Annotated in this window: 53 protein-coding genes, 1 tRNA gene and 1 rRNA gene (1 of these 55 running past the window's edge); 31 read left to right on the forward strand and 24 right to left on the reverse strand. The window is 45.9% G+C overall.

All coding sequences use genetic code 11. The features are described from left to right. The 3 genes from rrf (at nucleotide 1) to ACU01J_RS02465 (ending at nucleotide 1,313) form a co-directional block, all read left to right on the forward strand. Nucleotides 1-116: ribosomal RNA gene (gene rrf / locus ACU01J_RS02455) — 5S ribosomal RNA — on the forward strand. A 70-nt stretch (nucleotides 117-186) separates the two neighbouring features. Then, nucleotides 187-277, forward strand: a tRNA-Ser gene (locus ACU01J_RS02460). A 142-nt stretch (nucleotides 278-419) separates the two neighbouring features. After that, the gene (locus tag ACU01J_RS02465; RefSeq protein WP_481084265.1) at nucleotides 420-1,313 is read left to right on the forward strand and encodes a LysR family transcriptional regulator; all 894 of its coding nucleotides are present in this window, start codon (nucleotides 420-422) and stop codon (nucleotides 1,311-1,313) included. A 79-nt stretch (nucleotides 1,314-1,392) separates the two neighbouring features. On the opposite strand, the gene add is transcribed toward ACU01J_RS02465, so the two are convergent. From add to glnA, 6 genes are all read right to left on the reverse strand, one after another. After that, complete coding sequence (gene add / locus ACU01J_RS02470; protein ID WP_481084266.1) at nucleotides 1,393-2,397, reverse strand: adenosine deaminase; 1,005 nt, start codon at nucleotides 2,395-2,397, stop codon at nucleotides 1,393-1,395. Between the two features lie 98 nt (nucleotides 2,398-2,495). After that, complete coding sequence (gene gepA, locus ACU01J_RS02475; protein WP_481084267.1) at nucleotides 2,496-5,036, reverse strand: phosphodiesterase GepA; 2,541 nt, start codon at nucleotides 5,034-5,036, stop codon at nucleotides 2,496-2,498. 158 nt (nucleotides 5,037-5,194) lie between these two features. Then, nucleotides 5,195-6,598, reverse strand: coding sequence for a nitrogen regulation protein NR(I) (gene glnG, locus ACU01J_RS02480; protein WP_481084268.1), 1,404 nt, complete (start codon nucleotides 6,596-6,598; stop codon nucleotides 5,195-5,197). Between the two features lie 35 nt (nucleotides 6,599-6,633). Further along, nucleotides 6,634-7,680, reverse strand: a complete 1,047-nt coding sequence (glnL, locus tag ACU01J_RS02485; RefSeq protein ID WP_481084269.1) for a nitrogen regulation protein NR(II) — start codon at nucleotides 7,678-7,680, stop codon at nucleotides 6,634-6,636. A 102-nt stretch (nucleotides 7,681-7,782) separates the two neighbouring features. Continuing rightward, nucleotides 7,783-8,328 (reverse strand): DUF4124 domain-containing protein, encoded by a 546-nt coding sequence (locus ACU01J_RS02490; RefSeq protein ID WP_481084270.1) that lies wholly within the window; start codon nucleotides 8,326-8,328, stop codon nucleotides 7,783-7,785. A 129-nt stretch (nucleotides 8,329-8,457) separates the two neighbouring features. Continuing rightward, nucleotides 8,458-9,867 (reverse strand): glutamate--ammonia ligase, encoded by a 1,410-nt coding sequence (glnA, locus tag ACU01J_RS02495; RefSeq protein WP_481084271.1) that lies wholly within the window; start codon nucleotides 9,865-9,867, stop codon nucleotides 8,458-8,460. Nucleotides 9,868-10,342: 475 nt separating this feature from the next. Here glnA and typA point away from each other — a divergent pair, with 475 nt between their 5' ends. Next, nucleotides 10,343-12,172, forward strand: a complete 1,830-nt coding sequence (gene typA / locus ACU01J_RS02500; protein WP_481084272.1) for a translational GTPase TypA — start codon at nucleotides 10,343-10,345, stop codon at nucleotides 12,170-12,172. A gap of 74 nt (nucleotides 12,173-12,246) precedes the next feature. On the opposite strand, the gene ACU01J_RS02505 is transcribed toward typA, so the two are convergent. Further along, nucleotides 12,247-12,771, reverse strand: a complete 525-nt coding sequence (locus ACU01J_RS02505; RefSeq protein ID WP_481084475.1) for an AAA family ATPase — start codon at nucleotides 12,769-12,771, stop codon at nucleotides 12,247-12,249. A gap of 375 nt (nucleotides 12,772-13,146) precedes the next feature. On the opposite strand from ACU01J_RS02505, the gene ACU01J_RS02510 reads away from it, so the two are divergent. The 3 genes from ACU01J_RS02510 to ACU01J_RS02520 are packed head-to-tail and all read left to right on the forward strand — an operon-like array spanning nucleotide 13,147 to nucleotide 15,452. Then, on the forward strand, nucleotides 13,147-14,064 hold the full coding sequence (locus tag ACU01J_RS02510; RefSeq protein WP_481084273.1) for a virulence factor BrkB family protein: 918 nt from the start codon (nucleotides 13,147-13,149) through the stop codon (nucleotides 14,062-14,064). After that, a complete protein-coding gene (gene dtd / locus ACU01J_RS02515; RefSeq protein WP_481084274.1) occupies nucleotides 14,036-14,470 on the forward strand; it encodes a D-aminoacyl-tRNA deacylase in 435 nt (144 codons plus the stop codon). The genes ACU01J_RS02510 and dtd overlap by 29 nt, the downstream gene beginning before the upstream one ends. Before the next feature lie 46 nt (nucleotides 14,471-14,516). Further along, on the forward strand, nucleotides 14,517-15,452 hold the full coding sequence (locus ACU01J_RS02520) for a bifunctional GNAT family N-acetyltransferase/hotdog fold thioesterase (RefSeq protein WP_481084275.1): 936 nt from the start codon (nucleotides 14,517-14,519) through the stop codon (nucleotides 15,450-15,452). Here ACU01J_RS02520 and ACU01J_RS02525 read toward each other — a convergent pair. From ACU01J_RS02525 to hslR, 4 genes are all read right to left on the reverse strand, one after another. After that, nucleotides 15,410-17,368 carry an AsmA family protein gene (locus ACU01J_RS02525; RefSeq protein WP_481084476.1) on the reverse strand — a complete coding sequence of 653 codons (1,959 nt, stop codon included), beginning with the start codon at nucleotides 17,366-17,368 and terminating at the stop codon, nucleotides 15,410-15,412. The two genes, ACU01J_RS02520 and ACU01J_RS02525, sit on opposite strands and share 43 nt — an antisense overlap. A 114-nt stretch (nucleotides 17,369-17,482) precedes the next feature. Beyond that, on the reverse strand, nucleotides 17,483-19,114 hold the full coding sequence (gene pckA, locus ACU01J_RS02530; protein ID WP_481084276.1) for a phosphoenolpyruvate carboxykinase (ATP): 1,632 nt from the start codon (nucleotides 19,112-19,114) through the stop codon (nucleotides 17,483-17,485). 337 nt (nucleotides 19,115-19,451) lie between these two features. Continuing rightward, a complete protein-coding gene (gene hslO / locus ACU01J_RS02535; RefSeq protein ID WP_481084277.1) occupies nucleotides 19,452-20,327 on the reverse strand; it encodes an Hsp33 family molecular chaperone HslO in 876 nt (291 codons plus the stop codon). Nucleotides 20,328-20,356: 29 nt separating this feature from the next. Then, nucleotides 20,357-20,743, reverse strand: a complete 387-nt coding sequence (gene hslR, locus ACU01J_RS02540; RefSeq protein WP_481084278.1) for a ribosome-associated heat shock protein Hsp15 — start codon at nucleotides 20,741-20,743, stop codon at nucleotides 20,357-20,359. A 269-nt stretch (nucleotides 20,744-21,012) separates the two neighbouring features. On the opposite strand from hslR, the gene gspC reads away from it, so the two are divergent. From gspC to ACU01J_RS02600, 12 genes are read left to right on the forward strand one after another with little or no spacing between them, the layout of a single operon-like run. Next, nucleotides 21,013-21,909 carry a type II secretion system protein GspC gene (gene gspC / locus ACU01J_RS02545; RefSeq protein WP_481084279.1) on the forward strand — a complete coding sequence of 299 codons (897 nt, stop codon included), beginning with the start codon at nucleotides 21,013-21,015 and terminating at the stop codon, nucleotides 21,907-21,909. Nucleotides 21,910-21,948: 39 nt separating this feature from the next. Next, nucleotides 21,949-23,976, forward strand: a complete 2,028-nt coding sequence (gspD, locus tag ACU01J_RS02550; RefSeq protein ID WP_481084280.1) for a type II secretion system secretin GspD — start codon at nucleotides 21,949-21,951, stop codon at nucleotides 23,974-23,976. Further along, nucleotides 23,976-25,466 carry a type II secretion system ATPase GspE gene (gene gspE, locus ACU01J_RS02555; RefSeq protein WP_481084281.1) on the forward strand — a complete coding sequence of 497 codons (1,491 nt, stop codon included), beginning with the start codon at nucleotides 23,976-23,978 and terminating at the stop codon, nucleotides 25,464-25,466. The genes gspD and gspE overlap by 1 nt, the downstream gene beginning before the upstream one ends. Then, entirely contained in the window at nucleotides 25,466-26,692 is a 1,227-nt protein-coding gene (gene gspF / locus ACU01J_RS02560; RefSeq protein WP_481084282.1) for a type II secretion system inner membrane protein GspF, read from the forward strand. Before gspE ends, gspF begins: the two co-directional genes overlap by 1 nt. Before the next feature lie 37 nt (nucleotides 26,693-26,729). Then, a complete protein-coding gene (gspG, locus tag ACU01J_RS02565) occupies nucleotides 26,730-27,173 on the forward strand; it encodes a type II secretion system major pseudopilin GspG (RefSeq protein WP_004416815.1) in 444 nt (147 codons plus the stop codon). Between the two features lie 24 nt (nucleotides 27,174-27,197). Then, a complete protein-coding gene (gspH, locus tag ACU01J_RS02570; protein ID WP_481084283.1) occupies nucleotides 27,198-27,782 on the forward strand; it encodes a type II secretion system minor pseudopilin GspH in 585 nt (194 codons plus the stop codon). Continuing rightward, nucleotides 27,769-28,125 (forward strand): type II secretion system minor pseudopilin GspI, encoded by a 357-nt coding sequence (gene gspI, locus ACU01J_RS02575; RefSeq protein ID WP_481084284.1) that lies wholly within the window; start codon nucleotides 27,769-27,771, stop codon nucleotides 28,123-28,125. The genes gspH and gspI overlap by 14 nt, the downstream gene beginning before the upstream one ends. Next, nucleotides 28,112-28,762 (forward strand): type II secretion system minor pseudopilin GspJ, encoded by a 651-nt coding sequence (gene gspJ, locus ACU01J_RS02580; protein WP_481084285.1) that lies wholly within the window; start codon nucleotides 28,112-28,114, stop codon nucleotides 28,760-28,762. Before gspI ends, gspJ begins: the two co-directional genes overlap by 14 nt. Next, the gene (gene gspK, locus ACU01J_RS02585) at nucleotides 28,755-29,768 is read left to right on the forward strand and encodes a type II secretion system minor pseudopilin GspK (protein WP_481084477.1); all 1,014 of its coding nucleotides are present in this window, start codon (nucleotides 28,755-28,757) and stop codon (nucleotides 29,766-29,768) included. Before gspJ ends, gspK begins: the two co-directional genes overlap by 8 nt. Next, nucleotides 29,734-30,945 (forward strand): type II secretion system protein GspL, encoded by a 1,212-nt coding sequence (gspL, locus tag ACU01J_RS02590; RefSeq protein WP_481084286.1) that lies wholly within the window; start codon nucleotides 29,734-29,736, stop codon nucleotides 30,943-30,945. The genes gspK and gspL overlap by 35 nt, the downstream gene beginning before the upstream one ends. A 9-nt stretch (nucleotides 30,946-30,954) precedes the next feature. Continuing rightward, nucleotides 30,955-31,446, forward strand: coding sequence for a type II secretion system protein M (locus tag ACU01J_RS02595; protein WP_481084287.1), 492 nt, complete (start codon nucleotides 30,955-30,957; stop codon nucleotides 31,444-31,446). Between the two features lie 4 nt (nucleotides 31,447-31,450). Then, nucleotides 31,451-32,215, forward strand: a complete 765-nt coding sequence (locus ACU01J_RS02600; RefSeq protein ID WP_481084288.1) for a type II secretion system protein N — start codon at nucleotides 31,451-31,453, stop codon at nucleotides 32,213-32,215. A gap of 59 nt (nucleotides 32,216-32,274) precedes the next feature. On the opposite strand, the gene envZ is transcribed toward ACU01J_RS02600, so the two are convergent. Continuing rightward, nucleotides 32,275-33,582, reverse strand: coding sequence for a two-component system sensor histidine kinase EnvZ (envZ, locus tag ACU01J_RS02605; RefSeq protein WP_481084289.1), 1,308 nt, complete (start codon nucleotides 33,580-33,582; stop codon nucleotides 32,275-32,277). A gap of 81 nt (nucleotides 33,583-33,663) precedes the next feature. Beyond that, nucleotides 33,664-34,383, reverse strand: coding sequence for an osmolarity response regulator transcription factor OmpR (gene ompR / locus ACU01J_RS02610; RefSeq protein ID WP_004410902.1), 720 nt, complete (start codon nucleotides 34,381-34,383; stop codon nucleotides 33,664-33,666). Between the two features lie 175 nt (nucleotides 34,384-34,558). On the opposite strand from ompR, the gene greB reads away from it, so the two are divergent. Further along, entirely contained in the window at nucleotides 34,559-35,035 is a 477-nt protein-coding gene (greB, locus tag ACU01J_RS02615; RefSeq protein WP_481084290.1) for a transcription elongation factor GreB, read from the forward strand. A 61-nt stretch (nucleotides 35,036-35,096) separates the two neighbouring features. On the opposite strand, the gene ACU01J_RS02620 is transcribed toward greB, so the two are convergent. Further along, entirely contained in the window at nucleotides 35,097-36,968 is a 1,872-nt protein-coding gene (locus ACU01J_RS02620) for a putative ATP-dependent zinc protease (RefSeq protein WP_481084291.1), read from the reverse strand. A 269-nt stretch (nucleotides 36,969-37,237) separates the two neighbouring features. Here ACU01J_RS02620 and ACU01J_RS02625 point away from each other — a divergent pair, with 269 nt between their 5' ends. After that, nucleotides 37,238-39,559 carry a Tex family protein gene (locus ACU01J_RS02625; RefSeq protein WP_481084292.1) on the forward strand — a complete coding sequence of 774 codons (2,322 nt, stop codon included), beginning with the start codon at nucleotides 37,238-37,240 and terminating at the stop codon, nucleotides 39,557-39,559. A gap of 98 nt (nucleotides 39,560-39,657) precedes the next feature. Here ACU01J_RS02625 and ACU01J_RS02630 read toward each other — a convergent pair whose 3' ends face one another. Together ACU01J_RS02630 and bioH are read right to left on the reverse strand one after the other, a co-directional pair. Then, nucleotides 39,658-40,128, reverse strand: a complete 471-nt coding sequence (locus ACU01J_RS02630; RefSeq protein WP_481084293.1) for an ATP-dependent Lon protease — start codon at nucleotides 40,126-40,128, stop codon at nucleotides 39,658-39,660. A 125-nt stretch (nucleotides 40,129-40,253) separates the two neighbouring features. Continuing rightward, nucleotides 40,254-41,045: a pimeloyl-ACP methyl ester esterase BioH gene (gene bioH / locus ACU01J_RS02635; RefSeq protein WP_481084294.1), complete on the reverse strand. Its 792-nt coding sequence runs from the start codon at nucleotides 41,043-41,045 to the stop codon at nucleotides 40,254-40,256. A 57-nt stretch (nucleotides 41,046-41,102) separates the two neighbouring features. Here bioH and ACU01J_RS02640 point away from each other — a divergent pair, with 57 nt between their 5' ends. The 4 genes from ACU01J_RS02640 (at nucleotide 41,103) to cysQ (ending at nucleotide 44,027) form a co-directional block, all read left to right on the forward strand. Continuing rightward, nucleotides 41,103-41,801 (forward strand): phosphoribosyltransferase family protein, encoded by a 699-nt coding sequence (locus tag ACU01J_RS02640; RefSeq protein WP_481084295.1) that lies wholly within the window; start codon nucleotides 41,103-41,105, stop codon nucleotides 41,799-41,801. Nucleotides 41,802-41,887: 86 nt separating this feature from the next. Continuing rightward, the gene (nfuA, locus tag ACU01J_RS02645) at nucleotides 41,888-42,475 is read left to right on the forward strand and encodes a Fe-S biogenesis protein NfuA (RefSeq protein WP_481084296.1); all 588 of its coding nucleotides are present in this window, start codon (nucleotides 41,888-41,890) and stop codon (nucleotides 42,473-42,475) included. A gap of 121 nt (nucleotides 42,476-42,596) precedes the next feature. Further along, complete coding sequence (nudE, locus tag ACU01J_RS02650) at nucleotides 42,597-43,142, forward strand: ADP compounds hydrolase NudE (RefSeq protein WP_481084297.1); 546 nt, start codon at nucleotides 42,597-42,599, stop codon at nucleotides 43,140-43,142. A 57-nt stretch (nucleotides 43,143-43,199) separates the two neighbouring features. Then, on the forward strand, nucleotides 43,200-44,027 hold the full coding sequence (gene cysQ, locus ACU01J_RS02655; protein WP_481084298.1) for a 3'(2'),5'-bisphosphate nucleotidase CysQ: 828 nt from the start codon (nucleotides 43,200-43,202) through the stop codon (nucleotides 44,025-44,027). Nucleotides 44,028-44,147: 120 nt separating this feature from the next. Here the strand turns inward: cysQ and recG are convergent, their stop codons facing one another. The 5 genes from recG to gmk form a co-directional block, all read right to left on the reverse strand. Then, nucleotides 44,148-46,226, reverse strand: coding sequence for an ATP-dependent DNA helicase RecG (gene recG, locus ACU01J_RS02660; RefSeq protein WP_481084299.1), 2,079 nt, complete (start codon nucleotides 46,224-46,226; stop codon nucleotides 44,148-44,150). Between the two features lie 128 nt (nucleotides 46,227-46,354). Continuing rightward, the gene (gene trmH, locus ACU01J_RS02665) at nucleotides 46,355-47,038 is read right to left on the reverse strand and encodes a tRNA (guanosine(18)-2'-O)-methyltransferase TrmH (protein ID WP_394127371.1); all 684 of its coding nucleotides are present in this window, start codon (nucleotides 47,036-47,038) and stop codon (nucleotides 46,355-46,357) included. A 74-nt stretch (nucleotides 47,039-47,112) separates the two neighbouring features. Beyond that, nucleotides 47,113-49,239 (reverse strand): bifunctional GTP diphosphokinase/guanosine-3',5'-bis pyrophosphate 3'-pyrophosphohydrolase, encoded by a 2,127-nt coding sequence (gene spoT, locus ACU01J_RS02670; RefSeq protein WP_481084300.1) that lies wholly within the window; start codon nucleotides 49,237-49,239, stop codon nucleotides 47,113-47,115. A 39-nt stretch (nucleotides 49,240-49,278) separates the two neighbouring features. Beyond that, a complete protein-coding gene (gene rpoZ, locus ACU01J_RS02675; protein ID WP_004410883.1) occupies nucleotides 49,279-49,551 on the reverse strand; it encodes a DNA-directed RNA polymerase subunit omega in 273 nt (90 codons plus the stop codon). Between the two features lie 164 nt (nucleotides 49,552-49,715). Then, nucleotides 49,716-50,339 (reverse strand): guanylate kinase, encoded by a 624-nt coding sequence (gmk, locus tag ACU01J_RS02680; RefSeq protein WP_481084301.1) that lies wholly within the window; start codon nucleotides 50,337-50,339, stop codon nucleotides 49,716-49,718. 267 nt (nucleotides 50,340-50,606) lie between these two features. On the opposite strand from gmk, the gene ACU01J_RS02685 reads away from it, so the two are divergent. Next, nucleotides 50,607-51,032: a phosphate-starvation-inducible protein PsiE gene (locus ACU01J_RS02685; RefSeq protein ID WP_481084302.1), complete on the forward strand. Its 426-nt coding sequence runs from the start codon at nucleotides 50,607-50,609 to the stop codon at nucleotides 51,030-51,032. 64 nt (nucleotides 51,033-51,096) lie between these two features. Here ACU01J_RS02685 and ACU01J_RS02690 read toward each other — a convergent pair whose 3' ends face one another. The 3 genes from ACU01J_RS02690 to ACU01J_RS02700 form a co-directional block, all read right to left on the reverse strand. Beyond that, a complete protein-coding gene (locus tag ACU01J_RS02690) occupies nucleotides 51,097-51,573 on the reverse strand; it encodes a hypothetical protein (RefSeq protein WP_481084303.1) in 477 nt (158 codons plus the stop codon). A 213-nt stretch (nucleotides 51,574-51,786) separates the two neighbouring features. After that, nucleotides 51,787-53,202, reverse strand: a complete 1,416-nt coding sequence (locus tag ACU01J_RS02695; RefSeq protein ID WP_481084304.1) for a winged helix-turn-helix domain-containing protein — start codon at nucleotides 53,200-53,202, stop codon at nucleotides 51,787-51,789. 617 nt (nucleotides 53,203-53,819) lie between these two features. Then, nucleotides 53,820-54,698, reverse strand: coding sequence for a MarR family transcriptional regulator (locus tag ACU01J_RS02700; RefSeq protein ID WP_481084305.1), 879 nt, complete (start codon nucleotides 54,696-54,698; stop codon nucleotides 53,820-53,822). Between the two features lie 530 nt (nucleotides 54,699-55,228). Here ACU01J_RS02700 and ACU01J_RS02705 point away from each other — a divergent pair. The 5 genes from ACU01J_RS02705 to ACU01J_RS02725 all read left to right on the forward strand — a co-directional run. Next, nucleotides 55,229-55,906, forward strand: coding sequence for an inovirus Gp2 family protein (locus tag ACU01J_RS02705; RefSeq protein WP_140063037.1), 678 nt, complete (start codon nucleotides 55,229-55,231; stop codon nucleotides 55,904-55,906). A 59-nt stretch (nucleotides 55,907-55,965) separates the two neighbouring features. After that, complete coding sequence (locus ACU01J_RS02710; protein WP_481084306.1) at nucleotides 55,966-56,646, forward strand: inovirus Gp2 family protein; 681 nt, start codon at nucleotides 55,966-55,968, stop codon at nucleotides 56,644-56,646. Nucleotides 56,647-56,700: 54 nt separating this feature from the next. Next, nucleotides 56,701-57,300, forward strand: a complete 600-nt coding sequence (locus ACU01J_RS02715; protein WP_481084307.1) for an inovirus Gp2 family protein — start codon at nucleotides 56,701-56,703, stop codon at nucleotides 57,298-57,300. A gap of 73 nt (nucleotides 57,301-57,373) precedes the next feature. Then, entirely contained in the window at nucleotides 57,374-57,571 is a 198-nt protein-coding gene (locus tag ACU01J_RS02720; RefSeq protein WP_140063040.1) for an AlpA family transcriptional regulator, read from the forward strand. Nucleotides 57,572-57,651: 80 nt separating this feature from the next. Continuing rightward, nucleotides 57,652-57,671, forward strand: partial view of a ribonuclease HI gene (locus ACU01J_RS02725; RefSeq protein WP_481084308.1) — the 5' end (the start) only. It continues 421 nt past the right edge of the window; only the first 20 of its 441 coding nucleotides appear in the window; the start codon lies at nucleotides 57,652-57,654; the stop codon falls past the right edge of the window.

Genomic DNA, 57,671 nt, shown 5'->3' on the forward strand with positions numbered 1-57,671 from the left:
CTTGGCGACCATAGCGATTTGGACCCACCTGATTCCATGCCGAACTCAGAAGTGAAACGAATTAGCGCCGATGGTAGTGTGGGGCTTCCCCATGTGAGAGTAGGACATCGCCAGGCTTTAAATATTGTTACCCGTGTATACGTGTAACCACATCATCAGTGTACTAATCTGACGATGACAATTTGTGGAGAGATGGCTGAGTGGTTGAAAGCACCGGTCTTGAAAACCGGCATACGTTAATAGCGTATCTAGGGTTCAAATCCCTATCTCTCCGCCACATTGAAAAGCCTCGCTCGAAATAGCGAGGTTTTTTTCATTGTTTAAGCCCGTTGCTAATGCAACGGGCTTTTTGCGTTTTATGGCTAAGTCTTATAGCGATCTTTGGTATGCTATAAAAAACACCTCTAATGCAGTTGCTGATGATTAATAACGTAAACCTCGCAGATATTCGCTCTTTTGTGTTAATTGCCCAGCTTGGTAACTTCACTAAGGCTGCGGAAGCACTTAACGTTTCTCGCTCTCATGTATCTCGTCAGATCTCTGCCTTGGAATCTCGCATGGGCGTGAGTTTAGTTACCCGGACAACGCGATCATTGAAATTAACCTACGCAGGGGATCGCTTTTATAAGCAATGTGAGTCGGCACTGATGCAGGTAGAGCAAGCTTTGTTAGCTGCGGTTGATGATACTGAGCAGGTGCAAGGTCATATTCGAATTAACAGCGTTGGCGGTCCTTTAGGAGAGGATGTCGTTGCCAATTATGTTGGTCAATTTATGCGCCAACATCAGGATATTACCGTAGAGATAGATTTCTCTAGCCCACGTATCGACTTGATTGAAGATCAGTTTGATATCGCTTTTCGAATGGGAAAACTCGAAGACGCGAACTTTATTGGCCGTCACCTGAGTGATATTGCAATGGTGACCCTAGCCAGCCCAGACTACTTAGCGACTTATGGGGAACCTGAGCACCCGAAACAACTATTAGAGCATAGGATTTTACGTGGTTCAGTAACTCGTTGGAGCTACCAGCATCAGACAGATGGGAGTCGTTATGAAGTTTCGGTATCAGCACATCTAGTATGCAAGAATGGGCGGGCGCTCGTTGCTGGTGCGTTGCAGGGTAATGGTATTATCCGCGTACCTGCAATGTACTGTATGGATGAAGTTGAGCAAGGTTCTTTAGTACCAATAATGGGTAACTGGAAAGTTGACTCGGTGCCGCTTTATGCCATTTATCATCGCGACAAGTATCAGCCTAAACGTTTGCAGGCATTTATTGAGTTTATGCAGAGTAAGTTTGGTAGCCAATAGATATGAAAAAGCCGACACTCATTGCGTGTCGGCTTTTTACTAACAATCACCCATTAATTTTGGGATGAGCTCCACTGGCTTAAGAGCGGTTCGCTACTTTATCGCGCAGTGCTTGCTTCTCTTCATCAGAGATGAACGCCAGTTCAACGCCGTTGATTTGAGCTTGACGAATTTGCTCTTGAGATAGACCTGCTTGAGGTGCTGCAACTTCGTATTCGTAAGGAAGTTCAATACCTTCAACTGCTGGGTCATCAGTGTTTATGCATGCTAGAACACCGTGCTCAAGGAACTGCTTAAGAGGGTGGTTGGTGAGTGACTCAACGGTACTAGTTTGGAAGTTAGAAGTCAGACATGACTCAATACCAATGCGGTTTGCTGCCAAGTAATCCATTAGCTTAGGATCGTGGATAGCTTTAACACCGTGGCCGATACGTGTTGCACCTAGCTCTTGAATTGCTTGCCACATACTTTCTGCGCCAGCAGCTTCACCAGCGTGTACCGTTACGTTTAGACCTGCGTCTTTTACCTGTGCGAAGTGTTTAACAAAGCGATCGCCTGGTTGACCAAGCTCATCACCAGCTAGGTCAACGGCAACAATGTGATCTTTTTGCGTCAGGATTGCATCTAGCTCTTGCTGACATGCGTCTGTGCCAAATGTACGGCTCATGATGCCGATTAGGTTCGTTTGGATACCAAAGTCACGCATACCTGCTTGGACGCCATCTACAACCGCTTCAACGACGCCTGCAACTGGAAGCTTGTGTTTCATTGCCATGTAGTATGGAGAAAAACGCAGCTCAGCATAATCAATTTGAGCGTTAAGCGCGTCTTCAACGTTTTCGTAAGCAACACGGCGACAAGCGTCGAGATCACCCAGTACAGCAACCCCCCAGTCTAGCTTTGAAAGGAACGCAACAAGTGATGGCTCCGCTTCAACGATTTGAACGTGTGGAGTCAGAGACTCAACATCGTAAGCAGGTAGAGCAACACCAAACTTCTGACCTAATTCTAGGATTGTTTTTGTGCGGATATTACCATCAAGGTGACGGTGCAAATCTGTGAGAGGAAGATTTTTGGTTATCATTATCGTCGTTCCAATTAAATGAATTGAGCTAAGTATAAGAATCAAAGATAGAAGTGTCAGTAGATTAAGAGCATAAAACCAACCATATATGTTGGTTTTTATTTCATGTTAACCAAATCTGTTGGCCATTCATCGAATGGAACTGGTCGGCTGTATAGAAAACCTTGCCCTTGTTGGCAGTTGATCTGAGTCAGCATTTGAGCTTGCTCTGACGTTTCGATACCTTCTGCCACTAAGGTGACTTTCATACCCCGTGTCATGTTAATGATTGCAGCAACAATCGAAGTATCTAAGTCTTGTGGTGAGAGTTTATCAACAAATGTACGATCGATCTTGATGCAGTCAAATGGCAGTTTATGTAAATACGCCAGAGAACTATAACCAGTACCAAAGTCATCAATGGCAATATGAACGCCTAAGTCCCTTGCTGCTTGCATGTTTTGTAAGATCACCGGATCGTTATCAACAATGCGTGACTCAGTGACCTCTAAGGTTAGATTGGTTGGTTTTAATGTTGATTGAGTCAGTATTTTTTGCAATGTTGAGATGAAATCTGGCTGAGAAAGTTGATTCACCGATACATTGACGTGCATGTGAAAGCCAGAGTCCCATTTGCCTTCTTTAATGCCTCGTACCGTGTCATTACACGCTTGTAGCAGAATTTGCTCTCCAACCGCTTCGATTAAGCCGCTCTCTTCTGCAATTGGGATAAACTCCAATGGAGAAATAAGCCCAGAAGAAGGCGACAACCAACGTGCCAGCGCTTCAGCTCCGATTACCTCACCGCTGCTAAGGTCAATTAAAGGCTGATAAAAGGGGACAAATTCTTGGTGTTCAATCGCGTCTTTAATTTTCGCGACCATCAAGGTGCGTTTGCGTGAAATGTCTGCCATTTCAGGGCGATAGAAGCTGATATTCGACAGTTCTCTTTTGGCATTGCTTAGAGCAATACTGCCATTGCGTAGCCATAACGTCATATTGAAATCAGGACCACTTTCGACCACCCCAATAGATACGCTTATGACGACATTATCTTGTCCCATGATAAAAGGGGAAGCAAACACTTGATGAATACGGTTGGCCGCAAGAATCAGATCTTGTTCTGTTTGCATTTTTGGTGTGTAGATGGCGAATTCATCGCCGCCTATTCTGGCTAGATAGTGATCTTCGGAATAAATGGAATGTAATCGCTGAGAAATGTTGATGAGCAGCTGGTCACCCTTGTAGTGCCCTAGGCTGTCATTGATATCACGAAACTTCTTGATGCCGACTAGCATCAAAGAGCCATTGAGGGTTGGAAGCTTATCACAGCTATCAATAAGGCCTTCTCGGCTATATAGCTTAGTTAGAGAGTCATAAAGCAATTGGGAACGCAGGGCGCGGAATGAGGCCTTGAGGTTATTGGCCATTTCATTAAACGCATACACTAACATGGTTGTTTCGTAGATATTGCCCGGCTGAGGCATGCAGCTTTCCCAGTCCCCTTTGGCAAGATGCTTTGCTGCACTCGCGGTTGAAGTGATTGGTGCCACGACTCTGTTGAAAGCAAATAAACCCAATGCAATACCAATTAGGCTGGCGATGATACCAATAATCCAACTGTTTCTTTGGCTTTCTGGTAGCTTACCAAGCAAGTCAGACTCTGAAATCGCAACACCGATATACCACTTAAGGCCGTGCTCATCCACATAGGGAGTAAAATGGTTAAAGTAGCGCTGATTATTTATTTCGAGCGCGAAGCGTTGAAAGCCATCTTGGGAATAAAGTTCATTGGCTTGAGAGTATTTAGCATTGGCTTTTACTATGGGATTAGCACTTTCGCTTGCTAGGAGACGCTCGCCTTTTTTGCTAAAAGGCGTTCCCCAAGAAACAACAGTGCCATTAGTTGAGTGGGCAACCAATCTTTTCTTGTCGTCCACAAGGTAAATAACAGCATTAGTCTGCTGTTGCAGATCTTTTAGAAATAAATTGAAGGTATCAATTTTGACGTCTGTGACAACTACACCTTGGAAGTTTTGGTCATAAAATACCGGAGTTAGGGCGGATAAGGTAATTTCTTGTCTTTCATCTGCGTTGGCATAAATGGACGACCACATAGGTGTGAGACTTTTTGCCACAGGGGCATACCAAGGACGGATTCGAGGGTCATAGCCATTGATCACCGAACGTATATCTTGACTGATAGTCTGACCACGATAAATGACTAAGCTCTGATCTGTTCGGTCATCTTGAACCATCAAGGTGTAAGCTTTGTTTGGCTCTTTCCTAAAACCAATATACTCAGCTCCCTCACCACCAAATCCAATAACATCCAATTGCGGGATAGAATGATAGAGTGAGCGAAATGATGTCAGGAAGTAGCGTTCAATGTCACTGGTATCACCTTGTTGGTAGAGGCGGTTGAAGCTAATCGAGTGGCTTAGCGCCAAGCTTGCTTGAAAGGGTTCATTTAGAAAGCGATTTAATTCAAGGGTGACGTTATTGGTTAAGGCTGATAATTGCTTGTCACTAATATCAACGACCATCTCTTCATAGCTATGCTTCTGGACAATCACTATAACCCCGATAGTAATGATGAAAATCATTACAAAAGGCAGTACAACCGCGGTTCTTAGCGTGATTTGTGTGGTCGTTGACATAAATAGCTTCTATTGTTACCGTGCTTTATGTTGTATCTTTTATGGTAAATGCAATCGAGGCTTTTGGTTAAAAAATAGGTAATCTCGCTCTAACTCAAATAGAGTAAACATTACCTATTATTACTAACGAGCTTGATTGGTGTTGAGTTAGTTACTAATTAATAAAGCTCCTTTAGCTTTCTCGTTAGCGTGTTTCGCCCCCAACCTAAAACCTTTGCTGCATCCTGCTTATGGCCATTGGTATGTTCTAGTGCCGCTTCCAAAAGTATACGTTCAAATTCAGGAAGTGCGTAAGAGAGAAGCTCTGTATCGCCCTGAGTCAGCGAGTTTCTCGCCCAACTTGCCAATTGTTGCTGCCACGTTCCTGAAACAGTTTGTTCTCCTGCAGCTTTCTCTTCGAAAAGTTCCGGCGGGAGATCGCTTGGAAGTACCTCACTACCACTTGCCATAACGGTTAGCCAACGGCAGATGTTTTCTAGCTGGCGAACGTTACCAGGCCAATTAAGTTGAGTCAGTGTGTCAGCTGTTGATGGGTGGAGTGTTTTAACATCGACCCCTAACTCTTCCGCAGCCAGAGCTAAGAAGTGTAATGTTAGCTTTTCAACGTCCTGCTTACGCTCACGCAGTGCTGGGATCTGAATGCGAATCACATTTAAACGGTGAAATAGGTCTTCGCGGAAGCCACCTTTATGCACCAACTTTTCAAGATTTTGGTGAGTCGCGGCTACGATTCGTACATCCACTTTGATCGGTGAATGGCCGCCAACACGATAAAACTGCCCATCGGCGAGTACCCTTAACAGCCGAGTTTGAATGTCTAGGGGCATATCACCGATTTCATCTAAGAAAAGCGTGCCGCCATTGGCTTGCTCAAAGCGCCCTTGCCTGACGCTGTTCGCTCCAGTAAATGCGCCTTTCTCATGGCCGAAAAGTTCAGACTCGATCAGGTCCTTTGGGATTGCTGCCATATTAAGAGCAATAAAGGGTTTACTGGCTCTTGGGCTATGGCGATGCAACGCATGGGCGACCAACTCTTTACCCGTACCAGACTCACCATTAATGAGCACAGAGATGGAAGAGCGTGACAGCCTGCCAATGGCACGAAATACTTCCTGCATTGCCGGCGCTTCACCAATAATCTCAGGAGGGGTGTAGTCCTCTTCTGCCAATGAGGCTTGACCTTGTTTTTGCTCTTGGCTGTGAGCGATCGCGCGTTCGACCAGTGTCAGTGTTTCATCAACATCAAAAGGTTTAGGTAGGTATTCAAATGCGCCTTTTTGGTAGGCGTTTACTGCAGCATCAAGGTCGGAGTGCGCCGTCATGATAATCACTGGCAGTTCAGGAGAGCGGTCGTTGACTTGTTTTAACAGCTCCAAGCCATCCATTCCCGGCATGCGAATATCAGAGACGAGTACATCGGGAGTTTCACGTTCGAGCGCCATCAGCACGCTTTCTGCGTCCGAGAAGGTCTCACATTTTATATTGGCTGATGAGAGCGTTTTCTCCATCACCCAACGAATGGAACTGTCGTCATCAACAACCCAAACATACCCTTTACTCATAGTCTCTTCCTTCCGGCAATGCCAATAACGTCAAATTAAATTGGTAAATATATTGTGAATGTTGTTCTACCAGGCCAGCTCTCGACATCGATCTTACCTTGGTGTTGGTCGATAAGGTTTTGGGCGATGGATAAACCTAGCCCTGTGCCACCTTCTCGCCCACTGACCATTGGGTAGAAAAGGGTATCTTGTAGATCCGCAGGAATGCCCGGTCCGTTATCGATAATTTCGATACGAGCGGCGAGTTTGCAACGTTGACCGTGGATATTGGCTTGATGCACCGTTCTGGTGCGAATGGTGATCTGGCCATTATCTTGATCTCGCAAAATTTGCCCAGCGTTACTTACTATGTTGAGTAGCGCCTGCTCAATTTGCGCCGCATCCATTAAGATGTCAGGTAAGCTCGGATCGTAGTCTCGCTCAATTTCGATGCTTTGATTGGCCTCTAAATCGACCAGTTGACGAACTTTCTCTAAGATCAGATGCAAGTTTTCCTGCTTCTTCTGCCCGGGTTTTTGTGGGCCAAGTAGTCGATCGACCAAGGCTCGGAGTCGATCGGCTTGCTCGATGATGATTTGGGTATATTCAGTGAGGCTAGGATCAGGCAGCGTTCTTTCCAGCAATTGAGCGGCACCTCTTAAGCCACCGAGCGGGTTTTTTATTTCATGTGCTAAACCACGGACCAACAATTTGGCCGCTTGTTGCTGTGCATGTTGGTTGAGTTCTTGGCTAAGGCGACGCTGCTGACCGATTTTTCGCATTTCGACCAACAGCATTAACTCTTTATTCCACTCTATCGGGCTTACCGTGACCTCAAGCATCAGTGGCTTACCATCGACAACAAAAGTCACGTCGCTATCTGTGATACTTTGCCCGCTTTGTAACGGCTGAGAAAGTAAAGCGAGGTCCATAGAGGCGTGTTGAATGAGGTGCGACAGTGGGTGCTCGGTAATTCGCTTAGCACTTTGAGAGAAAAGCTGTTCTGCCGCTGGATTGGCATACTTCACCTGCAACGATTCATTCATGATTAAAATCGAAGTGACTTGGTGATTTAAAATAATATTGTTTAGATCGCTATCCACTGCCTTACCCTATCCTTGAAGTCCTTTGCACTAAGTTGGTGCAAGTCATTTTTCAAGTATGGCGCATTCAACAATAGAACTGAAGTGAAATAGTGAGATGCCTCAAGCTTTCGGGGCTATCGACACGGGTTTCACTGTTGAGCGTTGTAAATGCACCGTAATAGTTTGAGACGATGCAATAAGCTTGCCGTCCCTAACTAATTGAATAACAAATGAGTGTGAACCGCGGTCGATGTTTTTTAACTGCCAGTTCGGGTTTGTTGTCGGCGCGGCATATTTTGCGCCATTGAGGGTTAATTGCAGCAGTTCTCCCGCGATTAACTCACGACTTAACACTGCTTGTACCGTGATTGCACCACTATTGCTTCTTAGCGCTTCATCGTTGTTAGGGGTGGTGATGGTGATCGACAGGGGCTTAGCCGTGAGCGCTTGAGTTTGAAGTGGTTGTGCTGCTTGCTGAGAGGCTTCTAACTGATGAGGAGCGGGCTGTTCAAGGTTGGGCAATTCGATAGCTTGAGCCTGGTTATGATTTGGCGCATCGTCGAAGTGCAAAATGCCGTTTTGGTCGGTCCAAGTGTAGATAGTTTGGCTGTTTGACTGTGCACTAAACAGTAGTGCGATAACCCCCAAGAAACTGGTGACTTGCATTGTTCGCCCTCATGTTGTGAAGACAAGATACTAGCAGGGGCGCTTTTACTTAGGACAATAGAAAAGGCTCGCCTGCGAGGCGAGCCTTAAATTCATGCAACACGATCGAATGTTAGCAATGAAAATCGATTATACAGAGTAGTAAAGTTCGAACTCTAGTGGGTGAGTTGTCATGTTTACTTTCTCTACATCTTCAGATTTCAGACCGATGTATGAGTCGATGAAGTCGTCAGAGAATACACCGCCAGCAGTTAGGAACTCACGGTCAGCATCTAGCTCTTCTAGAGCATCTTTTAGTGAGTAAGCCACTGTTGGGATCTCTGCTGCTTCTTCAGCTGGTAGATCGTAAAGGTCTTTATCCATCGCTTCGCCTGGGTGAATCTTGTTCTTAATACCGTCAAGACCAGCCATTAGCATTGCTGCGAAACACAGGTATGGGTTAGCCGCTGGGTCACCGAAACGAACTTCGATACGACGCGCTTTAGGGCTTGGTACCACTGGGATACGGATAGAAGCGCTGCGGTTACGTGCCGAGTAAGCAAGCATAACAGGTGCTTCGAAGCCTGGTACAAGACGCTTGTACGAGTTAGTTGATGGGTTTGCAAATGCGTTGATTGCGCGAGCGTGCTTGATGATACCACCGATGTAGTGCAGAGCCATTTCAGATAGGCCGCCGTACTTGTCACCAGCGAATAGGTTAACGCCATCTTTTGCTAAAGATTGGTGAACGTGCATACCAGAGCCGTTATCACCAACTAGTGGTTTAGGCATGAATGTCGCTGTTTTACCGAATGCGTGAGCAACGTTGTGTACAACGTACTTGTAGATTTGGATTTCATCCGCTTTAGTCGTTAGCGTGTTAAAGCGAGTCGCGATTTCGTTCTGACCCGCAGTCGCAACTTCGTGGTGGTGCGCTTCAACAACAAGACCCATCTCTTCCATGATTAAACACATTGCAGAGCGGATGTCTTGTGAAGAGTCAACTGGAGCTACTGGGAAGTAACCACCTTTAACGCCAGGACGGTGACCTTTGTTACCTTCTTCGTAGTCAGAGCCTGTATTCCAAGCTGCTTCCACGTCGTCAATCTTGAAGAAAGAACCAGACATGTCAGTTGCGAACTTAACGTCGTCAAATAGGAAGAACTCTGGCTCAGGACCGATAAGTACAGTGTCAGCAACACCAGTAGAGCGCATGAAGTCTTCAGCGCGCTTAGCGATAGAGCGTGGGTCGCGGTCATAACCTTGCATAGTTGCAGGTTCAAGGATGTCACAACGGATGTTTAGTGTTGCATCTTCTGTGAATGGGTCAAGAACCGCTGATGATGCGTCAGGCATCATTACCATGTCTGATTCGTTGATGCCTTTCCAGCCAGCAACAGAAGAACCATCGAACATCTTACCTTCTTCGAAGAAGTCTGCGTCAACTTGGTGAGAAGGTATAGAGATATGCTGCTCTTTACCTTTAGTATCAGTAAAGCGTAGGTCAACAAACTTAACTTCGTTTTCTTGGATCAGCGATAGAACGTTTTCTACTGACATCTTGGATAACCTCCAGTGTTATTAATTCGGTATTAGCGTGATTTGAAATAAATCCAGCATTGATTAATTTCATTTCAATCGTATTAATCGATGCTGATTTTACTAAAGCCAAAACCGTGCCAAAAAATTATTCCATTAATTTTCAATAAATTAGCGGGCTATGTGTAAGAGAGGTGCACTATTTTGCACCAAAATGATCTTGCTTTGCACTTAAATGGTGCGTTGGTGTGGTTATGCACCAATAGTAAACAAAATCGATTCCATTCAGCCGAGTTTTGCCCATGATGTCAATGAGGATTTCTCCTTACTCGGAGCCAGCTTGCGTTTCATCAATAAATTAACTTCGCAAAAGTAGCGAATCAGATCACATATTTCTGGGTTTTTCGCTAAAATCTGGTACATTATGGCCGTTTTTTTAATCAAATAAGTTCGCTGAGATTTTCGGCGGGCTACCTATATCGAGCGAATCAAATCCATGGCTACTCCACAGATTGATAATTTAAGAAATATCGCGATCATCGCGCACGTTGACCACGGTAAAACTACACTGGTTGATAAACTACTACAACAATCAGGTACTTTAGAGTCTCGCGGCGAAGCTGAAGAGCGAGTCATGGACTCAAACGACATCGAAAAAGAGCGTGGTATTACCATTCTTGCTAAGAACACAGCAATTAACTGGAATGACTACCGCATCAACATCGTAGATACTCCGGGACACGCGGACTTCGGTGGTGAAGTTGAGCGTATCATGTCGATGGTTGACTCTGTGCTACTTATCGTTGACGCAGTTGATGGCCCTATGCCACAAACGCGTTTCGTAACGCAGAAAGCATTTGCTCACGGCCTTAAGCCAATCGTTGTAATCAACAAAATTGACCGCCCTGGCGCTCGTCCTGACTGGGTTATGGATCAAGTATTCGACCTATTCGACAACCTAGGTGCAACTGATGAACAGCTAGACTTTAAAGTCGTTTACGCTTCAGCACTAAACGGTTGGGCAGCGCTTGAAGAAGGCGAAACTGGCGAGAACATGGAGCCACTATTCCAAACTATCGTTGATGTTGTTGATGCACCAAATGTTGACCTTGATGGTCCACTGCAGATGCAAGTTTCTCAGTTAGACTACAGCTCTTACGTTGGTGTTATTGGTGTTGCTCGTGTAACTCGTGGTAGCGTTAAGCCAAACCAACAGGTAACAGTGATCGGTGCTGACGGTAAGACTCGCAACGGTAAAGTGGGCACAGTAATGGGCTACCTAGGCCTTGAGCGTCACGAAGTTTCTGAAGCGAATGCTGGTGACATCATCGCGATTACAGGTCTTGGCGAACTGAAAATTTCTGACACTATCTGTGCGCAGAACCAAGTTGAAGCGCTACCAGCACTGTCTGTTGACGAACCAACAGTAACAATGACGTTCCAAGTAAACACTTCTCCGTTTGCGGGTAAAGAAGGTAAGTTCGTAACGTCACGTAACATCCTTGAGCGTCTTGAGAAAGAATTGGTTCACAACGTTGCACTACGCGTAGAGCAAACTGACGATCCAGACAAATTCCGCGTATCAGGTCGTGGTGAACTTCACCTATCTATCCTGATCGAAAACATGCGTCGTGAAGGCTTTGAGCTAGCAGTATCTCGTCCAGAAGTAATCATTAAAGAAGAAGATGGTCAGCTAATGGAACCGTTCGAGACTGTAACGATCGACGTTATGGAAGAGCACCAAGGTGGCATCATGGAGAACATCGGCCTACGTAAAGGTGAGCTGACTGACATGTCTCCAGATGGTAAAGGCCGTGTACGTATGGACTTCATCATGCCATCTCGTGGTTTGATTGGTTTCCAAACTGAGTTCATGACATTGACATCAGGTTCTGGTCTTCTTTACCATACGTTTGATCACTACGGTCCACACAAAGGTGGTGAGATCGGTCAACGTATCAACGGTGTATTAATCTCTAACGGTATGGGTAAAGCGCTAACAAACGCGCTATTTAACCTACAAGAACGTGGCCGTATGTTCATCGGCCACGGTGTAGAAGTTTACGAAGGCATGGTTGTTGGTATCCACAGCCGTGATAACGACCTAACCGTAAACGTACTAAAAGGCAAGCAGCTAACCAACGTTCGTGCATCTGGTACTGATGACGCACAGGTTCTTACTCCGCCAATCAAGATGACTCTTGAGCAAGCATTAGAGTTCATCGATGATGACGAACTAGTAGAAGTAACACCTGAAAGCATCCGTATCCGTAAGAAGTTCCTAACGGAAAGCGATCGTAAGCGTGAAGCACGTAACGCTAAATAATTTTAGCGCCTAGATAAAAAAGCCCCGAGTAGTGATACTGCTCGGGGCTTTTGTTATATAAGAGGCTATCTTTGCTAGAGTTCGAGAGCCTGCTCGATAAAGCGGACGCGCTCTTCTAACGCCATAAAAGGTACTTCAACCACCTCAAAGCCTAGCTGTTGATAAACCGCGACTAACGCGTTGTGAATCGCTACAGCACCTTTAAACGGATAGGGTCTTACTTCATCTTGAACATAGATGCTGCGCTCTGGGTGACAGAAAAAAGCTTGTCGATGATAGCCTTTGCTTTCTGTTCGGTAGCAAGGTTCTATTTCTAGCCCTGCTTGTTGCAAGTAACCGCAAATATCAGGAATCGCACGATCGAGAAACGCCACCTCAAATTGATTCGCTTGATGTTTCTGCTCTGCCATCGTGGCAAGGCATAAACGAGCAAACCCTGGTAGATCAAGCCAAGGTAAGACGCCATTGGTTAATTGGCTTTGTTCTTCGATTAACTGGCGAGAGGCTTCGGCAAAAATCTGATAGCCATTGGCACTAAGTGCATCGATCAGTGTAGTTTTACCTGCACCTGGCCCGCCAGTGATGATGATAGGTAGCATCGATTGAGTTACTCCTGATTTTGGCGTTCTAGACATTTATCGACTCAGTAATCGCAGCAATAACATGTAACATGGGCTGATTTTTTATTGTTTTGTTACTTGTTGTAAATCTGGTCATTAATCATTTCAAATTCACTACCGTTCACCTTGGTTAGTGTAAAAAGAACGTTAAGGGCGCTAGTCAATGCTTGTAGTGACTATTTTGCATCTTTAACGTAAACCATTATAAGGTTTCGTTTGTGGTAGCTTATTTGTTTTATCGTAGATGGCATGCTGTGAGGATAAAATTGCTCATACAATGTCTAGTAAGTACGGCATGATGGATTCCTTTTGAATTAGAATGTTAGGATGACGGAGTTAATAGGGAGGTTCAAGTTGAAAATCGAGTCATTGTTCAAACAGAGTATGCTATTTAGTCGCTATCTATTGAGCCGAACGAATCATGATAGAGTCAGTGTTAATGCAGGCTATTTGGCTTATATTACGTTGCTCTCGATTGTTCCTATGATGACGGTTTTATTCTCGGTGTTATCTTCAATCACCGTCTTTGAAAATGCTGGCGATGCAATCCAAGATTTTATCATTACGCATTTTGTTCCTGCTGCGGGAGATGCGGTAAAAGGGGCGCTGCTTGAGTTTGTATCAAATACTGGCAAGATGAGCACTGTTGGGGCTGGCTTTCTGTTTGTTGCAGCGTTGATGCTGATCTCCAACATTGATAAAAACCTTAACTATATTTGGCGGGTGAAGAAAAAGCGCCGCGCAGTCATTTCTTTTTCAATTTACTGGATGGTACTAACGCTTGGGCCAATATTAGTCGGAGCCAGTATTGTAGCGACATCATATATCACGTCACTCAAAATTCTTGAAAGCGAAACGGTGTCAGGTGTTTATAACCTGCTATTACGTTGGCTTCCGTTTTTATTGTCGCTGTTTGCTTTTGTCGGCTTGTATCTATTGGTACCAAACAAGAAGGTGCGTATTTCACATGCCTTAATTGGTGCGATTGTCGCAGCGCTTCTGTTCGAGGCAAGTAAGAAAGGCTTTGCTGCCTACATCACTCAATTCCCATCATATCAATTGATTTACGGCGCTTTAGCAGCGATACCGATCCTATTCGTATGGGTATACTTGTGTTGGTTGATTGTACTTATTGGTGCCGAAGTAACGGCTACCCTGGGGGAAAGGGAACAGTGGTGCGAGTGTGAAGAAATGGTACACTCTGCGGAAAGTTTAAAAACACAGCAAGTAGAAGGAAAAGGCAGTGATTGCACTGATTCAGAGAGTAAGTGAAGCAGCAGTTCGTGTAGATGGTGAAGTGGTTGGCGAGATCGGCCAAGGTCTACTGGTGCTGTTGGGCGTTGAGAAGGACGATGATGAAGCGAAAGCGAAACGTCTGATGGAACGTGTCACCACTTATCGTGTATTCGGTGATGAAGAAGGCAAGATGAACCTCAACGTTAAACAGGTTGAGGGGAAAGTGTTGGTTGTCTCTCAATTCACGTTGCCAGCGGATACTAAGAAAGGTACGCGCGCAGGGTTCTCTCGTGGTGCCCATCCGGCGGATGCCGAGCGTTTATATGAGTACTTTGCTGACCGTTGTGCTGACGTGCTACCCACTCAACGTGGCCGCTTTGCCGCGGATATGAAAGTTTCTTTGGTCAACGATGGCCCCGTGACCTTCTGGTTGCAAGTATAATTACAAGGCTAGCAGAGAGGTTTTATACTTCTAGAAAAGGATTTACATGTTTAAGCTGATTACGCCGAAGACAGAAAAACAACTCAACAAGTACTATCACTTTCGTTGGCAAATGCTAAGAGAGCCTTGGCGTATGCCAATTGGCTCAGAACGTGACGAATACGATCCGATGGGACTTCATCGGATGATTGTTGATGGACGTGGCCGACCAATGGCGATAGGTCGCTTATACATTACCCCTGACAGTGAAGGTCAAATCCGTTTTATGGCGGTAAAAGGCAACCGACGCAGTAAGGGGATGGGATCATTAGTGCTTGTTGCTCTGGAGTCGTTAGCGCGCCAAGAGGGTGCTAAGCGTTTGGTGTGTAACGCCCGTGAGGACGCGATTTCATTTTATGAAAAGAATGGTTTTGAACGTCGCGGTGAATTAACCGATGAGCGTGGCCCAGTAAGACACCAGCAGATGGTCAAGCAACTTGACCCAATGGCCAATGTACTGCGCAAACCTGAGTGGTGTACCGAACTACAAGAGCGTTGGGAGCACCAAATTCCGATCAGCGACAAGATGGGGATTAAGATTAACCAGTACACAGGTTATCAGTTTGAGTGTAGCGCCCAGCTTAACCCGAACTTGAACCCACATAACACCATGTTTGCCGGCTCTGCTTTTACCCTTGCTACATTGACTGGCTGGGGGATGACTTGGCTGTTGATGAAAGAACGTAACCTAAGTGGTGATATTGTCTTAGCAGATAGCCAGATTCGTTATCGCCAACCTGTCACCCAAAACCCAGTTGCATCGACCTCTTTAGACGGTATCAGTGGTGACTTGGATCGCTTAGCATCAGGGCGTAAAGCACGGATTGTTATCCATGTGACTATCTACAGCGGCGATCAAGCGGCGGTCGAGTTTATCGGCACTTATATGCTGATCCCAGATTATAAAGTGGTACTTGGTCCTGACTCGGGCTCAGAATCCTGATCATCTTCTACCTGTGGCGCTTTAGGTTCAGTATGCTTTGGAGTGTCACAGGTTGCTTTAATCACATTTGCCCCATTAATTAGATCGGACCAAAGCTGTAAGCAAGGCTGCTCAGATTTAAGTAGTAGAGTAGCAAACTGAGGCTTGGTTAGATCCATTTCCCCTGCAAGCTGCGTAGCTCCTTTGCTTGAGTGAACGGCAATGCGTCCTCGATCGGCCTTAAGTTGAATCTCATCAAGGTCAAGCTTCTGCTGGTAGCTCTGCTCTCCATCGATACTTTTTGCTTCAAGGCTAGCTTGGCGCAAGTAGGCAGTCACCTGTCCTGATAAGCTGTGTGACAACATCGAGTAGTCGCCAGATAAACCATCTAACTCAACTTCAACTTCGGCCGCGCCAGAAAGTGCAAAAGGCAAATACTGTTGCAGGTGGTATTGGTCGAGGGGAACTCCATCGGCATGAATGGAAAATTGCCAAGGTGCACTGACTCTGCTTCTATCCCATGTCCCATTTGCTTCAATATAGCCCTGTTCTAGGGGAATAAATGCGCGCTCCAAGGTAAACTTACGTTGATTAGCAAAAGCACTGACATGCGCTTGAGTGGTTAGCAGTTTATCAATACTGGCTGAATTGGCGCTAAGCTCGAATTGCCCTTCAAATAAGCCCAGTTTATTTTGCTCGATTAGCGTAAGGTCACTTCCTTCTATGGTCAGCCCGGAGACTTGCCAATAAGGCTTATGTTCCACTTGAATTAATTGGGTGTTGTTGACCTTTAGATTGGCTATCGAAAGGCGCTGTAGTGGAGAAAGCAATGCTCTCATCGTTGGGGCGAGTTGCTCAGTATCTTCTAGCCATTTCACGCCAGTAACCGATAGCTGGTCGAGCGCCACCTGTTGCGGAGTCAGCTTACCTTTTAGCTGTACTCGTCCTTGTTTGAAGTCACTGTCGAACTCATCAATGCTAATTTGATTGGGGGTAAAGGTCACTTTTGCGCGTGGAGAAAATACCGCTAAGCTCGGGTGGCGAATACTGTCAGCATTAAACGAGGCATAACCTTGCTGTTGTTGCCATAACGGCTTATCGAGTGAGAGAGCCTCAATCGAGGCATCGAGATGTTTGAATTGCCACAAACCGTACGAGAACGAGCTATTAAGAATATCGAGACTATTTATGTGGTAGATCGGCAAATTAAAGTTAGCCAATGTGGTGAGCAAAGGGCTGATTTGCTGTGACTCGGAGAGCGAGAGTTTATCAATCGTGACGTTGATCAGTGACCAACCTTGCGGGTACTGCTCTGCTTGGCCTGAAATGTTTGCGCCTCGCCAATTGAAGGAGCTGCCAAAGATAGTGCTATCTTGATTCTGGTAGCGCATATCCACTAAGAGATTATCTAACGCTTCTCCATGCATGTAGAGCTGCTGTGCTGAAAGTTGGATATCTCCGAAAGGCAGTTGTTGCTGCTGTGTTTGCCACTTTGGTTGTTCGATTTGGAGATTGACGCCGCGCGCCGACCAACCTGGACTGCTAATATCCGTCTCTCTTAGAGCGAGCTGGTGGAGGCTCAACTGTGAAAGTAGGGCGGATTGGGTATGTTTGAGATTGAGAGTTGCTCCCTCAATCAATATCGAGTCAAAGGCGAGCTTACCGTTTTGCCAAGGTTGCTGGCTGAGCCATAAAGTCAGTTTAGGCAGTGATGTGCGCGCATCATCTTGACCGATAACAACGTCTTCAAGGGTTAACTGCAGCGGAGGCGTGTAGCTCGCTTTGGTAGCCGTCACTTGGTATGGGGTGAGCTGATTAAGCAGCGCATTGACGAATGGTGTGGCGTAGCGCGTCTGCATAACTGTATACAGGCCAAGAGCAGACAGAGCGATAATGCCGATAACAATCAGTGTTAGCAGCAAGAGTGCTTTCTTCACAGTAACCCACATTCCGATAGTGAACAGTGTTACTAGCTTGGAACACTTTTGCATTACAAGCAACAAAAAGCCCCTCAAAAGAGGGGCTTAGCTAAACATTTACTGTCGATATCACTAATCTAGCTGAGGACCTGCCGCAACCAATGATTTACCTTCGTCATTGTCAGTGTACTTATCAAAGTTATTGATAAAGCGGCTTGCGAGATCCTTCGCCTTACTTTCCCACTGTAGTGGGTCAGTGTAAGTATCACGTGGATCTAAGATTCCTGGGTCAACATCATGCAGTGCGGTTGGTATTTCAAGGTTGAAGATAGGAATGTGCTTAGTTTCAGCTTGTTCAATTGAGCCATCTAGGATCGCATCGATGATGGCACGCGTATCTTGAATTGAGATACGTTTTCCGCTGCCATTCCAGCCTGTGTTTACTAGGTAAGCTTCTGCACCCGCTGCTTCCATACGTTTCACCAGTACTTCTGCGTACTTAGTAGGGTGCAGTGTTAGGAACGCTGCACCAAAACAAGCAGAGAAGGTTGGCGTTGGCTCTGTAATACCACGCTCAGTACCAGCTAGCTTAGCAGTAAAGCCTGATAGGAAGTGGTACTTAGTCTGCTCAGGTGTCAGCTTAGAGACTGGTGGTAGAACGCCAAATGCATCAGCCGATAGGAAGATCACTTTGTTGGCATGACCTGCTTTTGATACTGGCTTAACGATATTCTCAATGTGTTCGATTGGGTAAGAAACACGAGTGTTTTCCGTTTTTGAACCGTCATCGAAGTCGATTGAACCGTCAGAGCGAACCGTCACGTTTTCTAGTAGCGCATCACGGCGAATTGCGTTGTAGATGTCTGGCTCAGCTTCTTTTGAAAGCTTGATGGTTTTCGCGTAACAACCGCCTTCAAAGTTGAACACGCCGTCGTCATCCCAACCGTGCTCATCATCGCCGATAAGCTCGCGTTTCGGATCAGTCGATAGCGTAGTTTTACCTGTACCAGATAGACCAAAGAAGATCGCCACATCACCGTTTTCTTTACACTTGTTGGCGCTACAGTGCATAGAAGCAATGTCTTTCAGAGGAAGGAAGTAGTTCATCATCGCGAACATACCTTTCTTCATCTCACCGCCGTACCAAGTGCCGCCGATAAGTTGCATGCGCTCAGTTAGGTTGAACACAGTGAAGTTTTCAGAGTTTAGGCCGTGCTGTTCCCATTTCTGGTTAGTACACTTAGCGCCGTTCATCACCACGAAATCAGGTTCGAAAGTCGTTAGCTCTTCTTCGCTTGGGCGGATGAACATGTTTTTCACAAAGTGCGCTTGCCACGCTACTTCAGTGATCACACGAATGCTAAGACGAGTATCTGGGTTTGCCCCGCAGTATCCGTCGATGACAAAGACACGCTTGCCTGACAGTTGCTCTGTTACTAGCGTCTTTAGGTCATTCCACACTGCTTGGTCGATTGGCTTGTTATCGTTTTTTACTGCATCTGACGTCCACCACATATGCTCTTCAGTGGTTGCATCTTTCACAATGTACTTATCTTTTGGTGAGCGGCCGGTAAAGATACCGGTATCAACAGCAACAGCGCCTAATTCTGTCACAGTGCCTTTTTCGTAGCCTTCCAGATCAGCGCGAGTCTCTTCTTCGAACAACATTTCGTAGCTAGGGTTACGAATAACCTCTTTTACGTTATGAAGCCCGTGTTTGGTAAGATCAATTGTTGCAGCCTTAGTATGTTCCATAACGGTCATAGGTGCTCCTTATTGGAATATTTTGTAGGGATTTTGTAATAACTTTTTAATTTTTATCTGCTCACCATGCTAGCAATGGGCCTCTTAGAAAACAGGGATATAGCTCAAAAAATACCCGTAATCATGTTGGGGTTTTAAGTGACTCATCACATATTGGTACGGTTAGTTTATCGTGTGCGCAAAGCTTTGCGCTAGGGCAAAAGTATTATTGTTTGTCTAAAATTAACCGGTTGTTTTATTACGGGGGAGGCTAGGTAATACGGGGCTTTGATCACAAAAAGGCCAGCGTGCGCTGGCCTTTTGAAAGGTAAATTACAGGCTTGCTATGCCATAAAAATTAATGCAGTTTATTTCCGCCTGAAGTTGCGTGCGAGAACAGCTCTTCTACGTCAGCTGAGTTGAACGAATAGTTCGTGCCGCAGTAATCACAATGTAAAGAAATTGAGCCAATCTCTGCCAAAATGTCATTTACTTCCGCGCGATCGATAGTCACGATCGCCGCGCCACTACGCTCACGAGAACAGCCACAGAAGAACTCAACAGGTTGAGGGTCAAACAGGCGTACTTTTTCTTGGTTGTAGAGGCGGTAAAGTAGCTTGCTTGCTTCTAAGCTAAATAGCTCTTCATTTTTAACTGTATTAGTCAGTTGCTCTAGGTGCTCAAAGTCATCCGGTGAACCAGTGCCATCAGGAACGACTTGAATCAGCATGCCAGCAGCGTGTGCTTGGCCTTCGTACTCACCTGTACGTAACCATAGGCGGGTTTTAAGCTGTTCTGAATTAGCGAAGTAGCCCTCTAGAACCTCAGCTAGGTTATCGCCTTCCAGTGCAACGATACCTTGGTAACGTTCGCCTTTCTTAGGATCGATGGTGATCACTAAGTAACCTTTACCCATCATGTCGTGGATCGTCGCGTCATCGGCGATGTCACCCTCAAAACGAGCAACACCGCGGATCTTCTGATCGTGATCGCCATTAATTACCGCGAGAGATACCGGACCATCACCTTGCAGCTGCATAGTGATAGAACCTTCGAACTTTAATGTCGCGGTTAATAGAGTTGTTGATACCAATAGCTCCCCTAGCAGCTTTTGTAGTGCTGCAGGGTATTCCTTGCTTGAAATAATTTGCTGGTAAGCGTCATCCAACTGTACCAACTCACCACGTACTGAAAGGTCTTCAAATAAGTAGCGATTCAAAACATTGCTTGCCATGTGGCGATTCCTCGTAAATCTGGTAGAGCTTATTGGTGTTTAAATTTAATGATGTCGCGGCGCTGCTTCTTGTCAGGGCGGCGATCTGGGCTCGGGTTATGTGCATGAAGTTTCCGCTGCGCTGCGTTTTCTTCGCGTTTGCTTACACTCTCTGCGGTTTCTGAGTAGAGCAGTTGTGCTTCCGGAGCCCCGCGTCGTTGGTCAGAGATTTTTTCAATCACCACAACTTTTTCTTCGTGGCCTTGTCTTAGAGTGATTACTGCACCAAGTTCGACCGCTTTGCTAGGTTTACTGCGCTGGCCATTATAATGGACTTTGCCACCATCGACCATGTTTCGAGCGATGGAACGAGTCTTGTAAAAACGCGCTGCCCATAGCCACTTATCGAGTCTTACTGCTTCGGTTTGGGAACCCATAGTGCTTTGTGCCCTCTAAGGTGATGAATCTTTGATTCCAAATAGATGCAGTAACAATGGTGATGGATGCCCCATTTTTCAAGCGAGATCAAAAAAAAAGGGTATTGTGAAATTTCATACATAGGCTTTGACGTTTAGCTTGTGTCATAGTCTGATACAATGATCAGCTAAGTTATTAATAAGTTACCAATTCTGACAAGCTTGTTGGAGTGGCTATCGACCAGCTAAACGGTGTAACGAATGCATCAGACTAATAGTAAGGATAGTGAGTGAAGCAAAACAGTGCCCAAGCACTATATAAGCTCAGCGAATCGTTAAAGGAACCACACGTTCAGCAGCGCGCTAGCTATACCATTATGATTGTATTATTGGCGATCAGCGCATGGATTATTGGCCAAATGATTTGGCAGCCCTGGAGTACTCCATCAGTATCTCAATGGCGTCCAGTTAATGTGACTCCGAGTGGTAGCGATTCCGCAGGCGGTATCGATATTTCTGAACTGCAGAATAGTCATCTGTTTGGTGAGCTAAATCAGACCGCGCCTGTCGTGGATCAACCTAAGCTGCAAGATGCGCCTAAGAGCCGTCTCAATGTAGTCTTAGTTGGTACTGTGGTGAGCTCAAATGCAGGAAAAAGCCTAGCGGTGATCGCCAATCGTGGTCGTCAGGCGACTTATGGCATTAATGAGGTGATCGAAGGTACTCGGGCGAAACTAGTTCAAGTTCAGTCTGATCGCGTGATCATTGATAACTCTGGACGCAATGAAACAGTGATGCTGGAAGGCCTTAAGTACAGCAAACCTGAAGCTGCACTTAAGAGTAAAGCAGAGACAAGTTCGACTCACAGCCAAGTGCCAGCAGAAGCTTTAGAGAAGATTCGCCAAGAGATTCGTCAAGACAGTTCAAAGATTTTCCAGTACGTGCGTATGTCACAAATAAAGAAAGATGGCGACGTAGTGGGATATCGCTTGTCACCAGGCAAAGATAAAGCGCTGTTTGAGTCGGTTGGCTTGAAGCAAGGTGATATTGCCGTGTCAATTAACGGCTTAGATTTAAAAGACCCCTCGGTAATGAGTCAAATCTTTAAGAATTTGTCTCAAGTAACTGAGTTAACGCTGACGGTAGAACGTAATGGTCAGCCGCATGAAATATACATTGAATTATAAGAGTGTCGCACGCAGTGGCAGTCGTTCGAGGAGTAAAGTGTGAACCATTGGCTTAAAAAGAGCATATGGCTTTTAGCAGGAAGCTTATTGACGTTCCCGACTATAGTGGCGGCTAATGACTTTAGTGCCAGCTTTAAAGGTACAGACATTCAAGAGTTCATTAATATTGTTGGTCGTAACCTAGAAAAGACCATCATTGTTGATCCATCCGTGCGTGGTAAAGTCGACGTACGCAGCTATGACATGTTGACTGAAGAACAGTACTACAGCTTCTTCCTTAATGTACTAGAAGTGTATGGTTTTGCTGTGGTTGAGATGGACAACGGCATTCTCAAGGTCATTAAGTCGAAAGACGCTAAAACTTCAGCTGTACCTGTAGTTGGCGATGGCTCCATCAGTGGAGATGAGGTTGTCACACGTGTTGTTGCCGTGCGTAATGTTTCTGTGCGTGAGCTTTCACCGCTACTACGTCAGCTAAACGACAATGCGGGCGCGGGTAACGTAGTGCACTACGACCCAGCTAACATCATCTTGATTACTGGTCGCGCTGCGGTGGTAAACCGTCTTGCTGACATCATTAAACGTGTCGACCAAGCGGGTGATAAAGAGATTGAAGTGGTTGAGCTTGAAAATGCTTCCGCAGCAGAAATGGTGCGTATTGTTCAAGCATTAAACAAAACCACGGATGCCAAGAATACCCCAGCTTTTTTGCAACCTAAATTGGTTGCTGATGATCGCACTAACTCAATTTTGCTTTCAGGTGACCCTAAAGTGCGTCAGCGTTTACGTAGATTGATCAAGCAGCTGGATGTTGAAATGGCTTCGGCTAAAGGTAACAGCCGCGTGGTTTATCTTAAATATGCTAAAGCCGAAGAGTTAGTCGATGTCTTAAAAGGGGTTTCTGATAATCTTCAAGCAGAGAAGTCGCAGGGGAGCAACTCAAACTCGGCTCAACGTAGTGATGTCGTAATTGCGGCGCATCCGGGCACAAATGCATTAGTACTGACTGCGCCGCCGGATATTATGAGTGCGCTGCAAGATGTGATTGCTCAACTGGATATTCGCCGTGCTCAGGTGTTGATCGAAGCTCTGATTGTCGAAATGTCAGAAGGTGATGGTATCAACCTTGGTGTTCAATGGGGGTCGTTAGAGAGTGGAGCTGTGGTTCAGTATGGCAATACTGGGGCATCTATTGGTCAGGTAATGGTTGGGCTAGAGGAAGCGAAAGATACCTCAAAAACAACCGCCGTTTACGATCAGAATGGTAAGTTTCTGCGTAATGAAACAACCACTGAAAAAGGAGATTACTCGACACTGGCTTCCGCGTTAAAAGGGGTTAATGGCGCTGCACTGAGTGTAGCGATGGGCGACTGGACAGCACTGATCAGCGCAGTGTCGACTGATTCCAATTCCAACATTCTGTCATCCCCAAGTATTACTGTAATGGACAATGGCGAAGCCTCTTTTATTGTTGGTGAAGAAGTGCCGGTATTAACGGGCTCAACGTCGGGCTCTAACAATGAAAATCCATTCCAGACTGTCGACCGTAAAGAGGTCGGTATCAAGCTGAAAGTGGTACCGCAAATCAACGAAGGTAACTCAGTTCAGCTGAAGATTGAGCAGGAAGTGTCTAACGTATTGGGCGCCAATGGTGCGGTCGATGTGCGTTTTGCTAAACGTCAGCTCAATACTTCTGTGATGGTGGAAGATGGTCAGATGATTGTCTTGGGTGGTTTGATTGATGAGCGCGCACAAGAGAGTGAGTCGAAAGTGCCAATCTTGGGTGACATCCCATATTTGGGTCATCTATTTAAGTCGACCAGTACCCAAGTAGAGAAAAAGAATCTGATGGTATTTATCAAGCCAACCATTATTCGTGATGGTATGACAGCGGATGGTATCACCCAGCGTAAATACAACTTTATTCGTGCTGAGCAGCTCTACAAGGCAGACCAAGGTCTTAAGCTGATGGATGATGCCAATATTCCGGTGCTACCAAAATTCGGTGAGGATATTCGTCACCCGATAGAGATTCAAGCTTTCCTTGACCAGATGGATAGCCAGTAATGGATGTAGCAGTTACACCGGATTTCAAGCGTTTACCGTTTAGCTTCGCCAATCGCTTCAAGTTGGTACTTGAGTTAGGTGAGCAAGGTTTAGTGTTATTCTACGTTGCGCCAATTTGCGTCGATGCTTTGCGTGAAGTAAACCGAGTTTGTGCTCAGCCGTTTACGTTGCAAGAAATCACCAAAGAGGCATTTGATAGCAAACTGACCGAAGCGTATCAGCGCGACTCTTCTGAGGCTCGTCAGCTGATGGAAGACATTGGCGCGGATAGTGACGATTTTTTCTCTTTGGCAGAAGATTTACCGCAAGATGAGGACCTGCTGGAGTCGGAAGATGATGCGCCTATTATCAAATTGATTAACGCCATGCTTGGTGAAGCCATCAAAGAAGGTGCATCGGACATCCATATCGAGACCTTTGAGAAGAGTCTGTCGATTCGCTTCCGTATTGATGGTGTGCTACGTGACGTACTGTCGCCAAGTCGTAAGCTTGCGCCACTGCTGGTCTCGCGAGTCAAAGTCATGGCTAAGATGGATATCGCGGAAAAGCGCGTGCCACAGGATGGACGTATCTCATTGCGCATTGGTGGCCGAGCGGTAGATGTGCGTGTTTCGACCATGCCTTCTTCCCATGGTGAGCGCGTGGTAATGCGTCTTTTAGATAAGAACGCGACTCGTCTTGACCTGCACAGTTTAGGTATGACGGAGGTTAACCATAACGCCTTCCGTCAGATGATCCAGCGCCCTCACGGTATTATCTTGGTGACCGGCCCGACGGGTTCGGGTAAGTCGACCACTTTATATGCTGGCCTAGCTGAAATTAACAGTAACGAGCGCAATATTCTTACGGTTGAAGACCCAATAGAATTCGATATTGATGGTATCGGTCAGACTCAGGTTAACCCTAAAGTCGATATGACCTTTGCCCGTGGATTACGCGCAATACTGCGTCAAGACCCTGACGTGGTGATGGTGGGTGAGATCCGTGACTTAGAAACGGCGCAAATCGGTGTCCAAGCCTCTTTGACGGGTCACTTAGTGATGTCGACTTTGCACACCAATACCGCGGTTGGTGCGATTACTCGCTTGCGCGATATGGGCATTGAGCCATTTTTGATTTCCTCTTCTCTGTTGGGTGTGTTGGCACAGCGATTGGTTCGCACCTTATGCCCTGACTGTAAAGAGCCGCATGAAGCGGACAAAGAGACTAAGAAGCTGTTTGGTCTGAAGAAGAAAGATGAGCTGACCTTGTATCATGCTTGTGGCTGTGAAGCGTGTAACTTTAAAGGTTACCGAGGTCGTACTGGCATTCATGAATTGCTGGTGGTCGATGAAGAAGTACAAGAGCTGATTCATAGCGAGGCGGGTGAGCAGGCGATCGAGAAAAGCATTCGCGAGCGCACCCCAAGCATTCGTCAAGATGGCTTAGATAAAGTGCGCCAAGGTATTACTTCACTTGAAGAAGTGATGCGAGTGACCAAGGAAGGCTAATGGCAGCGTTTGAATACAAAGCACTCGATGTACGAGGTAAAAATAAGAAAGGCGTGATTGAGGGCGATAATGCCCGCCAGGTTCGCGCCAGACTTAAAGAGCAGGGACTGATACCTGTTGAAGTGACTGAAACCAGGCAGAAAGCGAAACAACAAAGCAGCAGCCCGGCGACGTTTCAGTTTAAACGTGGTTTAAGCACCCCTGATTTAGCGCTCATTACCCGACAGCTAGCAACCTTAGTTCAATCAGGTATGCCACTTGAAGAGTGTTTAAAGGCTGTCTCCGAGCAATCAGAGAAACCGCGTATTCGTACCATGCTGTTAGCGGTGCGTTCCAAGGTCACGGAAGGCTATACCTTAGCTGACAGCTTGGCAGACTTTCCTCATATATTCGATGAACTATTCCGCTCAATGGTCTCGGCAGGGGAAAAGTCGGGTCACCTTGATTCGGTTTTGGAACGTTTGGCCGATTACGCTGAGAATCGTCAGAAGTTGCGTTCTAAATTACAGCAAGCGATGCTCTATCCGGTTGTGTTGGTGGTGTTTGCGGTGTGTATTGTTGCCTTCTTATTAGCAGCGGTTGTGCCAAAAATCGTTGGTCAGTTTGTCCAAATGGGTCAAGAACTTCCGCAATCGACTCAGCTCCTATTAGCGTCAAGCGAGTTTATTCAAAACTGGGGTATACAGCTGTTAATCGCCACCTTTGTCCTGATTTACTTGGTGAAGTTTGCCCTCAGTAAACCCAATATTCGCCTTGGTTGGGATCGTAAAGTTATCTCATTGCCTCTGATTGGCAAGATAGCCCGTGGCCTAAATACTTCGCGATTTGCCCGTACTTTGTCTATCTGTACCTCGAGCTCGATTCCAATTTTGGAAGGAATGCGCGTTGCTGTCGATGTTATGTCGAACCATTACGTCAAACAGCAGGTCTTAGTGGCGGCCGACAATGTTCGTGAAGGGGTAAGCTTACGTCGTGCACTTGAACAAACCAAGCTGTTTCCACCTATGATGCTGCATATGATCGCCAGTGGTGAGCAGAGTGGTGAACTAGAGGGGATGTTGACGCGCGCAGCAGATAACCAAGATGCGAACTTTGAATCAACGGTCAATATTGCGTTGGGGATATTTACTCCAGCATTGATTGCGCTTATGGCCGGTTTAGTGCTGTTTATTGTACTGGCGACACTGATGCCAATTCTAGAAATGAATAACTTAATGAGTTCATAACCGTTTTAGCCTAGCTAGAGATTTAGTGGAGAGAGAAATGAACAAAAAAATGAAAAAACAGTCAGGCTTTACCCTATTAGAAGTCATGGTCGTAGTGGTTATCTTGGGTATTTTGGCAAGTTTCGTTGTGCCTAACTTGCTGGGTAACAAAGAGAAAGCTGACCAACAAAAAGCGATTACTGATATTGTTGCGTTAGAAAATGCGCTTGATATGTACAAGCTAGACAACAGTGTTTACCCATCAACGGATCAGGGCCTAGATGCGTTAGTCAATAAGCCTTCAAGCCCAGAGCCGCGTAACTACCGTGACGGTGGTTATATCAAACGTCTACCTAATGATCCATGGGGCAATGACTACCAGTACCTAAGCCCAGGAGATAACGGCAGCGTGGACATCTTTACTTTAGGTGCTGATGGTCAAGAAGGTGGTGAAGGTGCCAATACAGATATTGGTAACTGGAACATTCAAGACTTTCAGTAAGTAATAGGGCTTTCTCGATTGAAAATGCGCCATCACTCTGGTTTTACGTTACTTGAGATTTTACTGGTATTAGTACTGGTATCGGTAGCATCAGTAGCTGTTATCTCAACACTCCCTGTCAATGCAGAAGATGGCGCCAAACAGCAGGCTCAATCACTCTATCACCGTGTTCAGCTTTTAAATGAAGAAGCGATGCTCAGTGGCCGAGATTATGGCCTGCATGTTGATGATAAAAAGTCACTGTATGAGTTTTTTCATCTGACATCAGAAGGTTGGCAGCGCCTGGATAATGCCAATATAACCAGCCGAACAGAGTTAGAAGATAACTTAGCGTTGAGCCTAGTGTTGGGCGGTAATGTTTGGGCTAATAAAGATCGTCTGTTTGAGCCTGGCAGCCTTTTTGATGAAGAGATGTTCGCTGAAAATGAGCAAGAAAAGCGTCTTCCTCCTCCACAAGTTTTTATTATGTCTAGTGGCGAAGTGACGCCATTTTCTATTGCTATTTACCCACAAAATTCGGATGCCGAGAAAGATGCGTGGCGAATAGTAGCAAAAGAAAATGGTCAGATTCTTCTGCTTGCCCCAGGAGAGTCTGATGAGCAGCAATAAACGTGGTTTTACCTTGCTGGAAGTCTTAGTTGCGTTGGCGATCTTCGCCACTGCGGCGATTGCCACGATTCGTTCGGTGAGTCAGCATATTAATACGCTCAACTTCCTTGAAGAGAAAACCTTTGCCGCTATGGTAGCCGATAATCAAATGGCAAAGGTGATGCTATCTAATGGCAAGCTGCGTAAGGAAAAAGGCAAAGAAACCTTAGCGAAAAGAGAGTGGTTTTGGAGCGTCGAGCCAGTGTCGACCAGTGGCGATATGCTGCAAGCGTTTGATGTTAAGGTGGCGACCAGTGCCAAAGCGTCGCCGATAGTGACGGTAAGAAGTTATGTACCGAAATAAGCGCTCTGGCCAACAAGGCTTCACTTTGATTGAAGTGCTGGTGGCGATTGCTATTTTTGCCAGCTTAAGTGTCGGTGCTTATCAGGTGCTAAATCAAATCCAGCGCAGTAATGAGTTGTCTCTCGAGCGCAGTGAACGATTGAAATCATTGCAGCGTGCGCTGGTATTTATGGATAACGACTTTCGTCAAATGGCCCTGCGTCAGTCACGCACCAATGGCGAAGAGGCTTCAGCAAAGCTTATCCAATGGCAAGATTACTTACTCGACTCGGATGCTAAAGGCGTGATGTTCGCTCGTTTGGGCTGGCATAACCCGCAGCAGCAGTTTCCTCGTGGTGAGGTAAGTAAGGTCGGCTACCGAATCAAAGACGATCAACTTGAGCGAGTTTGGTGGCGCTATGTGGATACTCCTGCGGGGCAAGAAGGAGTGGTGATGCCACTGCTTGATGGTGTCGAGTCGTTTGAGATGCGTTTCTACGATGGTAGCCAGTGGAGTGATAACTGGCAGAAAAATTATCGTCTGCCAAAAGCAGTGGCGGTGACTCTTAAGCTAAAAGATTACGGTAAAATTGAACGTATATATCTGACTACCGGTGGCATGCTTGAAGGTGGTGAGGAGTCAGATAATGATGGTTAAAAAGCAGCGCGGCGTTGCCCTGATCATCATTTTGTTGTTGCTAGCAGTGATGGTTACGATTACCGCCACCATGTCAGACCGCTTATTCGGCCAATTTAAACGCGCAACCAACCAGATTAATTATCAGCAAGCATACTGGTATAGCTTGGGCGCAGAAGCGTTGGCCAAGGCGGGTATTGAGCAAAGCTATAAGGATTCAGACACGATTAACTTGTCTCAACCATGGGCGCTAGAAGAGCAAACTTATCCGCTTGATTTTGGTACTTTGTCGGGTCGCTTAGTTGATAAGCAAGCGTGCTTTAATATCAATGCGTTGGCGGATGTTGAAGTGGCAGCGGGCTCAGATAAAGCGCCTTACTTGGTAGAGGCTTTTCAGCATTTATTAGAAGAGCTTGAGGTTGAAAACTATCAAGCGGAAACCATCGCCCAGTCTCTGTGGGAGTATGTTGATAGTGACAACTCTGTTAATTCGACCAGTGGTGTCGAAGACAGCTTTTATGAATCGATGTCACCTGCGTATATGGCGGCAAATAGCCTATTGGCAGATGGCTCGGAGCTAAGAGCAATCAACCAAGTTTCTGGCGAGGTCATGGAAAAAGTGCGCCCTTATATATGTGCGCTACCAACGTCTGATTTTCGTCTCAATGTGAACACCTTAAAGCCGGAGCAAGCTGCGTTATTGGTGGCAATGTTTAACCCTGCGCTAGGCTTAGATCAGGCTAAACAGGTACTAGAGAATCGCCCCTTTGATGGTTGGGGCAGCATTGATGATTTTTTAAGTGAAAAAGAGTTCTCTTCCGTTAATGAAGAGCAAAAGAAAGATGCCAAAGGTTACCTTGCGGTGACGAGTGCTTATTTTGAATTGGATGCTGAATTGTTAGTCGGCGACTCTCGAATGAGAGTACGTAGCTTGCTATTTAGCGAGAATAAGGAAACTGCGACGGTAATACGCCGTCGCTTCGGAGGTATCGGTGAACGAGTTTCTGATCGTTCGACTGAGCAATAATACGGCGCAAGCTATTCAATGGATAGTTTGGTCACAATCACAACACGAGGTGATCGCCAGCGGTGAGTTATCAGACCGCTCAGCATTGCCTGAATTGGCTAATTATGCCCAAGGTCGCCACACGTTGGTATTAATCTCAGCGCAAAGCTTAGTGCTGACGGATATGGAGATTCCTTCCGGTGCGAGTCGTCAGTTTGAATCTATGCTGCCGTATGTATTGGAAGATGATTTAGCCCAAGATGTCGATCAGTTGCACTTCTCGGTGTTAAACAAAGCTCAAGGGCGAGCGCAAGTGTGTGCGATTGATCGGGCTTTCCTTGAGCAATTGCTGAGTGACTTACGCGAGCAAGGCTGTCAGATATATCAGGTGATGCCAGATGTGTTGGCCCTGCCAGATGTCGAGGGTATTTCAGCGGTAGAACTTGGCGGTCAATGGCTACTTAAAAAGTCACCTTATTCAGGTATGGCGATTGAAAGTGATTGGTTAGCGCTGATCGCTCAGTCAGGTTGGGTTAAGCGCGATGAGGATTTTTTACCGCTGACCGCTTACTCGGCGTTGCCTAATCTAGAACTGGCTGAAGATCAGCAATGGCAAAATGGTGAACCTAAGTTGGTGATGCAGTTGCTCGCAGAGCAGGCTTTGATTAGTAAAATCAACCTTTTAACTGGTGCATTTAAGCCAAGGTCTTCTTTTAGTCGTCACTGGAAAACATGGCAAAAAGTGGCAATCGCAGCGGTATTTCTGCTTGCGGTTGTGGTGGTCGATAACGTACTTAAAGTTCAGCGCTTTGAGGCGCAGGCTGCCGCTTATCGTGCAGAGAGTGAACGTATCTTCCGTCAATCTTTACCGGGTAAAAGCAAAATCCCTACGGTGAGTTATCTCAAGCGAGAAATGAACCGAGAAGCGGAGCGTTTGTCTGGCGGGGCAGATAGTAGCGCTCTAGTGAGCTTAATGGTTAAGCTGCCACCACTACTGAAACAGGTTCCTGGGCTAACGTTGACTAGCTTTAAGTATGATGAAGGGCGCAACGAAATACGTTTGCAAGCGCAAAGTAAAGACTTCCAGACTTTTGAGAAAGCGGCAGAACTACTCGGTGTTCGTTTTACTGTTGAGCAAGGGCAGCTCAATCGTTCGGGCAGCAATGTTAACGGCTCGTTTGTTTTAAAACCACTGTAAGGAGTGAGTATGAATAATCTATTAGCCTCCTTCCAGGCATGGTGGCAGAGTATTTCGCAACGCGAGCAGCGCCTTGTGATTGCTTGTACACTATTAGTGTTAGTCGGTGGTCTATATTGGGGTGTTGTTCAGCCAGTTGTGACCCGAGCGGATAACGCTCAAATGCGCATTCAAAGTGAAAAGCAGTTGCTTGCTTGGGTAAAAGATAAAGCTGATGAGATCGCTGTGCTCAAAGGGCAAGGCGGTAAGAGTGTCTCTGGTTTGCCGATCAACCAAGCGGTGTCATCAAGCGTGCAACGTTTTAAGGTTGAATTGATTCGCGTCCAGCCTCGTGGTGATGAGTTCCAAGTTTGGGTTGCGCCTATGCCATTCAATCAGTTCATGAACTGGGTGACTTTCTTACAGGAAAACTACGGTATCGGCGTTGTCTTCCTTGATCTAGATAAAGGTGCTCAAGAAGGCATGGTAGAAATCAATCGACTGCAATTTGGCCGAGGGTAGAAGCGTGAAAAAAAACATTCTATCTGGCCTGTTTCTTGGTGGCGTCTTGTCGACCAGTGCCTTGGTGCATCTGCCTGCTCAGTTTTTATTCCAATACGCACCGCTGCCAAGTCAGCTTAGTTTAGTCGGCGTAGAAGGGACGATATGGCAAGGCTCTGCTAATCAAGTGATATGGAATGGCCAAAACTACGGCCAATTGAATTGGCAATTGAGGCCGAGTCAGCTGTTAACAGCCAAACTTGAAGCCAAAGTTCGCTTTGGTCGTGGGAGTGATATTCAGCTACAAGGACGTGGAGTGGTCGGTTATGCGTCAAGTGGTCCTTACGCTGAGAATGTGATTGCATCCATGCCGGTGACCTCCGTGCTAGAAATAGCACCGAGCTTACCCGTACCGCTAGATCTCAACGGTCAAGTTGAGCTGAGCTTACGTTCTTACTCTTATGCTGCACCATTCTGTCAGGCCGCTGAAGGGAGCCTAGTCTGGAATACCGATGTGATTGGTTCACCAATCGCCGAGTTGGCGACAGGGCCGATTGTCGCCCAGTTCAATTGCCGAGACAGCAAGGTTGATATTTCTGCAGAGCAAAATAGCGATCAGGTTGTGAGCAGTGCGAAGGTGACTGTAGAGTCAAACCGCAATTTTGTCGCCACCGCGTGGTTTAAGCCGAAAAGTGAGTTTCCTAGTGAGTTAACTCAGCAAATGAAGTGGCTGCCGAATCAGGCGGACTCAGAAGGTAAGTTCCCATTTACGTACCGTGGTCGTTTATAAATCGGCAGTTTGGCATCGTAAGATAGACAAAAGGGCAGCCATTGTTGGCTGCCCTTTTGTTATTTACTGGCAGGGAAACTGATTTGGACTTTTAAGCCGCCGCCACTGCGGTTGTTTACAATCACTGAGCCATTATGCTGACTGGCGATACGCTTAACGATAGCTAGACCTAATCCAGTCCCTTCACTGCCTCGTGCAGTATCGCCACGGGTAAAGGGTTCGAACAGTTTGCCAATCTGGCTCTGCTCAATACCAGGGCCGTTATCTTCAATACAAACCCACACAAGTTTGTTATCCGCGGTGATACCGGTACTGACTTTGATCCAATCATTACCATAGCGAATCGCATTGACGACTAAGTTACTCACAGCGCGCTTAATCGCAATCGGACTGCCAATGGTCTCTTTGAGCGGCTGGTGGAGCTCAGTTTCAATCTGAACCTCATAGCCCCCCTCAGACGATGCCACATCATTGGCAATATCATTAAGATCAACGGGAATGAAAGAGTCTTTGTTAACGGGCTTTAGGTAGTCCATGAACTGACTGATGATTTCATTACACTCTTCGGTATCGCTGATGATGCCTTCGGCAAGATAACTGTCTTCCGGCGACATCATCTCTGTTGCTAGGCGAATACGAGTCAAAGGTGTACGTAAGTCGTGGCTAATTCCCGCCATTAATAACGCGCGGTCTTCTTCAAGCGCTTGAATGCCTTTCGACATCTGATTAAATGCGCGAGTAACTGAGCGTATCTCCGAAGGCCCTTTTTCTGGCAGTGGCGGAGGGATCTCGCCTCGTCCAACCCCCTTTGCTGCTTTTTCTAGCGCGATCAATGGACGATTTTGTAAGCGGATAAACAGCCAGCCACCGGCAACTATCAGTAACGCCATGATTAAGCTATTGCGAAAGAGCGGAGTGAAGTCCTCTTCTTGCAGCTCAGAAAGTGGAATACGTAGCAGTGAATCGGGCAGCGAATCAATCTTCATCCACAATACATAACTGTCACTGCCAAGCATCATACGCACATCTGTCGGTGAACCGAGCTCTTGGGTCATCTCTTCACTCATTAGGTCGATGGTCACCGCATGGTAGTACTCATCGGCCATTGGGCTATCTTTAGCATGAATTGTCACCCCAAGCTGCTCTAGAACACGGCGACGCAGTGGCGCATTTATATCTAGCTCATCTGCCGTGATCTCTGAATCATCAAGCATCAAGTTGATTTCGTGGCCAAGGATCTTATTGAACTGCTGCAAACTCGGCATTAGAGCGTAGTTGAACACAGCGTAGTAAGAGTAAACCTGACTGGCAATCAGTAGGGTCAGGAAGATAAGTATGGATTGAGTAAATGAGCTGCGGATGCGCATAACACCAACCTTAAGCGAGTTGCGGTGGTTAAAACAAAGAGTGCGAGACTTGGTCTCGCACTCTATCAATAGTTGTTTATTTTAGGCTTCTTTACCGTCTGGGACAAAGACGTAACCTAAGCCCCACACGGTTTGGATATAGCGGGGTTTGCTTGGGTCAACCTCAAGCATGCGGCGCAAGCGAGAGATTTGCACGTCAATGGAACGCTCCATCGCGGAGTATTCGCGGCCACGTGCCATGTTCATCAATTTATCACGTGACATAGGTTCACGTGCATTGGTGACCAGTGCTTTAAGAACTGCAAATTCACCCGATGTCAGTGGCATTGCTTCATCGTCACGGAACATTTCACGCGTGCCTAGGTTTAAGCGGAAGTCACCAAACTCAACCACAGACTCTTCACTGCTTGGGGCGCCAGGCAGCTCGGTTGTCTGACGGCGCAGTACCGCTTTGATACGAGCCAAAAGTTCACGCGGGTTAAACGGTTTTGGTAGATAGTCGTCAGCACCCACTTCAAGACCAACAATACGGTCAATCTCATCACCTTTTGCGGTTAGCATTAGGATAGGAAGAGTGCTGTTTGCGTTACGTAAACGGCGACAAATTGATAGACCATCTTCACCTGGCAGCATTAAGTCTAAAACCATCAAGTGGAAAGTCTCACGCGTTAGCAGGCGGTCCATCTGCTCACTGTTAGCGACACTGCGAACTTGAAACCCTTGCTCAGACAAGTAACGTTCTAATAGTGCACGAAGTCGTGCATCATCATCGACAACTAATATTTTGTGATTTTCTTGCATGTAATAGTTCCACCTATTGAATACGCTCACGCAAACTTGGAGTAATGGAATGTTTACTCAGTTGCGCAGTTTAAAATGTAACATTGTTCCAGTTCTATGAGTGCAAAGAATTGTTAACGTTTATTTCCTTTTTAGCTAATGTATATCTGAACTTCAATTTAATAGCGTCAGAAATATGAAAACAAATCTAATTACGCGAGAAGGTTATGATCGACTTAAGAAAGAGCTCGACTTTTTGTGGAGAGAAGATCGCCCCGAAGTCACCAAAAAAGTGACTTGGGCAGCAAGCCTTGGCGATCGCAGTGAAAATGCAGACTATCAGTACAATAAGAAGCGTCTGCGTGAGATCGATCGCCGTGTTCGCTATCTGCGTAAACGCTTAGAGCAGGTCAAAGTAGTCGATTACTCTCCACAACAAGAGGGCAAGGTCTTCTTTGGTGCTTGGGTTGAGATTGAAAATGAAGAGGGTGATACCAAAGCGTTTCGCATTGTCGGACCGGACGAAATTTATGGGGATGCCAAAGGTTACATTTCGATTGATTCACCAATGGCGCGAGCTTTACTGAAAAAAGAAGTCGATGATGAATTTAGCGTTAAAACGCCAGAAGGCTTCAAAGAGTGGTTTGTAAATAGTATCCGCTATAGTGAGTAGTTGCGACGTTACCCATTGAGCCATGAAACAAAAGTCCCGCAGGGAGCGGGACTTTTGTTGGCTATTTTTCGTAGTCAGGTTTGTCAGTGACGATATAGTTGGCGTCACTGGCGACCACTGCGCCATATTTAAGGAAGTTCTTGCCAAGGATCATACTGTAATGGAATCGGCTACGGTCTTGTAAGTTGACGCGGATTTTCTTTTCCAGATTGCCGAGCGTGACATGCATTTCAACCACTGGACGCACATTGGCTTTCTCGCCTTGCTTGGCGGTAATCGTCATCGTATCGACGACTTTACGCGTAAACTTCTCTTCCATCCCGACATCGTTTTGATAGGTGAAGCTGACCATCTGCTGGCCATCTTTTTTGAACATCTTGATGTTTTGCGCGTTGATTGAGCTAACATCGGCGCCCGTATCGAGCTTAACTGGGAAGTCTAGCCCTTCAACAGTCGCCACTTCGATATGGCCAGCGGTGAACATTGGGTAGGCATCAAGCAAGTGATCGGTTCTGGTATTGATCAGCACGCCATCTTTTGACATTTTTTGGCCAATGACAAAGTAGTCTTCCACTTCGTTGTCATCAAGTACATCAATCGCATACGGTATCTCGACATTCTTGCCATACAGATTGAACGTGCCAAATACCACTGGTCTTATTGAATCACCGACACGCAGTTTCTTATTGATAGGTTTGGAGAACTGCTGCACATCACCTTGGGCATTAGTGAGGTAATACGTTACCCAATCTTTGCCTTTTTTCTCGAATATTTCGAAGCTGACTACTTTTAGCAGCGGGGTTTTGACCACTAACGACGGTTCGGCTTTGAGTGGAATACCGTCTAGAACTATATTTTCATCACCTGACACCTGCATCGCTTTGGATTTAATGTTGAATGTTTTAGGTGAGTTACTCAGTAGCGACTTCTTACTGGTATCAATCATGAAGTGTTTGTTTAAAGTGCTCTTGCCAAGGCGAAGCTGAGAGCTGAACTTACTTCTATCGGTCAAGTAAACCATCCAGTATTGAGGTGTTTCACTGTGAGTATTGACGGGTACAAATACCAACGGCTTTTCTTCTCCGTTCACGTTGAGCATTCTTAACAATGGCTGGGTCAGCCTGTTTTGTTTGCCATCGTCACCTTTGATGGTAAAGGAAACCTGCTGATTTTTATCATCGATCTTGATGTTGGTGGCATGCAATGAACTGTAGTTATTTTGCAGTGAATAGCTCACCTTCTGGGTTAGACCGCCGATGTCGACACTCTCTTTCTTGCCGATCAACTGGGCGCTCTTCTGCTCTTGAAGATAGTCATAGCCTGCGAATACCCAAGCATTATCATTTAGGTAGGTTTTTCCGATTAAAATCGGCACCGAGAACTGATTACGGTTGGTTAGGTTGACGACTGTATCAACGGTTCTACCGGCAATAGTGATGGGCATCCTGACTGTCGGGCGAAGAATTGGCTTCTCACTGGTTCGGCTGCGGATGACACTAATGTCTTCGAGATCATCAGTAATCTCTATCTCTTCACCTGTATATGGCTGATAAATAGTGAAACTCACCTTTACCTGATATGGAATAAAGATATTGGCATCCCATACAGCTTTAGTGACGCCAATATCATCAATAATTGCCCACAGTAACTCATCATCTTTTAGGTGTTGGAACTCTGGGTTTAAGCTGCTGATATGGATATTGTCGGCGTGCATTGAGGTGGTATCAGCACCGGTGTCAATCTTGCCCGTGAACGAGATTCCGTCTAATTCTGGAATATCACCGAGGTAAACATTTTCAACGCGGCCAAGGACCAGTTTATCGCCTATTTGGTAAATTGGGCTTTGGGTAGTGGCAGTAATAGGTTCTGCCCAAGCAATTGAACTCGTTAATAATGAGCCCGCTAAGGCTACTGCCAATAACATTTTATTCATTAAAATTTCCGCATCAGTCTAAGAGAGAATCTGGGTGTATAGAAAGAGTAGACAGTTTCTAATCAAGAAGTGTCGGTTTTACCTATAGTTTTGACATGATATTGACCAATGTCCTACTGAGCTCCGTAATTTATAGGCTAATTTTCTGCGCAGCGTCGAAAGCATTGCAATGTCCGATGGTTACCCCAATATATTGAACATATCCAATAGCTTTGAAGCGCACAGAAGCGAAAGCTGAAACCCACACATAAAATTAAGAGAACACACGGATGAGCCAAGCTATCTGTAATTTGATTGCTCAAGAGCTAAATGTACGCTCAGAGCAAGTCACTGCTGCTGTAAACCTAATTGATGATGGCAATACGGTGCCATTTATTGCTCGTTACCGTAAAGAAGTGACCGGTGGTCTTGATGATACCCAACTGCGTAACCTTGATAGCCGCCTCGCGTACCTACGTGAACTTAATGAGCGTCGTCAAACTATTTTGAAATCTATTCAGGAGCAGGGCAAACTGACTTCTAAACTGGAAGCTGAAATCAATCAAGCAGACAGTAAGACTCGCCTAGAAGATTTATATCTACCCTACAAACCAAAGCGCCGTACCAAAGGTCAAATCGCGATTGAAGCAGGTTTAGAGCCTCTGGCTGATAAGTTGTGGAATGAGCCACAAACCGAGCCAGAAATTGAAGCGGCAAACTATCTTGATGCCGAGAAAGGCATTGCGGATACCAAAGCTGCGTTAGATGGCGCACGCGCTATCATCATGGAGCGTATTGCCGAAGATGCCAACTTACTAGAGAAGATTCGTCATCACCTTAATCGTAGCGCTGAGCTCGTTGCTCGCGTTGTTGAGGGTAAGCAGCAAGAGGGCGAAAAATTTAAAGATTACTTCGAACACAATGAGGCGATCAGTAAAGTGCCATCTCACCGCGCATTGGCAATGCTGCGTGGTCGTAACGAAGGTTTCTTAACCTTAGCGATGAATGCGGATCCTGAGCAGGAAGAGGGCGCACGTCAGTCTTACTGTGAGACGATTATCAGTGACCACTATGGTATTTCCCTCAGCAGCGCCCCTGCTGATGGGTGGCGTAAGCAGGTTATTAGCTGGGCATGGCGCATCAAGGTTTCTATGCACATGGAAACCGAACTAATGGGAGCTATGAAAGAGCGTGCTGAAATTGAAGCAATCGAAGTGTTTGCCACTAACCTAAAAGATTTGCTAATGGCTGCGCCAGCGGGTCCTCGCGCAACACTTGGCCTCGATCCTGGTCTACGTACGGGTTCTAAAATCGCAGTGGTGGACTCAACGGGTAAAGTGCTGGCGACAGAAACCATCTACCCACATCCACCACAAAAGCAATACGATAAATCGGCGCAAATTGTTGATGCCTTGGTGCGTAAGTACAATGTCGATTTGATTGCGATAGGTAATGGTACTGCCTCACGTGAAACCGACAGCTTTGTTGCTGACCTGATCAAACGTGGCAACCTTAAGGTGCAGAAAATCATGGTCAGTGAAGCGGGCGCTTCGGTTTACTCGGCGTCAGAGCTGGCTGCAAAAGAATTCCCTAATCTCGATGTGTCGCTGCGTGGTGCAGTGTCTATCGCACGTCGTCTGCAAGACCCGTTGGCAGAGCTAGTGAAGATTGACCCGAAATCAATCGGTGTAGGCCAGTATCAGCATGACGTGAGCCAATCTATGCTCGCGAAACGTCTTGATGCGGTGGTAGAAGACTGTGTAAACGCGGTTGGTGTGGATGTGAACACCGCTTCTCCTGCACTGCTGACTCGCGTTGCTGGTCTTTCAAGCACTATTGCTCAGAATATCGTTAATTACCGTGATGAGAACGGCCGCTTTGAAGCGCGTACTACGCTGAAAAAAGTGGCTCGCTTAGGGCCAAAAGCGTTTGAACAGTGTGCTGGATTTCTACGCATTATGGATGGTAAAAACCCACTAGATGCCTCATCGGTTCACCCGGAAGCTTACCCAGTCGTGAAGGCTATCGCAGAGAAAAACCATAAAGATGTCAAAGACTTGATTGGTGATACTCAATTCTTACGTGGTCTACATGCGGTGGACTACACCGATGAGAATTTCGGTGTGCCTACGGTAACCGATATCATTAAAGAGTTGGATAAGCCGGGTCGTGACCCTCGCCCTGAATTTAAGACAGCAACCTTTGCTGACGGGGTTAATTCTGTATCAGATCTTGAACCGGGCATGGTACTGGAAGGCGTGGTATCAAACGTGGCGAACTTTGGTGCCTTTGTTGATATCGGTGTTCACCAAGATGGTTTAGTCCATATTTCTGCTCTGACTGACCGTTATGTGTCGGATCCACGTGAAGTGGTTAAAGCGGGCGATATCGTCAAAGTGAAAGTGATGGAAGTGGACGTGCAGCGTAAACGTATCGGTTTGTCGATGCGTCTAAATGATGAGCCGGGACAAGATAATCGTTCTCAGCGCTCAAGTGCACCACGTGGTCAACAGCGCCAACCGCAAGGCAATCAGCGTCGCCGCGAAGAATCGAATGGCAACAGCGCAATGGGCGGAGCATTTGCTGCCGCATTTGCCAAAGCGAAGCGTTAATCTGCCGTAAATCGGTAAAAAGACAAATCCCCGCAGTAGTAATACTGGCGGGGATTTTTTTTGGGTATTACCTTATCGAGCTAAAGCAAGATAAGGTACTACAACACCGCAATTACATCAGATGGAGTGTTGGGCACAACGGCTTGTCCGTAGTGAAACTTTATCACCGTCCTGCGTTTGGCCATCATTCCTTCTGATATCGCCGCATCGATTATGCGTCTCGGCAAGCGAAAGCGCATAGCATAGCCTTTACCTTGATGTTCGCTGTAACTATCGAGTGAAAGCAGTTTAAAAAGCCGTTCGATGGTATCTTCGGCCTGATAGTGAGAAGCGTCAACGACATCCTCCACATCATCCGTCTCATAGCTAGGGTGCTCTGAAGGATCCCATGAAGATTGTTTGCGCCGCTTATCGTCTGCTGTCACTTTTCGTTCGGCGTTGCTCTTGGCTAATGCAATGGTTGGAGCAATTGGCTCACGGACTTTATTGTCGCGTGCCGCTTGTTCCGTTTGCACATTAACCGATGGGGCGATCAGTGGAACGCTTACGTTCGTAGGTGATACGAGCATTGTTTGTCTCCTCACGCCCAACCGTTGGAGCGAACACTCCGTCGGTTAGTATATTTATCGACCAGTAGTGACAAATATTTAGCGTCAGTGACAATTATTTGAATGTGCCTAATAGAAACAAACGCTTAGGCTACAAATTGGCGCACCTTGTGGCAAAACTCGTCAAACTCGGTCATAAATGGCGCGTGGGAAGAGGCACTAAAGGTATGACTTTCACTCGCTGGTAGCAGGGTGTCGACATCGCTAGCAACCTTAACAGGCACCAAGCCATCAAGTCGGCCATAGAGCCGCAGTGTTGGTGTGGTTAAGCGTTCTAATTCTGCGCGATAATCGATATCGGCAAGCAGTTTAAGCCCCGCTAACAGTGAATCTGGGTTAGGCGCAGGGCGAGAGAGCACGGCTTTTTTGAGCTGTTTAACATCTTGCCTTGCCGAAGGGCTGCCCATCGCTTGCAGAGCCATAAAGCGCTCGACCGTCAGTTGAAAATCTTCAACCAACTGCTCAGTAAAGTTGCTGAGTACTTCTGATTTGATTCCACGCCAACGCTTTTCGGCAGCAAACTTTGGCGAGCTCGCCACTGTAATCAGCTTTCGCACTCGCTCTGGGTGATTGAGTGCGATATGGGTTGCCAGCAAACCGCCCAATGACCAACCAAGCCAAACCGCTTGTTGTGGTGCATCTGCTAAAACCTGACTCGCTAACTGTTCCATATTGGTGAAACAAGATTGATGACTATGACCAAAACCAGGGAGATCAACCACATGCACACGATAGTGTTGGCTAAGGACATCGACAGTCTGTTGCCATACTGCACCATTCATTCCCCAACCATGGAGTAGGACGATATCGTCACCGCTGCCTGCTGTGTGCCAAAATAAAGGTTGTGAGTTGCTCTCGCTATGTACCACTTTTTCCATCCTTAAGCGTCAGTTTTGATCGTCACAATGGGCTTTTCCATTGCTGAGATTTTGTTCATGTTACCGCAAAGAGTGATCAAATACATCGCCGACCTGTTGCCACTCAACTGCGAGTTATGTGGCTTAGAGTTAGACCAGCAACACAATGGATTTTGTTTTGCTTGTCGTAAAAACTTCTTACCGATACCTCGCTGTCAACGTTGCGGTTTACCCTGTGTGGCTGATACGCCTGTGTGTGGTGAGTGCTTGGTTACGCCTCCACCTTGGTGTCGACTTTACTGCGTTGGCGATTATCAACAGCCCTTATCTACTTACGTACATCATTTGAAGTATGAAGGTCAGTTTTGGCACACCAGTAAACTGGTTGATTTGCTCATTCCCAACATAGATATCCCTGCTGAAGTGGTGACGTCTGTGCCACTGCATTGGAGCCGGCAGTGGCGTCGAGGCTTCAATCAAAGTGAGCTATTGGCTGCCTCGTTGGCTAAGCAGTTAGGATGCAAATATCGGCCTATGTTTCGTCGCATTCGTTCGACTAAACAGCAAAAAGGCTTGAATCGGCGTGAGAGGCAGGTGAACTTGAACGGAGCATTTAGGCTGCTTAAAGAGGAAAATCCTTATCGTCACGTCGCAATTATTGATGATGTTGTGACGACAGGCAGTACGGTGCAGCATTTATGCAAATTACTGCTTGATAGTGGCGTCAAAAGTGTCGATATTTACTGCATTTGCCGTACTCCTGACGTAGGAACTTAGCTGAATTTGATCAAAACGCTAGACCTCTAAATTTTCAGGAGTAAAATGGACAACAAATAGCCTACAAAATTACTCAGGTATTCGTCGTGTCAAATTCTATTACTATTACAGAAAACGCCCAATCTCATTTTGCTAACCTATTGGGTCAGCAGCCAGAAGGCACTAACATTCGCGTATTCGTGGTAAACCCGGGCACTCAAAACGCAGAGTGTGGTGTATCTTACTGCCCAACTGAAGCAGTAGAATCTACGGATACAGAACTTAAGTTTGAAGGTTTTTCAGCGTTTATTGATGAACTAAGCTTACCTTTCCTTGAAGACGCAGAGATCGACTTTGTGACGGATAAGATGGGCTCTCAACTTACGCTTAAAGCGCCAAACGCGAAAATGCGTAAAGTCTCTGATGATGCACCTCTTGTTGAGCGCGTAGAGTACGTGATTCAAACTCAGGTGAACCCTCAACTAGCGGGCCACGGTGGTCACGTAAACCTAGTTGAAATCACTGCAGAAGGCATTGCTATCGTAGCCTTTGGTGGTGGTTGTAACGGTTGTTCTATGGTTGATGTGACTCTTAAAGAAGGCATCGAGAAAGAGCTTCTACAACAATTTGAAGGTGAGCTGTCAGCGGTACGTGACGCAACAGAACACGATCGCGGTGAGCACTCTTACTACTAAGACATTGCTCTAAATTGAATCAAATCGAGAGGGTTGGCAGCGATGCCAGCCCTTTTTTGTTTTCAAACTGATAAAATTTCTCCTATATTAGGAGCTTCAACTTTCGTATAGGAGCAAGCTCGTGGCTAAACGTACTCCACCAGAAATTCTAGATAAACAGACAGTTGCACAATCACGACTGTTCGCGATTGAAGCGCTGGATCTGCGTTTTAGCAATGGTGAGGAACGAACCTATGAGCGCATGAAGCCAAGCGGCCGTAATGCGGTGATGATGGTACCGATCACAGCTCAAGGCGATATTCTGTTAGTCCGCGAATATGCTGCGGGGACAGAGCGCTATGAGTTAGGCTTTCCTAAAGGGTTGATTGACCCGGGGGAGACGCCGGAGCAGGCTGCAGTGCGAGAGCTGAAGGAAGAAATAGGCCAAGGTTCGAATAAGCTTACAGCGCTAAAAGAAGTGGTTTTAGCACCTTCTTATTTCTCGAGTAAAATGACCCTATTCATCGCCGAAGATCTATACTCAGAAAAACTAGAAGGTGATGAACCTGAACCATTAGATGTGGTTCGTTGGCCGTTGGCGCAAGCCGAAGAACTGCTGACGCACCTCGATTTTAGTGAAGCGCGCAGTATTACCGCGCTATTACTCGCTCTACGCGTTTTAAAATAATAATTATCGGCCTTGCCTTGAGCAAAGGAGTTTAAGCGAGAGCGCAAAGGAATTTTTATGCCAATAATTGAAAACTTGTCTCACCATTTACCGTCCGTGATTGAAATTGCTCGCAGTGCCGGGCAGCTTGTTCTCGATATTTACGAGAAGAAAGAGTACGAAGAATTTATCAAAAGTGACGAAACCCCAGTCACCAGCGCAGATATTGCGGCACACAAACTGATTACTGAGAAGCTATCGGAGCTGACGCCTGATATTCCCGTATTGTCGGAAGAAGCGGCGGATATTAGTTTAGATAAACGATCGCAGTGGGATCGCTACTGGTTAGTTGATCCACTTGATGGAACCCAAGAGTTTATTGCTCGTAGTGGTGATTTTGCCACTATCATTGCTCTGATTGAGAACAATAAACCGGTGATGGGAGTAGTATACGCTCCCGTCTCAGGGGTGACCTATTATGCCTATCACGGCAAAGGCGCTTGGAAAATTCCAGACCTGAGCGAAAGTGTTCGTATCAAGACCCATCAGCATGGTGGCCCTAAGAGCCCGATAGCGATGGCCATCAGTCGTCGCCAAGATATCAACCGCATCACTGGGCGTATGAGCAGCGCTTGGAACTATGATCTAGTACCACTTGGCTCTGCTGCATTGAAAGCGTGTTTGGTTGCTGAAGGGGCGGTCGATTGTTACTTACGTCTAGGGCCGACGGGAGAGTGGGATACCGCTGCGACGCAATGTATTGTTGAAGAAGCTGGCGGACGTATCTTGAGTACTCAACTTGAGCCGCTTTCATACAACGAGCGTGATACGTTGGAAAACCCGAACTTTATTGTATTGGGTGATGAAAACTTGCCGTGGGATGAGATCCTGCAGGTGAAGGACTAGTTTTCAGTTTCTAGCTGCGAGCTCCGAGATGAGAGCTTGACATAGTGACGGGCTACGGTACTTTTCGTCGCTCGTCGCTCGTCGCTCGTCGCTCGTCGCTCGTCGCTCGTCGCTCTTCTCTTAAGCCTTCGAATAGACATCCCTATCACCCAACCAACGATCAATAATCGCGACAGCATTATCAGGATAGTTGTCATGAATATGACGAGCGATGCGCTGAACTTCCGGAATTAAGCGCTGATCTCGTACTAAGTCGGCAATCTTAAAATCGGCCATACCTGTTTGTTTCGTTCCCAGCAGTTCACCTGGGCCACGGATCTCTAAATCACGCTGAGCAATCACAAAGCCATCATTACTCTCACGCAGCACGCCGAGACGCTTTTGCGCGGTTTTAGATAACGGAGAGTGATAGAGCAACACGCAGTGGCTGGCAACACTGCCTCGGCCAACACGGCCACGTAGCTGGTGCAGTTGAGCCAAACCTAGGCGCTCGGGGTTTTCAATGATCATTAAGCTTGAGTTTGGCACGTCTACACCCACTTCAATCACGGTTGTCGCTACCAGCAAGTGCAGCTTATTGTCTTTGAAGTCCTGCATCACTGCTTGTTTCTCGGCTGGTTTCATTCGGCCATGAACTAAACCAATTTTCACATCTGGCAGTTTGCGTTGCAGCTCTTCTGCGGTATCGGCAGCGGCTTGCGCTTCGAGTACTTCAGACTCATCAATTAAGGTACATACCCAGTAAGCTTGTTTGCCTTCGTTAAGACAGGCATTCCGTACTCGTTCAACAATATCCTCGCGCTTAGTATCCGGAATAGCGACGGTTTGAATCGGCGTTCGTCCTGGTGGTAGCTCATCGATGACCGAAGTCTCAAGGTCAGCATAGGCAGTCATCGCTAGAGTGCGTGGAATCGGTGTCGCTGTCATGATTAGCTGGTGAGGGTAAGTTCCTTGCTTTTCACCTTTCTCGCGCAGCTCTAAACGCTGGTGGACACCAAAACGGTGCTGTTCATCAATAATCACTAATGCTAAGTGGTGGAACTCTACATGCTCTTGGAACAAGGCGTGGGTACCGACCACCATTTGTGCCTCACCACTGGCTATCTTAGCTAGCTCACTCTCTTTCGCTTTGCCTTTAAGCTTGCCCGCTAACCAGCCGACTTTGATACCCATTGGCTCCAGCCAGTGAGCAAAGTTGATGGCGTGCTGCTCGGCCAGCAGTTCGGTTGGTGCCATCAACGCAACTTGGTAACCATGTTCGAGTGCACGCAGAGCGGCTAAAGCAGCAACCAAGGTTTTGCCTGAACCAACATCGCCCTGAACTAAGCGCATCATAGGGTGAGGCTTTTCTAAGTCTTGTTCGATTTCTTGTACCACCCGCGCTTGGGCATTGGTCGGTGAAAACGGCAGTTGGCTGAGTAGCTGCTGTTTGAGGCTATCGCGTCTTGCTAAAGGCAGCGCAGCATCTTGCTGGCCTTTGCTACGAACCGAGAGCATGGATAAGTTCTGCGCAAGTAACTCTTCCATAATCAGGCGTATCTGCGCTGGGTGCTTACCTTCATCAAACTGTTCTAAGTCGATGTTAGGCGGCGGGCGATGAATGGTATGTAGAGCTTGAGCAAGGGTCGTTTGCTGATCGTAAAGCCCACTTGGCAGAAGCTCTTGTACAGCAGCTTTATCGAGTAATTCTAGTGCTTGGTCAGTTAGGTTACGCAGCGTCACTTGGCGCAGCCCATCCGTGGTTGGATAAACTGGGGTTAATGTTTGTTCAACATCGGCTTTTTGGTTCGGAGCATAGAATTTATAGTCAGGATGGACGATTTCTAAGCCGTAGCCACCACGTTTGATCTCACCATAGGCATGGACGGTTTTACCTTCAGCAAAGTTATTTTTCATCCCCGCAGTGAAGTTGAAAAAGCGCAGTGTAATGGTGCCGTTGCCATCGCTGATTTTCACAGCCAGCATTTTGCGTTTGCCAAATAGGGTATCCACACTCATCACTTTGCCTTGTACAGCAGCCCATAGCCCAGCGTGCAGTTTGGCGATTGGATAGATGCGAGTGCGATCTTCATAACGAAGAGGCAGGTGAAACAGTAAGTCTTGAGCAGTAACAAGCCCAACTTTCGCTAGTTTCTCGGCCACTTTGGCGCCGACGCCGGTTAACGACGTTAAAGGAATAGCAGAGAGTAGCTGGGACATAAAAAAGCTCGATAAGTCATTCTATAAGTTAGTAATAGTTAACCATCGAGCTGTGTTTTTGTACAGGAAAAAATGAAGGGCGAAGAGCGGGCTGCGCCCTGCGAGAACGCTTCGCTTCTCGCTTCTCGCTACTTCTTCTGCATTTCTGCCCACCAAGCGTCGTCTGCAACGATCTGCCCTTGGTCATCAAGTGGTGGGTAAGCGAGGCCTTTACGCTTAGCTACTTTAGCGAGTACAGGGTGGCCACGTTCAAATAGCAGGCGGTGAATGGTTTCTTCTGGCACTGAGCTGACTTCGTTATCGTACATGCCAGCCGCTTCACGTTGACGCTGCGCTTCATACAGAATAACCGCACTGGCTACCGAAACATTGAGTGACTGAACCATGCCAACCATAGGTACGATGATGTCCTGATCGGCTAGTTGTTTAGCTTTTTCCGAAGCGCCAACCTTTTCACTGCCTAGAATGATTGCGGTTGGCTTGGTGTAGTCAATTTCACGAAAATCTACAGCAGTATCAGACAGGTTGGTTACCAATACCTGCATGCCTTGCGCTTTCAGCTCAGTGATTGCCTCTTCAATGCTGTCGTGAGTATCCACATCGACCCAGTTACGCGCGCCTGCCGAAGTGTGGCTCAGGGTACGCATCTCGTTTGGCCATACCGCATGAATTTTATGGATGCCGGTTGCATCAGCGGTACGAATCACAGCTGACACATTGTTTGGCTTATGGACTTCTTCAAGGCACAGCGTTAAGTCTGCTTGGCGCGCTTTAAGCACTTGTTGGATTCGGTTGTAACGTTCTAAATTCATAAATCTTTCTTACTTACAAAAATGTCCCTGAAACCTGAGGCTTCAAGGACATTTAGATTCAACTGTTCAGTCGATTAGTTCTTGCGACGGCGTACTTTGAGCGTATGTGGCATTGCCTTAATCTTACGCATAATACCCGCAAGGTGAACACGATCTTTGGTCGTGAGCAGTACCGTCACCGTGTATAGGCGACCATCACGCTCTTCGGTTGAAAGGCCGTGAATGTTTGAGCCTGTCTTAGAGATTACATTGGTCAGTTCTGCTAGTGCACCTTGACGGTTTTGTACGTCAACGGTTACTTCAGTAATGAACTCTTTATCGTAATCTTCCGACCACTCAACTGCCATGTACTTATCTGGTTCTTTTTGGTAACCACGTACGTTCGGACACATCTCGCGGTGAACCACTAAGCCGCGGCCTGGTGATACGTGAGCAATAATGTGATCGTCTGGAATTGGGTGACAACAGTTGGCAAACGTCAGCAAGATACCTTCCGCACCACGGATAGGCAGTTTCTTCTTGTTGCTGTCGGTTTCGCTTGAGCCTTCCACTTCTGTTAGCTCATCCGCATCACCTAATAGGCGACGAGCAATGACGATACTCATCAGTTCGCCTAGGCCGATATCAGCCAGTAGGTCATCAATCGAGTCGATCTTAAGATCGCTTAATACATGATTGATGTTTTCTTCACTGATGTCAGAAAGTGATAGTTCGCCCAGTGCATGATTGAGCAAGCGGCGACCTAGTGTAATTGACTCTTCGCGGCGCATGGTTTTCAGAACCTGACGGATCTTAGTACGAGCACGTGAAGTCACTACATAGTTGAGCCATGCTGCATTCGGGCGTGCACCCGGCGCACTGATAATCTCAATAGTTTGGCCGTTCTTGAGTGATTTACTTAGCGGGTAAGGGTTGCGATCAACACGCGCACCGACACAGGTATTTCCGACATCGGTATGGACTGCGTAAGCAAAGTCTACAGCGGTTGCCCCTACTGGTAGCTCAACGATGCGACCTTTTGGCGTGAAGACGTAAATCTCATCTGGGAACAGATCAGATTTAACGTTCTCGATAAACTCAAATGAGTTGCCTGCGCTTTGTTGTAGCTCAAGTAGGCTTTGCATCCAACGCTGTGCTTTCACTTGAGCGGTGGTGCCAGTACGTTCACCATTGCCTTTATATGACCAGTGGGCTGCGACACCTTTATCCGCCATTTGATCCATATCTTCAGTACGGATCTGAACTTCAACAGGGACACCATGAGGGCCGACCATCGAAGTGTGAATAGATTGATAGCCGTTCGCTTTTGGTACCGCAATGTAGTCTTTCATGCGACCTGGACGTGGTTTGTACAAGCTATGAACTTGACCAAGTACTCGGTAACAGGTGTCAGCATCATCAACTACGACGCGGAAAGCGTAGATATCCATGATGGTATGGAAACGCTGTTCTTTGGTCTTCATCTTGTTGTAGATGGAGAACAGGTTTTTTTCTCGACCAAATACGCGAGCTTTTAAGCCAACTTCTTCAAGTCGACCTTCTATCTCATCATGAATGCGTTGAATCATCTCTTTGCGGTTACCACGCGCAGCTCTCACTACCTCTTTAAGAACGCGATAACGGTTCGGGTAGAGCGCTTCAAAACCAAGCTCTTCAAGTTCAGTTTTGATGTTGTGGATACCAAGGCGGTGCGCCAATGGAGAGTAGATTTCTAATGTCTCGCGAGCAATACGGCGCTTTTTATCTGGGCGTAGAGCACCCAAAGTGCGCATATTGTGAGTACGGTCTGCGAGTTTGATTAGAATAACGCGGATGTCTTGCACCATGGCAAGAACCATCTTACGGAAGTTTTCTGCCTGAGCTTCCTTGCGATCACGAAACTTAAGCTTATCAAGCTTAGAAACGCCATCCACAAGTTCTGCAACCGTATTACCAAATTGAGCTTCGAGCTCTTCTTTGGTCACGTCAGTGTCTTCTATGACATCATGCAGAAGGGCTGCTTGTAGCGTCTCAATATCTAGACGCATTTCGGCCAAGATACGAGATACAGCAACAGGGTGGATGATATAAGGTTCGCCGCTAGAGCGGGTTTGCCCTTCATGGGCGTCTTTCGCTACCACATAAGATTGACGCAGAGCCTCAATTTGAGGCTCTGTTAGGTATTCTTGGGCAACGTCTTTAAGGCTATCGAATAGATACAAACTTTAGGCCCGGAAGATAGTTGTAAAAGAGAGGGCTAATTAACGGCTGTGAGCGATGCTGCTTACAGCTGCTAGTTCAGCGGCTTCTTGCTCTTGCTGCTCTTGACGCTCACGTGCATCAAGGATCTCTTTAGTGATAAGGCCTTCTTCGATTTCGCGTAGAGCGATAACCGTTTGCTTATCATTCTCCTCTGGCACTAGTGAATCTTTGCCACCAGTTTGCATTTGACGAGCGCGGCGTGCCGCAATTAGAACTAGGTCGAAACGGTTGCCAACTTTTTCAACAGCGTCTTGAACAGTTACGCGTGCCATGAGAACTCCAAATTAGTTAACTAAAATTTTGAATGACGAGAAATTATACAGGCAGAGTGGCTTAGATGCTAGTCACTAGTTACGAGCCACTAGTTTATTGAAATTCTCGCCTATTGGTTAATAGAACTGTTATCTTTTCGAAGCTAGAAGCTCGAAAAGATAACTTATTCAGCTAAAAGCGCGTCAAGCATGCCTTTATATTTAGCAGTTTGCTTGTCGTGCTTCAATCTTTCTGCGCGGATGATGGCCTTAAAGTCCATTAATGCAGTATCGAAATCATCATTGACGATCACGTAGTCGTACTCACTGTAGTGCGAGATTTCAGACTTCGCTTCTGCCATGCGTTTCGCGATAACAGCGTCGCTATCCTGACCACGTGCGTTAAGGCGACGCTCTAGCTCACCGTTTGATGGTGGTAGGATAAATAGGCTTTTTGCTTGTGGCATCTGTTCTCGGATTTGACGAGCGCCTTGCCAGTCAATATCTAGGAACACATCGATCCCTTTATCTAGGTTATTTTCAATCCAAACGCGAGAGGTACCGTAGTAGTTACCGAACACTTCAGCGTACTCAAGAAATTCATTCTTTTCGATCAGCTCTTCAAAATGCTCCTTTTGAACGAAGTGGTAATGAACACCATTTTGCTCACCCGGGCGCATACCACGAGTAGTGTGAGATACCGACACTTTCATCGCGTAGGTTGGATTTGTTTCTAGCATTGCAGAAATTAGACTAGATTTTCCAGCACCGCTTGGTGCAGATACGATATATAGAGTGCCTTTACCCATAGGGACGATCTCACATTTGGTTTGATAACGGCCAGCTGCAAGGCTGACATATATAAAGATAGCACTGACCGGATTGGCTCACCGAATTGGTGAAATTTAGGCCAGAAAAATGGAGGCGAAGAGTAGCATAAATCGCCTATTTAGGACAATAAGATTGATTTACTCTATTTTGTCACTAAATTGTTTTCTGGGTGAGGTTTGCTTACACCTTTGTCACATATCTCGTGGTAAACTGGGTGCTTAGCATTTTTATAGTGGATAAGGATTATGCCTTCCAGTCTTCCTAAATCTTTCAGTAAGCCGTTTCTTAAAATCTTCCACGCATTAGAGGCTGTGTTGCTAGTTGCGATTACTCTTGCGACCTTGTTTGCGATGGTCGAAGAGTTTGTTCATGTTTTTACTGAAAAGCGTGTTCTGCTGACCGACATCCTATTGATGTTTATCTATCTCGAAGTGCTGGCGATGGTTAAGCAGTTCGTGATGAACGGTAAAATCCCAGTTCGTTACCCTATCTATATTGCTATGATGGCGATCGCTCGATACATCACGTTAGGCATGAAAGAGTTGGATGCGACCTTAATCGTTTGGCTATCCGTGGCGGCATTAATTTTGGCGGTAGCGACGATGGTGATTCGAATCGGTCATCATTATTGGCCATATATTGATAACAATACTGCCGAGAAAGATGAGTAGATTATTTAGAATAAAATGCCCCGCGAGTGAAGCGGGGCATTTTGTTTTAATGTTGTTCTTTGCTTTAATGTTGGTCTTCGTGGCGGATATACATAAGCGCAACCATGCTAAAGCCCATAAACTGCCATAGGTACTGGCCATCACTCGCTCCAGAAAGAGTTTGAGTCAGCGCCATACACCCTGTTACAAACAGTGATGCAATTGCCGCATAGCGTAACCAAGGTCTTTGCTTGTTCGCCATAAACTCACCGCTTAGCACTGAGCGAATAACGAGAACAAATGGCAAGCACTGCAGCACAATTAAGATAGGGAACATAAAGTCGAATGTTGGACTTAAGAAAATATGCCCTACTTGGCTTTTATCCCATGTTCCAACGATATAATCTTTCCAGCCTGCCCAAGTGTCACCTTGGTACGCAGTTTCTGGAGTAATGATGCCTAATGAGACACCCATTACCTTGTCGATGAAGCCATTTTTAAACCAAAACACAAACAAAAAAATCTGAATTGGAATAATCTGATATGCGAGTTTTTTTAACATAAACTTGTGCCTTAAACGGATGAAACTGATTTGCTAACTAGTATGCTAACAGCAGTCTCTTTTGAGCTTGATGCAAGGCAATTGGGATTAAATGCACACAAAATTCCTACATTTCATGGCTTTCACAGAGGTGGTTTTTCCGGGGCAAGGACGGGTGTAATAGCCTTACCTATTCATCACTGGAGTAAGGCTTAGGGTTTGGGAAAATGAGGTTTAGAAGAGGTTTGATTTTTGTGAAGACTCAATAAGATCAAACAGTTGCCCTCTATTCTCTTTTTGTAGATTCTCGTAGCGCTGGTAGTTGTATTGTGAGCCTTTCGGGTTGTGTGCTTGTTGTTCAGTCACACTAAGTAGGTAATAACTGATCGGGCTCGGCGTACTTTCTGCAGCATAGAATAGGTAAGGGTAGGATTGCTCGTGCTGATTGTTGATAAGCAGCGCTAAGCCAAGAGTCAAGTTAACGATGTCGCAACGAGGGTTCATCTCAAAGGCCTGTTTGGCTAAGATGAGTGATTGTGACTGACTTTTCTGGCTATGACTTTGTAAATAGTCTAAAGAAGCTGAATATGACAGCAAGGCGTTGACTAAGTAGTTATCTCGGCCTTGTTGTTGAATTTGCAGAAGCTTGTTAGTGATGGGCCTGAAAGCTTCGCCCCCTTTTCCTTGATAGAAAAGAGATATTCCCGCAGAGATAGCTTTCCAGTCATCAAAGTTATCGATCGCAGTGACTCTATGGTTTGTGGCTTGATAGTCGCTAGCATTTGGATCAATGACGGTTTTCACTTCTAAAACGACATCACCTATAGCGTCAAAGAAAGAGCTTTCGCTAAATGTCTTTTCGATTTTATCGTTGATCTCAGGGTGTTGGTTGTTTTGTATGATCAGGGTAAGAAGATAGTTCTGTCCTGAGTGCTTTATCCAACCTTTGATTTCGACACCTTGGCGTAGCAAGTGCTCTTTGCTCGATTCAGCTAACTGAGAAAAATGATAACCAGTAATGTTGCTTGCAGAATTCAATCCATAAAACAGGTAGTTAAAAACACTTTCAGCCATGGAGTAATCTTGGTTTGAGTCAAGTGTCAGCTCATGGATATAAACTGGAACGGGCTGTGTTTGGAGCGCTGTAGAGCGGGTATTCAATTGGCTCTGATGGTTCGTAATAAATAATATGCTTGCTGCTACTGCGACACAAAATGTTGTGAGAGCGAGATAGAGCCCCCATCTCTTTTTAGGGGCAATCTCAATGTTAGAACTCGACTTCTCTAGAGGTTGCATCGATACCACTGATACAGGCTCAGACTCTTCAGTTATGCTGATATCAAACAGATAGCCCTGCTTAGGAATGGTTTGAATCACGTGGTACGGCCGGGATGTATCTTGTAAGTGACTTCTCAACTGGCTAATGACTTGTCTAACTAGGTTGTCAGAGACATGGCTGCGTTGCCAAACGGATTCGGCGATTTGTTGAGTGCTGACCACTTTACCTTTGCACTCGATTAGGTAGTTAAGTAGCCGAGCCTGCAGCGGCTCTAAATGAACTTCTTGCTCGTCAATCACCAAGTGATTCCGCTCAGGATAGAACTTGATAGGTACATCTAGCTGCAAGATATAGCAAGGATACGAAGCCATAAGGAAAATTCTAGGTTACAAATAACCTGATTAGATTATTGGGTTTAGAGTATTGAAGCAAGTGGGTCATTCGACATAAAAAAGCCCTGCGTTGCAGGGCTCGAAATTTGATTAGAGTCGATTATTCAATATTCTGGATCTGTTCGTTGAGTAACTATTTTTATTATTTAAAAATCATAAGCTTAGTGGCATCTTGTTGTCTGTTTTATGGTTTTACTACCCAATATACTACCCAGTTGGTTTAAGTCGCTATGTTTCTTACGTTGACAATAGTTCTACTATCTGTGTATTGATAATTATTATCATTATTAATTCTGGTATTTATACCAACCGAAACACTAAGCTGTGAGAGGTATATGTGCATACTGAGGTAAATATAGTGTCATGTAATTCTGCCGTAAACAACAGTGTCTTTATTTTAAACGCTGCTTCATCAGGGTACTTAAGCTGTATTCGATATACGTGAGTTTTAATCCCCATCTCCACTTCTTGTTGGTATATCAAGTTCTAGATCAGTACGTTATCAAAGCGGTCATATCACGTGTATGGTAAATGCCTTTATACAGCTAAGCGAAGGTGTTTAGCCCCATAAAAGTCGGTGTTCCTCCCGCAAATGTTTATTCCAAAACCTTAAAAATCTGCTGCAAAACGGCTGGTGGTATCGGGTCCTTGCTTTTCACGATGAAATTCTTTAGATCAAGCCGTAGATCGCTCAAACTTTTCAAAAATCGAAAATAACGTTTCTCAGGGAGCTCCTGCGATTGGTGCTCAGAACTTTGTTTTTGCTTTTCCTTTGATTCTCCCGTGGGCTTTTGGGGGGCAAAAAATTGTGACGAAAAAGCCTCTGTTACCTGTATAAAAGTACCAAGACTTAACTTCCCTCGCGTGGCTTTTTCTTTGTGTCGTATCACATAACCGAATTGCTCAAGTCGTTTTAAAGTATCTGATACTCGTCGAACACTCATTCCCAATATGATTGCAATCTTGCTTTGGCTTATCCCTAAACCGTGGGTATTGCGATCAATATTTTTGGCTAAAAACGAGCAAACCAGAATCGATGCTTCCGCAGCATCATAATGCAGTTCGAGTTTGCTTTTCCAAAAGGTGTTGATGATGTTTGTTCGATTAATATCTCTCTCGGAATAGTGGCTCGTCGGCATATAGCTTTTTGAAATGGAAGAATACGGTAGCAGAATAATCCGCCTTTGTTTTTTTAGAAATGGGTGATCTTTGAATAGGCGAGTCTTATGGAGTTGCCTTATGGTTCGAGCTTCTTCTAGCTCTTTCATTAAGCTAATCCTCTTTCTATCACCTGACCGAAGAAGTGTCGGAACCAGTTTTTCTTCTCCTTCATGGTAAAGGTAACAGTTCCCTTTAACATCGTAAGAGTTAATAAAATTGATGATTTCCATGTTAGCTTTCGGATCGAGTGTTGGTGTTTCTTTCAAGGTTGGTGCTTCTGATGAATTGATTTCATCTTTGTCAGTATGTGTCATGTTTTTACTTTCTTAAACTCTAAAGTTAATGTAATCCGATGATTAATATAATAAAAGCAAGTAATGTTGTCACTTTTTATGTGAGCAAGTTCTAGGGTTAAATACGTATAAAGCGTGGTTTTTGGTAATGAGTGAGGATACGTTGGGGCGTTTCGATATAATGGATTGTTGTTGAAGTCGTATTTACTATCACGCTCTATCTTCATTAATTAGATCAGCGGATTGTCATCTAACTTGTAACTTACTTGGGTTCGAGAGTGGGAAGCGAATATCGATTTTCTATAGTTCAGTGCTTAGGCGTTGGTGGTTAACTAGCATTTGCTCTTGCAGGCGAGCTGGAAGTCTACATTTAGTGGTTTTCTGCTTTGTCTGTCTGGTTAGTATTATTACGTTAATAACTAAACATCTACCATACCTAATACGCGACTACATCATCACATATCCCTGAGTCACACCAAGTGACTCACAGTACACAATTAAAAATAACGACACAGGCCTATCTATGAACCTCAACACAGGAGTAGATAGGAATGAATGTTCGTTCTAGAAAAAACAAAAACCTCAGACTCACCACCAAGCCAACCTTTTTGGGTAGACCTATCCAGACCGAGCACGGTCCACTCTACATCGACTACTTAGAAAAAATGTACGATACGGTTGATCTTGCATTAGACGAGTATCCTAGGCTAATGGCTATTCGTGTGGATTTGAGGTTTCCCAAGCTAAGGAAAAACGAAAAGAGCGGTAATGTCATGACTGACTTTCTACGCTCATTACAGTCACAAATTGATCACTCAGGCAAACGAAAGAAAAGAGAAGGGAGTAGAGTACATCCCTGCAAGGTTAGAATTGCTTGGGTGAGAGAACGTTCTAGCTCGATAAACGACCACTATCACCTAGTGCTCATGTTCAACAAAGATAGGTTTAACTGGTTAGGGAAAACTCAAACACAACAGGAGAACTTAGGCTCTTTTATCGTAGAGGCATGGGCGAGGGTCGCTGGTGTCGATTACGAAGAAGCCAATGGACTGGTTCATTTTTCAAAGAGAAGGAATAGCGACAGCGTGGTCATTCACCGCTTGAACAGTAACTCAGAAGACTTTGACGATGCGTTTGACGAGTTCTTTAAACACATTAGCTATTTAGCTAAAGAGCGCACTAAGCACTTTGGTAGCGGTAGACGCAATTTCGGCCATAGTCACAAGTAGCTAAAAAATTACGGTGGTGACAGTTCCTGTGGGATTAACAACAAACCGCAGGAACTAGAATGCTTAATCAACTCAATGTAGCTCTTACGCCTAACCACCTCACTATCACTCATGACCGAACTTTCAATGGGAAACCACTCTACTATTTTGAGGGTGGTCTTGTCCTCGAATACCTGAAGGAGATAGACCGAGTGCTGACTGAAACACTAAACCAATACCCAAGAATCTATGCTGTTCACATCAACCTAAACCTACCGAGTGACTTCGAGGGAGATTACCTAGCGGTGTTTGCCCATTTCTTTCGTATTTTAGAATCGGAGACTAATGAGCTCTGTAAGGACAAATACACGGGTAGAACTTATCGATACCAGCAAACGGTCATTCGCTATATCTGGACGGAGGCGAGTGTGTCCACCAGCGATCACCACCATCATCTCATCTTGCTCTTTGATAGGGATCTCTTTCAAAACTTAGGCACTGGTCGAGAGGGTTGGGGGCGTTTTCTTTACAAAAAAGTGAGGAAGACATGGGATAGGGTGGTTGAAGCTAGTTACAGCCAATCATGCTCTGGATTAGCCTACTCTCCTACGAATGAAGGTTTTGAGCTGTTGTCAGACGCTGAAGTGTTCCCGTTACAGTTAAACGAGTTCTTCTATCGAATCAGTCGTCTCGCGAAGCCCATTGCCAACCAGAACGATCACCGCAACAAGAGCTTTGGTTGCAGTCACGACTCACCTTAAAAAAATACAGCGCGAGTAATACCTATGCCATTAACAGACTCAGAGGAATTACTTATGTCGAACAACACTTACCTTCCCAACATTACCCATTCAAAAACGTTCAACGACTACCCCGTATTTTTCAGTGACAAGGGTTTATACGAATCGGCCTTAACCAGAATGACGGAAGTCTTTGAACAAGCAATGGATGAGTTTGACGCGGCTTTGGCCACACGTCTGGATTTGTTTCTACCAGAAGACCATCAAGATACCGACCTCAGCATCATTAACGATTACTTTAAGCTACTTAAAGAAAAACTCGATACGGAGTCAGTGTTCTACGTATGGCGCAAGAGAGAGGACAAGGTGCCATCCCACAATTATCGCGTGATGCTGTTTACTGACTATAGCCAGCATTTTGGCCCCGCGATTTGCTGGGAAAAACGCAACGAATTGGTTGGGCACCTTAAAGAGGCTTGGCAAGAAGCGATAGAGAAGCACTACAGCGGCAAAGCGCGTTCATTAGTGTTTCTCAATGACCGAGGCAATTATGGCTTGGGGACACGCTGTAGGGAGCAGGACACGAACATCAAACGCATGGTCTTTCATCGCATGAGCAGTCTTGCTGAAGCATGGAAAGAGCAGCGTTACTTCTTTGGCTCTAGTTCCGATTAGACCGACTGCACTTTTTTACATTGGCGGCTTATTACATGGGTATATACAACACAGGAGATAATTCCCAATGATAATGAGGTTCTTAAGATTAAACGATGTAATCGCAGCGACAGGGCTAGGCCGTTCCACTATTTACAAGTTCATGGATGAAGACATTTTTCCAAAAACCATTCCATTGGGAGGAAGAGCAGTGGGATGGCTAGAAAGTGAAATCGAAGAATGGATGGAATCGCGTCTAGCACTGCGAGACAACCAAGAATCTTTTCAGTAACACAAACATTAAATTACACATCAACAGGGCGCTGGCTAGGCAAAGTCATGCGCCCTTTTTCAATTAGAGAGAGATAAAAAATGAGTTATTCAATTTACGT

The organism is Vibrio sp. 2433-A1 (genome assembly GCF_056726085.1).

Bases quoted from the DNA above. Each gene is read 5' to 3' on its own strand.
- ACU01J_RS02465 (WP_481084265.1), top strand. From the start codon at position 420: ATGATTAATAACGTAAACCTCGCAGATATTCGCTCTTTTGTGTTAATT.
- add (WP_481084266.1), bottom strand. From the start codon at position 2,397: ATGATAACCAAAAATCTTCCTCTCACAGATTTGCACCGTCACCTTGAT.
- gepA (WP_481084267.1), bottom strand. From the start codon at position 5,036: ATGTCAACGACCACACAAATCACGCTAAGAACCGCGGTTGTACTGCCT.
- glnG (WP_481084268.1), bottom strand. From the start codon at position 6,598: ATGAGTAAAGGGTATGTTTGGGTTGTTGATGACGACAGTTCCATTCGT.
- ACU01J_RS02490 (WP_481084270.1), bottom strand. From the start codon at position 8,328: ATGCAAGTCACCAGTTTCTTGGGGGTTATCGCACTACTGTTTAGTGCA.
- glnA (WP_481084271.1), bottom strand. From the start codon at position 9,867: ATGTCAGTAGAAAACGTTCTATCGCTGATCCAAGAAAACGAAGTTAAG.
- typA (WP_481084272.1), top strand. From the start codon at position 10,343: ATGGCTACTCCACAGATTGATAATTTAAGAAATATCGCGATCATCGCG.
- ACU01J_RS02505 (WP_481084475.1), bottom strand. From the start codon at position 12,771: ATGCTACCTATCATCATCACTGGCGGGCCAGGTGCAGGTAAAACTACA.
- ACU01J_RS02520 (WP_481084275.1), top strand. From the start codon at position 14,517: ATGTTTAAGCTGATTACGCCGAAGACAGAAAAACAACTCAACAAGTAC.
- pckA (WP_481084276.1), bottom strand. From the start codon at position 19,114: ATGACCGTTATGGAACATACTAAGGCTGCAACAATTGATCTTACCAAA.
- hslO (WP_481084277.1), bottom strand. From the start codon at position 20,327: ATGGCAAGCAATGTTTTGAATCGCTACTTATTTGAAGACCTTTCAGTA.
- hslR (WP_481084278.1), bottom strand. From the start codon at position 20,743: ATGGGTTCCCAAACCGAAGCAGTAAGACTCGATAAGTGGCTATGGGCA.
- gspE (WP_481084281.1), top strand. From the start codon at position 23,976: ATGGATGTAGCAGTTACACCGGATTTCAAGCGTTTACCGTTTAGCTTC.
- gspF (WP_481084282.1), top strand. From the start codon at position 25,466: ATGGCAGCGTTTGAATACAAAGCACTCGATGTACGAGGTAAAAATAAG.
- gspG (WP_004416815.1), top strand. From the start codon at position 26,730: ATGAACAAAAAAATGAAAAAACAGTCAGGCTTTACCCTATTAGAAGTC.
- gspH (WP_481084283.1), top strand. From the start codon at position 27,198: ATGCGCCATCACTCTGGTTTTACGTTACTTGAGATTTTACTGGTATTA.
- gspI (WP_481084284.1), top strand. From the start codon at position 27,769: ATGAGCAGCAATAAACGTGGTTTTACCTTGCTGGAAGTCTTAGTTGCG.
- gspJ (WP_481084285.1), top strand. From the start codon at position 28,112: ATGTACCGAAATAAGCGCTCTGGCCAACAAGGCTTCACTTTGATTGAA.
- gspK (WP_481084477.1), top strand. From the start codon at position 28,755: ATGGTTAAAAAGCAGCGCGGCGTTGCCCTGATCATCATTTTGTTGTTG.
- ACU01J_RS02595 (WP_481084287.1), top strand. From the start codon at position 30,955: ATGAATAATCTATTAGCCTCCTTCCAGGCATGGTGGCAGAGTATTTCG.
- envZ (WP_481084289.1), bottom strand. From the start codon at position 33,582: ATGCGCATCCGCAGCTCATTTACTCAATCCATACTTATCTTCCTGACC.
- ompR (WP_004410902.1), bottom strand. From the start codon at position 34,383: ATGCAAGAAAATCACAAAATATTAGTTGTCGATGATGATGCACGACTT.
- greB (WP_481084290.1), top strand. From the start codon at position 34,559: ATGAAAACAAATCTAATTACGCGAGAAGGTTATGATCGACTTAAGAAA.
- ACU01J_RS02620 (WP_481084291.1), bottom strand. From the start codon at position 36,968: ATGAATAAAATGTTATTGGCAGTAGCCTTAGCGGGCTCATTATTAACG.
- ACU01J_RS02625 (WP_481084292.1), top strand. From the start codon at position 37,238: ATGAGCCAAGCTATCTGTAATTTGATTGCTCAAGAGCTAAATGTACGC.
- ACU01J_RS02630 (WP_481084293.1), bottom strand. From the start codon at position 40,128: ATGCTCGTATCACCTACGAACGTAAGCGTTCCACTGATCGCCCCATCG.
- bioH (WP_481084294.1), bottom strand. From the start codon at position 41,045: ATGGAAAAAGTGGTACATAGCGAGAGCAACTCACAACCTTTATTTTGG.
- ACU01J_RS02640 (WP_481084295.1), top strand. From the start codon at position 41,103: ATGTTACCGCAAAGAGTGATCAAATACATCGCCGACCTGTTGCCACTC.
- cysQ (WP_481084298.1), top strand. From the start codon at position 43,200: ATGCCAATAATTGAAAACTTGTCTCACCATTTACCGTCCGTGATTGAA.
- recG (WP_481084299.1), bottom strand. From the start codon at position 46,226: ATGTCCCAGCTACTCTCTGCTATTCCTTTAACGTCGTTAACCGGCGTC.
- trmH (WP_394127371.1), bottom strand. From the start codon at position 47,038: ATGAATTTAGAACGTTACAACCGAATCCAACAAGTGCTTAAAGCGCGC.
- rpoZ (WP_004410883.1), bottom strand. From the start codon at position 49,551: ATGGCACGCGTAACTGTTCAAGACGCTGTTGAAAAAGTTGGCAACCGT.
- gmk (WP_481084301.1), bottom strand. From the start codon at position 50,339: ATGGGTAAAGGCACTCTATATATCGTATCTGCACCAAGCGGTGCTGGA.
- ACU01J_RS02685 (WP_481084302.1), top strand. From the start codon at position 50,607: ATGCCTTCCAGTCTTCCTAAATCTTTCAGTAAGCCGTTTCTTAAAATC.
- ACU01J_RS02690 (WP_481084303.1), bottom strand. From the start codon at position 51,573: ATGTTAAAAAAACTCGCATATCAGATTATTCCAATTCAGATTTTTTTG.
- ACU01J_RS02695 (WP_481084304.1), bottom strand. From the start codon at position 53,202: ATGGCTTCGTATCCTTGCTATATCTTGCAGCTAGATGTACCTATCAAG.
- ACU01J_RS02700 (WP_481084305.1), bottom strand. From the start codon at position 54,698: ATGACACATACTGACAAAGATGAAATCAATTCATCAGAAGCACCAACC.
- ACU01J_RS02705 (WP_140063037.1), top strand. From the start codon at position 55,229: ATGAATGTTCGTTCTAGAAAAAACAAAAACCTCAGACTCACCACCAAG.
- ACU01J_RS02710 (WP_481084306.1), top strand. From the start codon at position 55,966: ATGCTTAATCAACTCAATGTAGCTCTTACGCCTAACCACCTCACTATC.
- ACU01J_RS02715 (WP_481084307.1), top strand. From the start codon at position 56,701: ATGTCGAACAACACTTACCTTCCCAACATTACCCATTCAAAAACGTTC.
- ACU01J_RS02720 (WP_140063040.1), top strand. From the start codon at position 57,374: ATGAGGTTCTTAAGATTAAACGATGTAATCGCAGCGACAGGGCTAGGC.